The sequence below is a fragment of the Muricoccus vinaceus genome (assembly GCF_042433125.1).
GTDB lineage: Bacteria > Pseudomonadota > Alphaproteobacteria > Acetobacterales > Acetobacteraceae > Roseomonas > Roseomonas vinacea.
In genome coordinates, this window is the sequence record NZ_JBHLVZ010000084.1 from 1 (window position 1) to 57671 (window position 57671).

The 57671-nt window shown below is 69.7% G+C and carries 44 protein-coding genes and 3 pseudogenes (1 of these 47 running past the window's edge); 22 read left to right on the top strand and 25 right to left on the bottom strand.

What is annotated here, in order from left to right; genetic code table 11:
- The first annotated feature begins 117 nt into the window (after positions 1 to 117).
- The 4 genes from ACFFIC_RS23180 (at position 118) to ACFFIC_RS23195 (ending at position 4736) form a co-directional block, all read left to right on the top strand.
- Entirely contained in the window at positions 118 to 441 is a 324-nt protein-coding gene (locus tag ACFFIC_RS23180) for a DUF485 domain-containing protein (RefSeq protein WP_377054817.1), read from the top strand.
- Positions 441 to 2129 carry a cation acetate symporter gene (locus ACFFIC_RS23185; RefSeq protein WP_377054819.1) on the top strand — a complete coding sequence of 563 codons (1689 nt, stop codon included), beginning with the start codon at positions 441 to 443 and terminating at the stop codon, positions 2127 to 2129. The genes ACFFIC_RS23180 and ACFFIC_RS23185 overlap by 1 nt, the downstream gene beginning before the upstream one ends.
- Positions 2130 to 2206: 77 nt before the next feature.
- Entirely contained in the window at positions 2207 to 4024 is a 1818-nt protein-coding gene (locus tag ACFFIC_RS23190; protein WP_377054821.1) for a DUF294 nucleotidyltransferase-like domain-containing protein, read from the top strand.
- Positions 4025 to 4043: 19 nt separating this feature from the next.
- The gene (locus ACFFIC_RS23195) at positions 4044 to 4736 is read left to right on the top strand and encodes a 3'-5' exonuclease (RefSeq protein WP_377054823.1); all 693 of its coding nucleotides are present in this window, start codon (positions 4044 to 4046) and stop codon (positions 4734 to 4736) included.
- A 198-nt stretch (positions 4737 to 4934) separates the two neighbouring features.
- Here ACFFIC_RS23195 and ACFFIC_RS23200 read toward each other — a convergent pair whose 3' ends face one another.
- Positions 4935 to 5765 (bottom strand): alpha/beta hydrolase, encoded by an 831-nt coding sequence (locus ACFFIC_RS23200; RefSeq protein WP_377054825.1) that lies wholly within the window; start codon positions 5763 to 5765, stop codon positions 4935 to 4937.
- 136 nt (positions 5766 to 5901) lie between these two features.
- On the opposite strand from ACFFIC_RS23200, the gene cysK reads away from it, so the two are divergent.
- The 4 genes and pseudogenes from cysK to ACFFIC_RS23220 all read left to right on the top strand — a co-directional run.
- Complete coding sequence (gene cysK / locus ACFFIC_RS23205; RefSeq protein ID WP_377054827.1) at positions 5902 to 6816, top strand: cysteine synthase A; 915 nt, start codon at positions 5902 to 5904, stop codon at positions 6814 to 6816.
- Between the two features lie 707 nt (positions 6817 to 7523).
- Positions 7524 to 7682, top strand: a pseudogene (locus ACFFIC_RS23210) (2Fe-2S iron-sulfur cluster-binding protein); the annotation flags it as partial.
- A 214-nt stretch (positions 7683 to 7896) separates the two neighbouring features.
- Positions 7897 to 8064 carry a hypothetical protein gene (locus tag ACFFIC_RS23215; protein WP_377054829.1) on the top strand — a complete coding sequence of 56 codons (168 nt, stop codon included), beginning with the start codon at positions 7897 to 7899 and terminating at the stop codon, positions 8062 to 8064.
- Positions 8065 to 8274: 210 nt separating this feature from the next.
- Positions 8275 to 8562 (top strand): annotated as a pseudogene (locus tag ACFFIC_RS23220) (tripartite tricarboxylate transporter substrate-binding protein); the annotation flags it as partial.
- Between the two features lie 73 nt (positions 8563 to 8635).
- Here ACFFIC_RS23220 and ACFFIC_RS23225 read toward each other — a convergent pair.
- From ACFFIC_RS23225 to ACFFIC_RS23245, 5 genes are all read right to left on the bottom strand, one after another.
- Entirely contained in the window at positions 8636 to 11122 is a 2487-nt protein-coding gene (locus ACFFIC_RS23225; RefSeq protein WP_377054831.1) for a putative bifunctional diguanylate cyclase/phosphodiesterase, read from the bottom strand.
- Between the two features lie 11 nt (positions 11123 to 11133).
- A complete protein-coding gene (locus ACFFIC_RS23230; protein WP_377054833.1) occupies positions 11134 to 11673 on the bottom strand; it encodes a molybdopterin-dependent oxidoreductase in 540 nt (179 codons plus the stop codon).
- A gap of 65 nt (positions 11674 to 11738) precedes the next feature.
- The gene (folE, locus tag ACFFIC_RS23235) at positions 11739 to 12410 is read right to left on the bottom strand and encodes a GTP cyclohydrolase I (protein ID WP_377054834.1); all 672 of its coding nucleotides are present in this window, start codon (positions 12408 to 12410) and stop codon (positions 11739 to 11741) included.
- A 51-nt stretch (positions 12411 to 12461) separates the two neighbouring features.
- Positions 12462 to 12815: a 6-pyruvoyl trahydropterin synthase family protein gene (locus tag ACFFIC_RS23240; RefSeq protein ID WP_377054836.1), complete on the bottom strand. Its 354-nt coding sequence runs from the start codon at positions 12813 to 12815 to the stop codon at positions 12462 to 12464.
- A 289-nt stretch (positions 12816 to 13104) separates the two neighbouring features.
- A complete protein-coding gene (locus tag ACFFIC_RS23245; protein WP_377054838.1) occupies positions 13105 to 14220 on the bottom strand; it encodes an NADH:flavin oxidoreductase/NADH oxidase in 1116 nt (371 codons plus the stop codon).
- A gap of 214 nt (positions 14221 to 14434) precedes the next feature.
- Between ACFFIC_RS23245 and ACFFIC_RS23250 the strand changes: the two genes are divergently transcribed.
- The gene (locus ACFFIC_RS23250) at positions 14435 to 15415 is read left to right on the top strand and encodes a S1C family serine protease (protein ID WP_377054840.1); all 981 of its coding nucleotides are present in this window, start codon (positions 14435 to 14437) and stop codon (positions 15413 to 15415) included.
- Here ACFFIC_RS23250 and ACFFIC_RS23255 read toward each other — a convergent pair.
- Positions 15393 to 16586, bottom strand: a complete 1194-nt coding sequence (locus ACFFIC_RS23255; protein ID WP_377054842.1) for a 2-methylaconitate cis-trans isomerase PrpF family protein — start codon at positions 16584 to 16586, stop codon at positions 15393 to 15395. The genes ACFFIC_RS23250 and ACFFIC_RS23255 overlap by 23 nt on opposite strands.
- A gap of 120 nt (positions 16587 to 16706) precedes the next feature.
- On the opposite strand from ACFFIC_RS23255, the gene ACFFIC_RS23260 reads away from it, so the two are divergent.
- The gene (locus ACFFIC_RS23260) at positions 16707 to 17333 is read left to right on the top strand and encodes a hypothetical protein (protein WP_377054844.1); all 627 of its coding nucleotides are present in this window, start codon (positions 16707 to 16709) and stop codon (positions 17331 to 17333) included.
- A gap of 57 nt (positions 17334 to 17390) precedes the next feature.
- Here the strand turns inward: ACFFIC_RS23260 and ACFFIC_RS23265 are convergent, their stop codons facing one another.
- Positions 17391 to 17702, bottom strand: coding sequence for a hypothetical protein (locus ACFFIC_RS23265; RefSeq protein WP_377054846.1), 312 nt, complete (start codon positions 17700 to 17702; stop codon positions 17391 to 17393).
- 225 nt (positions 17703 to 17927) lie between these two features.
- Here ACFFIC_RS23265 and ACFFIC_RS23270 point away from each other — a divergent pair, with 225 nt between their 5' ends.
- A complete protein-coding gene (locus ACFFIC_RS23270; protein WP_377054848.1) occupies positions 17928 to 19328 on the top strand; it encodes a hypothetical protein in 1401 nt (466 codons plus the stop codon).
- Positions 19329 to 19343: 15 nt separating this feature from the next.
- On the opposite strand, the gene ACFFIC_RS23275 is transcribed toward ACFFIC_RS23270, so the two are convergent.
- From ACFFIC_RS23275 to ACFFIC_RS23300, 6 genes are all read right to left on the bottom strand, one after another.
- A complete protein-coding gene (locus tag ACFFIC_RS23275; RefSeq protein WP_377054850.1) occupies positions 19344 to 22157 on the bottom strand; it encodes a Calx-beta domain-containing protein in 2814 nt (937 codons plus the stop codon).
- 235 nt (positions 22158 to 22392) lie between these two features.
- The gene (locus ACFFIC_RS23280; protein ID WP_377054852.1) at positions 22393 to 23682 is read right to left on the bottom strand and encodes a hydantoinase/carbamoylase family amidase; all 1290 of its coding nucleotides are present in this window, start codon (positions 23680 to 23682) and stop codon (positions 22393 to 22395) included.
- A gap of 163 nt (positions 23683 to 23845) precedes the next feature.
- Entirely contained in the window at positions 23846 to 24913 is a 1068-nt protein-coding gene (locus ACFFIC_RS23285) for an ABC transporter ATP-binding protein (protein ID WP_377054854.1), read from the bottom strand.
- The gene (locus tag ACFFIC_RS23290; protein ID WP_377054856.1) at positions 24910 to 27102 is read right to left on the bottom strand and encodes an ABC transporter permease; all 2193 of its coding nucleotides are present in this window, start codon (positions 27100 to 27102) and stop codon (positions 24910 to 24912) included. The genes ACFFIC_RS23285 and ACFFIC_RS23290 overlap by 4 nt, the downstream gene beginning before the upstream one ends.
- A 7-nt stretch (positions 27103 to 27109) precedes the next feature.
- Complete coding sequence (locus ACFFIC_RS23295; protein WP_377054858.1) at positions 27110 to 28138, bottom strand: ABC transporter substrate-binding protein; 1029 nt, start codon at positions 28136 to 28138, stop codon at positions 27110 to 27112.
- Between the two features lie 97 nt (positions 28139 to 28235).
- Complete coding sequence (locus ACFFIC_RS23300) at positions 28236 to 29774, bottom strand: UxaA family hydrolase (protein ID WP_377054860.1); 1539 nt, start codon at positions 29772 to 29774, stop codon at positions 28236 to 28238.
- Positions 29775 to 30033: 259 nt separating this feature from the next.
- Here ACFFIC_RS23300 and ACFFIC_RS23305 point away from each other — a divergent pair.
- The 5 genes and pseudogenes from ACFFIC_RS23305 to ACFFIC_RS23325 all read left to right on the top strand — a co-directional run bounded on the left by ACFFIC_RS23305 (position 30034) and on the right by ACFFIC_RS23325 (position 37006).
- Positions 30034 to 31161 (top strand): annotated as a pseudogene (locus ACFFIC_RS23305) (ABC transporter substrate-binding protein).
- Between the two features lie 42 nt (positions 31162 to 31203).
- Positions 31204 to 32082 (top strand): branched-chain amino acid ABC transporter permease, encoded by an 879-nt coding sequence (locus ACFFIC_RS23310; protein ID WP_377054862.1) that lies wholly within the window; start codon positions 31204 to 31206, stop codon positions 32080 to 32082.
- Positions 32079 to 33875 (top strand): branched-chain amino acid ABC transporter ATP-binding protein/permease, encoded by a 1797-nt coding sequence (locus tag ACFFIC_RS23315; protein WP_377054864.1) that lies wholly within the window; start codon positions 32079 to 32081, stop codon positions 33873 to 33875. The genes ACFFIC_RS23310 and ACFFIC_RS23315 overlap by 4 nt, the downstream gene beginning before the upstream one ends.
- Complete coding sequence (locus ACFFIC_RS23320) at positions 33862 to 34617, top strand: ABC transporter ATP-binding protein (protein WP_377054866.1); 756 nt, start codon at positions 33862 to 33864, stop codon at positions 34615 to 34617. Before ACFFIC_RS23315 ends, ACFFIC_RS23320 begins: the two co-directional genes overlap by 14 nt.
- A 394-nt stretch (positions 34618 to 35011) precedes the next feature.
- Positions 35012 to 37006 (top strand): DUF4214 domain-containing protein, encoded by a 1995-nt coding sequence (locus ACFFIC_RS23325; protein WP_377054868.1) that lies wholly within the window; start codon positions 35012 to 35014, stop codon positions 37004 to 37006.
- Positions 37007 to 37479: 473 nt separating this feature from the next.
- Here the strand turns inward: ACFFIC_RS23325 and ACFFIC_RS23330 are convergent, their stop codons facing one another.
- Positions 37480 to 39495 (bottom strand): AI-2E family transporter, encoded by a 2016-nt coding sequence (locus ACFFIC_RS23330; protein WP_377054870.1) that lies wholly within the window; start codon positions 39493 to 39495, stop codon positions 37480 to 37482.
- Positions 39496 to 39851: 356 nt separating this feature from the next.
- Here ACFFIC_RS23330 and modA point away from each other — a divergent pair, with 356 nt between their 5' ends.
- Positions 39852 to 40616, top strand: a complete 765-nt coding sequence (gene modA, locus ACFFIC_RS23335) for a molybdate ABC transporter substrate-binding protein (RefSeq protein WP_377054872.1) — start codon at positions 39852 to 39854, stop codon at positions 40614 to 40616.
- A gap of 198 nt (positions 40617 to 40814) precedes the next feature.
- Positions 40815 to 41426 carry a glutathione S-transferase family protein gene (locus ACFFIC_RS23340; RefSeq protein WP_377054874.1) on the top strand — a complete coding sequence of 204 codons (612 nt, stop codon included), beginning with the start codon at positions 40815 to 40817 and terminating at the stop codon, positions 41424 to 41426.
- Positions 41427 to 41506: 80 nt separating this feature from the next.
- Here ACFFIC_RS23340 and ACFFIC_RS23345 read toward each other — a convergent pair whose 3' ends face one another.
- Entirely contained in the window at positions 41507 to 43471 is a 1965-nt protein-coding gene (locus ACFFIC_RS23345) for a PhoX family protein (RefSeq protein WP_377054876.1), read from the bottom strand.
- A gap of 123 nt (positions 43472 to 43594) precedes the next feature.
- Positions 43595 to 43900, bottom strand: coding sequence for an ATP-dependent Clp protease adapter ClpS (gene clpS / locus ACFFIC_RS23350; protein WP_377054878.1), 306 nt, complete (start codon positions 43898 to 43900; stop codon positions 43595 to 43597).
- Positions 43901 to 44297: 397 nt separating this feature from the next.
- Between clpS and ACFFIC_RS23355 the strand changes: the two genes are divergently transcribed.
- Together ACFFIC_RS23355 and ACFFIC_RS23360 are read left to right on the top strand one after the other, a co-directional pair.
- On the top strand, positions 44298 to 45113 hold the full coding sequence (locus ACFFIC_RS23355; RefSeq protein ID WP_377054880.1) for a DUF2243 domain-containing protein: 816 nt from the start codon (positions 44298 to 44300) through the stop codon (positions 45111 to 45113).
- Positions 45114 to 45213: 100 nt separating this feature from the next.
- Entirely contained in the window at positions 45214 to 46620 is a 1407-nt protein-coding gene (locus ACFFIC_RS23360; protein WP_377054882.1) for an NAD(P)/FAD-dependent oxidoreductase, read from the top strand.
- Positions 46621 to 46825: 205 nt separating this feature from the next.
- Here ACFFIC_RS23360 and ACFFIC_RS23365 read toward each other — a convergent pair whose 3' ends face one another.
- The 5 genes from ACFFIC_RS23365 to ACFFIC_RS23385 all read right to left on the bottom strand — a co-directional run bounded on the left by ACFFIC_RS23365 (position 46826) and on the right by ACFFIC_RS23385 (position 51847).
- Positions 46826 to 47797 (bottom strand): aliphatic sulfonate ABC transporter substrate-binding protein, encoded by a 972-nt coding sequence (locus tag ACFFIC_RS23365; protein ID WP_377054884.1) that lies wholly within the window; start codon positions 47795 to 47797, stop codon positions 46826 to 46828.
- Positions 47798 to 47845: 48 nt separating this feature from the next.
- Positions 47846 to 48616, bottom strand: coding sequence for an ABC transporter ATP-binding protein (locus ACFFIC_RS23370; protein WP_377054886.1), 771 nt, complete (start codon positions 48614 to 48616; stop codon positions 47846 to 47848).
- Positions 48613 to 49410, bottom strand: a complete 798-nt coding sequence (locus ACFFIC_RS23375; RefSeq protein ID WP_377054888.1) for an ABC transporter permease — start codon at positions 49408 to 49410, stop codon at positions 48613 to 48615. Before ACFFIC_RS23375 ends, ACFFIC_RS23370 begins: the two co-directional genes overlap by 4 nt.
- Positions 49407 to 50351: a formylglycine-generating enzyme family protein gene (locus tag ACFFIC_RS23380; protein WP_377054890.1), complete on the bottom strand. Its 945-nt coding sequence runs from the start codon at positions 50349 to 50351 to the stop codon at positions 49407 to 49409. The genes ACFFIC_RS23375 and ACFFIC_RS23380 overlap by 4 nt, the downstream gene beginning before the upstream one ends.
- A 62-nt stretch (positions 50352 to 50413) precedes the next feature.
- A complete protein-coding gene (locus tag ACFFIC_RS23385) occupies positions 50414 to 51847 on the bottom strand; it encodes a sulfatase family protein (protein ID WP_377054892.1) in 1434 nt (477 codons plus the stop codon).
- Positions 51848 to 52101: 254 nt separating this feature from the next.
- Between ACFFIC_RS23385 and ACFFIC_RS23390 the strand changes: the two genes are divergently transcribed.
- A complete protein-coding gene (locus tag ACFFIC_RS23390) occupies positions 52102 to 53139 on the top strand; it encodes a LacI family DNA-binding transcriptional regulator (protein ID WP_377054894.1) in 1038 nt (345 codons plus the stop codon).
- A 23-nt stretch (positions 53140 to 53162) separates the two neighbouring features.
- On the opposite strand, the gene ACFFIC_RS23395 is transcribed toward ACFFIC_RS23390, so the two are convergent.
- Complete coding sequence (locus tag ACFFIC_RS23395; RefSeq protein ID WP_377054896.1) at positions 53163 to 54608, bottom strand: sulfatase family protein; 1446 nt, start codon at positions 54606 to 54608, stop codon at positions 53163 to 53165.
- A 180-nt stretch (positions 54609 to 54788) separates the two neighbouring features.
- Here ACFFIC_RS23395 and ACFFIC_RS23400 point away from each other — a divergent pair, with 180 nt between their 5' ends.
- Complete coding sequence (locus tag ACFFIC_RS23400) at positions 54789 to 55559, top strand: SDR family NAD(P)-dependent oxidoreductase (RefSeq protein ID WP_377054898.1); 771 nt, start codon at positions 54789 to 54791, stop codon at positions 55557 to 55559.
- A gap of 87 nt (positions 55560 to 55646) precedes the next feature.
- Here ACFFIC_RS23400 and ACFFIC_RS23405 read toward each other — a convergent pair whose 3' ends face one another.
- Positions 55647 to 56645, bottom strand: coding sequence for a Bug family tripartite tricarboxylate transporter substrate binding protein (locus ACFFIC_RS23405; RefSeq protein WP_377054900.1), 999 nt, complete (start codon positions 56643 to 56645; stop codon positions 55647 to 55649).
- A gap of 44 nt (positions 56646 to 56689) precedes the next feature.
- Positions 56690 to 57671, bottom strand: the 3' portion of a protein-coding gene (locus ACFFIC_RS23410; RefSeq protein ID WP_377054902.1) for an amidohydrolase family protein. 32 nt of this gene lie beyond the right edge of the window; only the last 982 of its 1014 coding nucleotides appear in the window; its start codon lies off the right edge, out of view; the stop codon is at positions 56690 to 56692.

Sequence of the window (57671 nt, forward strand, 5' to 3'; positions counted from 1 at the left end):
GACACCTCCACACTCGCCGACCCCACCGTCGTCAGCGACCTCATCGGAAACCGCGTGGGGTGAGGGAAGTCCGCTTCATCCACGCGAAGAAGCGCGAAGCGAAAGGCAAGTGAGCAGATGGACGGACAAAGCCACGGCATGGAGCCGCACGAGCGCATCCTGAGGAGCCCCAGGTTCCAGGAACTGATCCGACGGCGCTCCGCCTTCGCCTGGACCCTCTCGGCCATCATGCTGGGTCTTTATTTCGGTTTCGTCCTGCTGGTGGCTTTCGCCAAGGACCTCATGGCCGTTCGGATCGGCGGCGGCGTCACATCGCTCGGCATCCTGCTCGGCCTCGGCATCATCGCGACCGCCTTCGTGCTCACCGGCGTCTATGTCGCCCGGGCGAACAGCCGCTTCGACGATCTCACCCGCAGCCTGCAGGAAGAGGTGACGCGCTGATGTCCCGCACCATGAAGCTACTCCTCCCCATGCCCGCGCTGGCCCTGGGCACCGGCGCATGGGCTCAGGCTGCGGGCGGCCCGCCCTCGGTCGCCCAAGGGCTGAACTGGCCGGCCATCGTCATGTTCTTCGTCTTCGTGCTCGCGACCCTCGGCATCACCTATCGCGCCGCCATGCAGACCAAGTCGGCGGCCGATTTCTATGCGGCCGGCGGCGGGATCAGTGGGTTCCAGAACGGACTGGCCATTGCCGGTGACTACATGTCCGCGGCCTCCTTCCTCGGTATCTCCGGGCTGGTCTTCGCCAGCGGCTTCGACGGGCTGATCTATTCCATCGGCTTTCTGGTGGGCTGGCCGATCATCCTGTTTCTGATTGCGGAGCGGCTACGCAACCTCGGCAAGTTCACCTTCTCCGACGTCGCCTCGTTCCGGCTGCAACAGACCCCGATCCGCATCCTCTCCGCCACCGGAACGCTGGTGGTGGTCGCGTTCTACCTCATCGCGCAGATGGTGGGCGCCGGAAAGCTGATCGAGCTGCTGTTCGGCATGCAGTACCTTTACGCGGTGGTGATCGTCGGGGCGCTGATGATCGTCTATGTCGCATTCGGCGGCATGAAGGCCACCACCTGGGTCCAGATCATCAAGGCCTGCCTTCTGCTGGGCGGTGCCACCTTCATGGCCCTGGCCGTGCTCTGGCGCTACGGCTTCAGCCCCGAGGCGATGTTCGCCGACGCGGTGGCCACGCACCCGCGCGGGCAATCCATCATGGCGCCAGGCAACTTCGTGGCGGACCCGGTCTCCACCATCTCGCTTGGCCTCGCGCTGATGTTCGGCACGGCGGGGCTGCCGCACATCCTGATGCGGTTCTTCACCGTGTCCGACGCCCAGGCTGCGCGGAAGTCGGTGTTCTATGCCACCGGGCTGATCGGTTACTTCTACATCCTCACCTTTATCATCGGCTTCGGTGCCATCACCTTCCTGATGAACAACCCCGAATACTTCAACCTCGGGGCGAACGGTGCCTATAACAAGGTCACGGGCCTGCTGGGCGGCACCAACATGGCGGCCATCCACCTGTCCACCGCCGTCGGCGGGTCACTGTTCCTGGGTTTCATCTCCGCCGTCGCCTTCTCCACCATTCTCGCGGTGGTGGCGGGGCTGACGCTGGCGGGCGCCTCCGCGGTGAGCCACGACCTCTACGCCTCCGTGATCGCGCGCGGCCGCTCGAACGAACAGCGCGAGGTGCGCATCTCCAAGGTTTCCGCCATCGTGATCGGCATCGTCGCCATCGTGCTTGGCTATGTGTTCGAGAACCAGAACGTGGCCTTCATGGTGGGCCTTGCCTTCTCGGTCGCGGCGAGCTGCAACTTCCCGGTGCTGCTGATGTCGGTCTTCTGGCGCGGCACCACCACGCGCGGGGCGCTGATCGGAGGATTCCTGGGCCTGATCGGCGCGGTGCTGATGGTGGTGCTCAGCAAGGCCGTCTGGGTCAGCACCTTCGGCTTCGCCGCGCCGCTGTTCCCCTATGACAACCCGGCGATCTTCTCCATGGCCATCGCCTTCCTCGGCATCTGGATTTTCTCTCTTCTGGACCAGAGCGAGCAGGCACGGCGCGAGCGGGCGGTCTTCGATGCGCAATACGTTCGCTCCGAGACCGGCATCGGCGCCAGCGGCGCCCACGTTCACTGAGGCGCCGGGACGCCGGGGGCCACCCACCATGCGCATCGCTTCGCGGGCGGGTGGCCCCTGGGTGAGGGCCGGCCTCGGTGGCTGAGGGCTTCAACACCGCCAACCCGCCCTTTGACCGGCTGAACCATGCGGAGGTCGAGGTTCTCCGGGCCTCGATTGACATCGGCTATTTCGCGCCCGGCGAAACCATCATCGCCCAGGGCGCCGCCTCCGCCCACCTGCACGTGGTGATCAAGGGCGCGGTGGAGGCCCGCCACGCCGGAGCGCTCACCTCGGTGCTGCGGGCCCAGGACAGCTTCGACCCTCGCGCCCTGGTGCACGGCTCGGCCGGCGAAGACTTCGTGGCCGCCGAGGAAACGCTGTGTCACCTGATACCGCGCGCGACGGTGGTGGAGTTGATCGGCCGCAATCCCGCCTTTGCCGCCTTCTTCTATGCCGAAGTATCGCGCAAGCTCGACGCACTCTCGGGCGGGCGGCGTCCGGATGGCTTCGACATGGTGCTGCGCGCGCGCGTGGGGGAAGCCAGGCGGGGAGCCGCCGTCTTTATCGACGGCACCGAGACTATCGAGGCCGCCGGACACCGCATGCGGGATGGAAACATCAATGCGCTGTTCGTCCGGGATGGCACGCGCATCGGCGTGGTGACCGGGATGAACCTGTCCAAGGCCGTCGTGCTGCGCCGCCTTCCGCTGGAGACCGAGATCCGCAAGGTCACGCATTTCGATGTTGTCTCGGTGGAGGCCCACGAGTTCCTGTTCGAAGCCGTGCTTCTGATGACGCGCCATGACAAGCGTCGCCTGGCGGTGCGGCAGGACGGTGCCTTCGTCGGTTTCCTTGAGGATATCGACATCCTCGGGCTGTTCGCCGGCAATCCGCAGCTCATTCCCGGCCGCATCGACCGCGCCCGCGATGTGGACGAGCTGGCTGAGCCCGCGCACGACATCGCGGCCCAGGTGGAGCGCCTGCACCGGCAGGGCATCCGGGTCGAGGCGATCGCCGAGATCACATCAGACCTCAACCGCCGCCTCTTTGCGCGCCTTTATGACCTGCTGGCGCCACCCGCGGTCCGGGAGGGCGGATGCCTGCTGCTGATGGGTTCGGAGGGACGCGGTGAGCAGACGCTGCGAACCGACCAGGACAATGCTCTGCTTCTCGCCTCTCCGGTGCCCCCGGACGAGCTGACCGCCTTCCGCGAAGCCTTTTCCGGCGCGCTGGACCGCTTCGGTTTCCCCCCTTGCCCCGGCGGCGTCATGGTCCGCAATCCCGTGTGGTCGCAGCCGCTGGAGGGCTTCACGAAGCAGCTCCACGCCTGGGTGCTCGACCGCAGCCCGGAGGCGGCGATGAACATCGCGATCTTCTGGGATGCCGTGGCAGTGGCCGGCCGCCGGGAACTGCTCATACGGGCCAGGGCGGCCCTGCTGGAGACGATGCGCGGCGAGGGCGCGCTGCTCGCGCAGTTCGCGCAGCTGACGGAAAGCTTTGCGGCACCCCAGATCGGCCTGCTCGGCACCTTCATGGTGTCGGTCGGGCTGGGCTCGGACGCGATCGACATCAAGCGCGCCGGCATCTTCCCCATCGTGCACGGCGTGCGGGCGCTGGTGATCGAGCGCGGCCTGGTGGCGGAGTCGACGCAGGCGCGGATCGCGGCCCTGGAGCAGGAGGGCGCGCTGGAGGCGCCCTTCGCGCGCGAACTCGTCAGCGCGCTCCGCGTCTTCATGGAACTCCGCCTCCGCGCGCAGCTCGAGGCGCAGCATCGTGGTGCCGCGCGGGAGGATGGTTCGATCCGGCTGGGCCAGCTCTCCACCGCCGACCGCGACCTGTTGCGCGATGCGCTGCGCGTGGTGCGCCAGTTCCGGGAGGTCGTCCGCACCCGCTTCGGCCTCAAGGCGTTCTGAGCATGGGCGGAGCCCGGACGTGAAGCTGCCGGGCCGAGGTCTCCTGCAGGGGCTGCGGCGTCACGTCGGCCTCGCATCCCTCGCCGATCGCGGTTTCGCCTTCTTGTTCGATCCAGGCCCGGCCGGGGAGGTCGTCTCGCTGGACTGCGAGACCACCGGCCTCGACATCCGCCGCGACCAGGTCATATCGGTCGCGGCCGTGATGGTGCGTGGGCAGCGGATCATCACCAGCGAGCGCTTCGAGGCCGTGGTGCGGCCGGATCTCATGCCCCGGGAGGACTCCATCAAGGTCCACCAACTCCGCGCCAGCGACGTCGCGGCCGGGCGGCCGATGGAGGAAGTGCTGCCCGGGCTGCTGCGCTTCATCGGTGGCCGGCCGCTTCTCGGCTACTACATCGACTTCGACATCGCCATGCTCGACCGGCACGTGCGCGCCATGCTGCGGGTCGGGCTGCCAAATCAGCGCATCGAGCTGTCCGGCCTCTACTACGAGCGCAAGTACGGGGACGCCCCGCCGGGCACCGTTCTGGACCTTCGCTTCGCCGCCATGCTGCGCGACCTTGGCATTCCCGACCTTGGCCAGCACGATGCCGGCCGTGATGCGGTTATGGTGGCGATGATGTACCTCCAGCTCCTCGATCTTGCACGGCGCCGGGTGCGGATTCCGCGAACATCGTCGCGCATCGCGGAGACCGCGCCGATCGGTGCATAGCGGCTCCGGGTCTATTCCGCGGACCTGGCCAAGGCGGCGCGGATCTGGGGGCCAGGCCTGCCGGTCCCGGCCTTCGCCATGGCGCGGCGGACAATCGGCACCCGCCCCCCGCCGCGTCGGCCCAGGCCCATCATAAGGGCCGCGCCGGGCGCCAGCACCGCGGCCTCTGGTGCTGGCGTCAGCGAGAGGCTGTCCCGCTCATGCCCGCAGCAGCGCCTCTGCCGCGAGCATCAGCGCCCCCTCCGGCTGCCGGAGGTCGTCGAGGATGCTGAAATGGTCGGCCGCGGCGACGGAGAGCAGCGACCCAGGCGCGCCCAGGGCGGCGCGGCGCGCGTGAAAGTCGCGGGACTGGCGTTGCAGCTCCGGCAGTTCCTCCGCCCCGAAGGCCACCGTCATGGGCTTGGGGCTGACGGGGAGGCGTTGCGGGGAGAAGGTTGCGACCTCCTCCTCCGTCAGCGCCAGCGCGTCGTTCAGCCCCGTGCCCCGGATGGGCTCCAGGTCGAAAATGCCGGAAATGGGCAGGGCGCCTCGCACCAGCGGGTGCTCGGCCAGCAGAGCCGCCAGGTGCCCGCCCGCCGACCAGCCCGAAAGGATCACCGGCCCCGTGATCCCCTGGGACGGCCCTTCCGCCGCCAGCCAGTCCATGGCCCTGCGCATCTGCGCGGCGATCACGGTCATGCTCGCTTCGGGTGCCAGCGTGTGGCTCGGCAGGGCGGCGGACCAGCCCCGCGCCAGGGCGCCCTCCACGATGCAGGAGAAGCGTTCCCGCCCGTTCTTCTGCCAGTAGCCGCCATGGATGAAGACGAGGCAGGGCGCATCGGGCCGGTTCGCGGGGAACAGGTCCCAGCCCTCGCGCGCCGTCGCGCCGTAGAGCTGGTCCATCCCCGCCGGACGGGCAGCGCGCAGGCGTGCGGATTCGGCCGCCCATGCCTCGACCATGGCGCTGCCGCCCGGCACGGCGGCGTTGTTGTTATAGGCGGCGCTGAGCGCCGTGCGGTCCCACCCGCGCCAGACTTGCGTTGCGCTCATGATCAATCTCCCTTTTCAGCGGCAGCGTCCGGGCTCCAGGCCGCAAAAGCTTCCATATGGGCCAGCCCGGGCTGAACCCCGGGGCTTGCGCCGCGCCGCCCGCCGGTATCCCATCCGGCCCGACAGGAGCGCCCCCATGAAAGCCCAGAACGTCCTCGCCACCATTGGCAACACGCCCCATATCCGCCTGAACCGCTTGTTCCCCAATGCCGAAGTCTGGGTGAAGTCGGAACGCTCCAACCCCGGCGGCTCCATCAAGGACCGGATTGGCATCGCGATGATCGAGGCCGCCGAGGCGGATGGCAGCCTGAAGCCCGGCGGCACGATCATCGAGCCGACCTCGGGGAACACCGGCATCGGCCTGGCCATGGCGGCGGCGGTGAAAGGCTACACGCTGGTGCTCGTCATGCCCGAGAGCATGTCCATCGAGCGCCGCCGCCTGATGCAGGCCTATGGCGCGACCTTCGACCTGACGCCGCGCGAGAAGGGGATGAAGGGTGCCATCGCCCGCGCCGAGGAGCTCGTGGCGCAAACCCCTGGCGCCTGGCTGGCCCAGCAGTTCGAGAACCCCGCCAACATCGACATCCATGCCCGCACCACCGTGCAGGAGATCCTCGCGGACTTCCCGGACGGACTGGACGTGCTGATCACCGGCGTCGGCACGGGCGGGCACATCACGGCCTGCGCGCAGGTGCTCAAGCCGAAGTGGCCGGGCCTCAAGGTCTTCGCGGTGGAGCCGGAGGCCTCCCCGGTGATCTCGGGCGGCGCGCCCGCCCCGCACCCGATCCAGGGCATCGGCGCCGGCTTCGTGCCCGCCAACCTGCACGCCGCGCTGCTCGACGGCGTGATCCAGGTTTCCGCCGAGGATGCGAAGGAGCACGCCCGCCGCTCCGCACGCGAGGAAGGGCTGCTGGTCGGCATCTCCTCCGGCGCGACGCTGGCCGCCATCGCGCAGAAGCTGCCCGAACTTCCCGCGGGCTCCCGCGTCCTGGGCTTCAACTACGACACGGGCGAGCGCTACTTCTCGGTGCCCGACTTCCTGCCGGGCTGAGCCGCGCCCGGGCCGCGCCCGCCGCCTGACATCGGGCGCGCTCTCCGCCGCGCTCCCGGCGGCCCCGCTCGTCCGGGGTCCAAAGGCCGCCTCCCGGTTTGCCCGGAGACCGCGGCGCAGCGGGATGGAGCGCGCCCGTGGTGCAGGACCGCTGCGGCCTGATCCTATCCGGCGCCGCGACCGTGCCGGGCGGAGCGGCGCTGGGGCAATCCTCGCCGCCGGTGCGCCTTTCCCTGGGCACTTCCACCTCCCGCGGCGGCCTCCCGGCCTTCGGCGCGGCCTTCGCGGCTGCCGTGACCGCCGCTGACCCGTCGCTCTTCATCGGGCGGCGCAACACCGCTGGCAGGCCTGGGAACGCGCACCTGCTGGCCGAAGGGCGAGTGGACCTCGCCCTCGTGGCCGGGGAGACCGGCGCTGTCGCCTTCTCGGAAGGGGCGCGGGATCACGGTCGCGGCCGCCCTGCATTCCAGCCCCGGCCTCTTCGCCGCCCACGCAGACCTGGCCCGCCACCTGCCCCGGACGGCCTCCCTGGACCTGACGCCCGACACGCCGCTCACCCTCGCGCTGCGCGACGGGCTCGGCCTTTACGGCACGCGATGGGGCTGCGGCGCGGAGGCCTACGGCGCCTGCATGGTCCAGCTCGACAGCGTGGCCGTGCCCTCCTGCACCCTGTCGCTTGAGGCGGTTGCGGGCGCCGGGTGCGGACGGTGGAGGGCCTCGGCACGCGCGCCGCCCCGCACCCGCTGCAACGAGCCTTTCTGGAGGAACAGGCGGGGCAATGTGGCTATTGCCTCTCCGGCATCCTGGTCAGCGCCGCCGCGCTGCTGGACCAGAACCCCGACCCGGACGAGGCGACGCCGCGCGCGGCCCTGGACCGCAACCTCTGCCGCTGCGGCGCGCATAATCGCATCCTTCGCGCCATCCGGCGCGATGCGGCGGGGCTGCGCGGGAGGCCGTGCGGGTGGAGGACGGCACCTTCCTGGCGCTGGATGGGCGCGCGCTGGGTTCCTACTGGTTTGAAGCCGGATCCGCGCTTCTGGACAGCGACGCGCGCGACGATGCCGTGCCGAAGCCGCCCGCTTGCGCGCCGGCCCCTGCGACACGGCCGTCATCGCCGACCGCCCGCGCGGCACCGCGCCCGGTGGGCAAGCCTCAGGCGGAGCCGCGGCCGCGCGGACCCTGCGCCCCGCGTTCTTCCGCCCCTTCATCGCGCACGCCTCCATCGGCCCGAGCTGCGCCATCGCCTGATGGTCCAAGGCGGGCTTGAAGGTCTGGTCGCCTTCCCAGAACATCTTCGGCCTCCGCCGCGACCTCGGCCTGGTCATGGGGCTGCCGGCCGAGCGCATCATCGTCCACCACCCCGCCGCCGCCGGCTGCCATGGCCACAACGGCGCAGACGACGTGGCGCTGGATGCGGCGCTCGTCGCGCGCCATGCCCAACAGCCCCGTCCGCCTGCAATGGAGGAGCAGGTGCGGGCGCTGGGCGTCACGGCGCCCCGCCGCATCGCGGCGCTGCCGAACGTGCCAACAACCGCCGAGGCCGGGATGCCCGGCTTCGAGAGCGTCGGTGGCGACGGGCTTGCCGCGCCTGCCGGCACGCCCGCGCCCATCGTGGAGCGGCTGGGCGCCTCCCTTCTCCGGATGCTCGCGAAGCCCGAACTCCGGCAGGCTCTGGTGGAGCAGGGGGCGGATTCCCCGCCAACCACTCCGGCCGAGTTCGCCGCCTGCATAGCCGCCGAGGTCGCACGCTGGCGCGACGCGGTCCGACTTTCCTGCGCGAGACAGGATCGAGTGCGGGCGCGCGGCGACCGGCCGCGGCTCAGATCTGCGCCACCAGCAGCGGCTGCCGCACCTCGAACCAGTGCCCGAGGCTCGCGAGCGGCTCCGCGCGGCCGAAGAAATAGCCCTGCGCCTCCGTGCACCCGGCCTCGCGGATCTGCTCCAGCTGCGCGCTGCTCTCCACCCCTTCGGCCGTGGTGGTCATACCGAGCTGCGCGGCCAGGCTTGCCACCGAGCGCACGATGGCCAGGCAGTCGTTGCGGGAGGCCATGTCGCGCACGAAGGACTGGTCGATCTTGATCTTGTCGAAAGGGAAGCTGCGCAGATAGGTCAGGGAGGAATACTTGGTGCCGAAATCATCCAACGCGATGCGGATCCCGAGGGAGCGCAGGCGGTGCAGTGTTTCGACGATCGCCTCGCTGTCCTGCAGCAGCGCGGACTCCGTGATCTCCAGTTCCAGGCAACCGGCCATGAAGCTGGACTGGATCAGCGCGTCGCGCACGATGTCCACCAGCGACCCGCCTGCGAACTGCACGGGCGAGATGTTGACCGCGACCTTGATCCCCTTGGGGAAGCCCGCCGCCTCCATGCAGACCCGCCGCAGCACCCACTCCCCGATCTGTACGATCATGCCGGTTTCCTCGGCGATCGGGATGAAGTCCGCCGGCGACACCATGCCGCGCACCGGGTGCCGCCAGCGCAGCAGCGCCTCGAAGCCGCTCAGCCGCCCCCGGCGGATATCGAAGACCGGCTGGTAATGGACCTCCAGCTCCTCCCGCTCCAGCGCGCCGCGCAGGTCACCCTCCAGGTCGATCCGCGCCTGGAGATCGGCCGCCATGGACGCCTCGAAGACCCGGAAGGTGCCTCGTCCGGCCGCCTTGGCACTGTAGAGGGCCACGTCAGCGTGCTTGAGGATGGAATCAGCGCTGGCCGCCGCATCCAGGGCCGTCGCGATCCCGATGCTGACGCCGACGGAAGCCTGGTAGCCCGACAGGTCGAAGGGCAGCGCCAGCACGTCCACGATGCGCTTGGCCAGGGCCTCCACCCGTTCCGGCCGGCAGGCCTCGCCCTCAATCAGGACGGCGAACTCGTCACCTCCCTGCCGCGCGATCAGGTCAACCTCCCGCACGCAGCCGCGGATCCGGTTCGCGGCGGAGCGGAGCAGCTCGTCACCGGCCTGGTGGCCCAGCGTGTCGTTCACGTTCTTGAACTGGTCGAGGTCCAGGAACAGCACGGCCAGCTTGCTGCCCGCCTGGATCGCCTCGGCCAGCCGCTCGTTGAAGCGGCGGCGGTTGGGCAGGCCCGTGAGGGCGTCATGATTGGCCAGATGGCGGATGCGGGACTCGGCGCGCCGGCTGTCCGTCACATCCTCGTAGGTCGCGACCCAGCCACCATCGGCCAGGGGCTGCTGCGAAACGGAGAGCGACCGCCCTTCGTCGTCCTCGCACACGAAGGTGGCCGCCTTGGAACGCGAGGCCAGCTCCTGGTGCTGCGCCCAGGCCGCCTCCGTCGCGCGCTCGCCGAACCCGTGGCAGGTGCCGGCGGTACGCAGCAGCTCCTCGGCGCTCGCCCCGGGCCTTGCAAGACCGGCGGGCAGGCGGAAGATCTCGCTGAAGCGACGGTTGCTGACGATCAGGCGGTGCTTCTCGTCGAACATGCCCAGGCCGTGCGACATGTTGTTCAGCGCCGCCTCGAACAAGCGGTTCTGCCGCAGCAACTCCGCGTCGCGCGCCTCAAGCGTCGTGTTCTGCTCGGTCAACGCGCTGACGGCCTCCTGCACGCGCTCATTGGCGGCCGCGAGGCGCTCGCCCGTGCGGGTGAGGTCGAGCACGAGCGCGCGCACCTCGGCGTTGGAGCGCGCGAGCAGGCGGTTGCGCCAGGATGCGAAGGCCGCGAGCGCCAGGGAGCAGCCGATCAGCGCCACCAGCAGGCCGGAGAAGAGCCATTGCAGCCGGTCCAGTTCCTGGGCGTCGCGCGCCGCGAGATCGGCACCATAGGCATGGGCGATCGAGGCGAGCCGCGCCATCGGGCGGTTCATGCTCTCGAAGCTGCGCATCATTCGGTCGAGCGAGGCGGGGTCGTTCAGCTTTCCGAGCAGGAGCTGCGCCTCATCCGTTGCGGCGGCCAGCTGCCCGACGATGCCATTCAGCTCGGCATGGGAGCGGATGAAGGCACCGGGCTCGCCGCTTCGGAGCACGGAGATGCGATTCTTGACGATGCCGAGCCACATTTCCAGGGCGTCGCGCTCGGCCTCGCCTTCCGAAAGCGCGTAGGCCCCGATCGCTACCTGAAGGCGCGAAACCTCCAGCCCGGCCTGCCCGGCCGTCCAGCTGAGATTGTAGCGGGACACCTTCCCAAGAGCGTTCTGTCGGTCAAAAATCAGATAGGACGCGTAGATGGCGGCCACGGTCAGCACCATGGTCACCACGATGAAACCGACCTGGATCCGCGGGCCGGACAGGATCCGCGCCGACGCCGGCGCGAGGCCGTTGCCTTCCGCCCCGTGCTCTGCGCGGGCCTTCGGCACCGCCCGATCTTTCACCGCACGACGAGCCGGGCGACGGACCAGGCCGAGCGGCTGTAGTAAAGCCGCGACCGCAGGGTGGAATTCGAGTCATAGGGATAGATGATGAACAGGGGTCCGCGGTCGCTGACGGGCATCACGGCCCCGTCCCGGCGGGTCGCAAGCAGCACGCCGAAGCGGCTGATGTCTTCCACGGGGATGTCGGTGGAATAGTCGTTCAGCGCGATCGCCGTCAGGGTTTCACCCTCGGCGCCGACCGCTTCGAGCAGCTTGGCCATGGGGACGCCTTCGAACCGGACGGGCCCCTCGTACCATGGCGTGGTGGTCGTGATGGTCGCCGATCCCAGGCTCTCCAGCATGGCACGGTCAAAGACGGTCTCGTCGCCCCGGTTCTTCACACGGATCTTGCCGGCCACGGTCAGGAGCGGCGCCGGGGCGCGGCGCACCGGCCGCCCCGTCTCGCCCGGAATCGACACCTGCGCCCACGCGCCGACCGGCGCCGCGCCGGTCAGCGCCAGCCCGGCCGCAAGTCCGCCAGCCACCCCGGAGATCATGCTCCGGCGTCCGGGCCGCGCCCCCGTGCAGGGACCACCCTTTCCGTTGCTGACGGTGTTCCGCGTCATCGCGCCGGCATCTCCAGCGAAGCGCACTCGCGCAGGAACTCTTCCTTCAGCGCAGGCTCGGTGGAGAAGGCGCCGAAATAGGCGTTCGTCACCATCCGTCCGTTGGAGGCGCGGATGCCGCGATGCGTGCGGCACAGGTGTGCCGCGCTGATCCGGATGGCCAGGCCGCGGGGCGCCGTGCTTTCCCACAGGAAATCACCGATCTGCTGCACCAGCTCCTCCTGGGTCTGGAATCGCGAAGCGAAATGATCGACGATGCGGTCGTACTTGGAAAGACCCAGAACCTTCCCGCCCGCCGAAGGCAGCACGCCCACGAAGGCCTCGCCCCGGATCGGCATCATGTGGTGCGCGCAGGTGGAGCGGACCTCGATCGGCCCCGTCACGATCAGGCCTTCATAGGCCAGCCGGTTCTCGAAATCGGTCAGGGCGGGCGGCGCCTCGAACCGGCCGCGCATCAGCTCGTTCACCAGCATCTTGGCGACGCGCCCGGGGGTGCCGCGGGTGTTGGGGTCGTTCCGGTGATCAACGCGCAGGATGTCGAGCAGGTCCTCGATCTTGCCGGCCGCGGCGCAGATCATCGCCTCGCGCTCGCCGGCTGTGAGGGACTGCTCGACGGCCTCGTTGGCCGCAACGGAACGGGGTTGCAGCCGTCGGATGGTGACGCTCACTTGGTGGTCTCCCAGAAAGGGTTTGGTTAGGCGTGATGAAGCAGGCGGCGCTCAGCGCCTGCCCCGGTAGACGACGCCCTCGCCCGAGCCCTCCAGGCCTCGCCGAACCTCCACGCTGTCCACTCCCTCAATCTCGCTGTTCAGCCGCTTCCAGATCCACTGCGCGACATTCTCCAGCGTCGGGGTATCCAATCCGTGAATGTCATTGAGATAGGTGTGGTCGAGCTGCTTGCGCACGCCCGCGATCACTGGCTCGACCTCCAGCAGGTCGTGCGACCATCCGAAGACCGGCACGGGTTCACCTGTCAGCACAACCTTCACCTTGAAGGTATGGCCGTGAAGCGGTGTGGTCGGGGTTGTCCTGTGCGCCGCTTCAAAGGTGAACTCATGAAACATCTCAATCATGAATGGCTTTCTCTTGGTGGCCGCGTCCGCTTTGTTAACCGAAGAACGCCGAACAATCGCAAGTAAGTGTTGTAGTCTTTTGTAATCACAGTGTGCGAGTGCGAACACGCGGTGGTGCCATCCAGCGTTTCTCCCACCGAACAGCGGCCCCTCCGGTAAACCTGCCCTGCGGCATGGGCAGAGGCATGGCCCGGCACCGCGAGCCCTCACGACCGCCTGGTCCGACGGAAAGCCGCGGCCGGCCACCGCAAGGGCTCAAGCGGTGCCCCGTGCCACGCCCGCGGGCGACTCAGCGTTGCCCGTGGCTCGCAGCCTCGAACAGGTCCTTAAATTCTCGCGGCTGGGACCTCCAGTACTGCCTTGGCGCATTCACCCGCGCACCGAGCCGGGCCGCCGCGTGCCATGGCCAGCGGGGATCGTAGAGCATGGCGCGCGCGAGGGAGACCCCATCCGCCTCGCCCTTCGCGATGATCGCCTCCGCCTGCTCGGGCTCGGTGATCAGCCCGACCGCGATGGTCGGCAGCCCGACCTCCGCTTTGACCCGCTGGGCGAAGGGCACCTGGTAGCCGGGGCCGAGCTTGATCGCCTGCTGCGGCGAAACGCCGCCGGTGGTGACGTGAATGGCGGCACAGCCCCGCGCCTTCAACGCGAGGGAAAGCGCCACCGTGCCCTCGATGTCCCAGCCGCCCGGCACCCAGTCGGTCGCGGAAATGCGCATCCAGACCGGCCGCTCGGCCGGAAAGGCCGCGCGCACGGCCTCGAAGACCTCGATGGGGAAGCGCATGCGGTTCTCAAGGCTGCCGCCATACGCGTCGGTGCGCTTGTTCGCGATGGGGGACAGGAACTGATGCAGGAGGTAGCCGTGTGCCCCGTGAATCTCGATCCCGTCCAGGCCGATCCGTGCCGCCCGCTCGGCTGCGCGCACGAAATCCGTGCGCACCCGTTCGAGTCCGGCCCGATCCAGCGCGGCGGGCGCATCCTCTTCCGGCGAATGCGGCACCGCGGAGGGCGCCTCCGTCTTCCAGCCGCCCGGCTCCCCCGGCAGGATTTGCGCCCCGCCCTCCCAGGGGGCACGGCTGGAGCCCTTCCGCCCGGCATGGCTGAGCTGCACCGCGACGGGCATGGGCGAATGTGCGCGCAGCGCGCCCAGCACGCGCGCAAGCGCCGCCTCGTTTGCATCGGAGTAGAGCCCGAGATCACCCGGCGAGATTCGCCCGACCGGCGATACGGCCGTGGCCTCCAGGATCATCAGTCCCGCGCCCGACAGGGCCAGGTGGCCGAGATGGATCAGGTGCCAGTCGCCCGCCGCCCCATCCTCCGCCGAGTACTGGCACATCGGGGCGATGACGATGCGGTTCTCAAGGCGCAGGCCGCCGAGTTGAAGTGGTTCGAACAGGCGGCTCATCCGGCGCTCCATGCTTCCCGCCCCCGCGGAGGCGCCCGACCCTGGCGCAACACCGACGCGCCCGGCAAGCCCGGCCGGGATGCGCCCGCCCGCGGGCGCGCCGCGCGGTTCTTCCCGGATAACCTTCCGGAGAGGCGGCACCGCGCGAGAACGGGGGTGGCGCGCCGCCGCAGCAGTGACGATGTAGGGTGGAACGCAGTTCGGGGTTCAGGCCATGGCACGATCGATCGACGAGGGGGCGGTGCCGCTGACCCTGCGGCCGCAACCGGGCGACTACGCCTTCGACCTGGACCGCGCGCTCTCCGCCGTGCTCACCCTGCGCGCCCGGGTGCCGGAGGACGCCTTCACGGCGAAGACCCTGGGCACGGAGCGCATCGGCAACGCCGTGCTCATCGGCGAGGACGGTTTGCTGCTGACCATCGGCTATCTCGTCACCGAGGCGGATGAGATCTGGCTCACCACCGCCGAGGGGCGCGTGGTGCCCGGCCACGTACTCGGCTACGACCAGGTGACGGGCTTCGGCCTCGTGCAGGCTCTGGGGCGGCCGGGTGTGCCGGCGCTCGCACTCGGTGATTCCGGCCGCGTGCAGGTGGGGGACCGCGTGGTCTTCGCCGGCGCCGGCGGGCGGCCGGGGGCGCTCGCGGCACGGATCGTCGCCCGGCAGGAATTCGTGGGCTACTGGGAGTACCTGCTGGACGACGCCCTCTACACCGCCCCCGCCCATCCCCTCTGGGGCGGCGGGGCGGTCATCGGGCCGAAAGGCGACGTGGTCGGCATCGGCTCCATCCAGCTCGGCCACGACCCCGGCGATGGCCGGGTGCGCGTGCTGAACATGAGCGTGCCGACGGACCTCCTGAAGCCGATCCTGGAGGACCTGCGCACCCTTGGCCGTCCCAACCGCCCGTCCCGGCCCTGGCTGGGCGTCTCCGCCAGCGCGGATGACGGGCGTGTGGTGCTGATCGGCGTCACAGCCCAGGGCCCGGCCGCACGGGCCGGGCTGCGCAAGGGCGACCAGATCCTCGCGGTGGCGCAGAAACCCCTCGCCGACCTCGCGGACTTCTTCCGCGGCATCTGGTCGCTCGGGGATGCCGGGGTGGACGTTCCCCTGCTCGTGGATCGCGAGGGCGACCGCTTCGAGGTCAGCGTCACCTCCGGCGACCGCCAGCGCTTCCTCAGGTCCGCGCCGCTTCATTGATGGCCTCGGTTCGGGCCGCGCGCAACGCCGCTCCCGGCACCCAGACACGGCCATCGAACAGGCGCCGTGCGGTGCGGTAAAACGAGCCGGCGAGCGCCACCCAGGCGCCGTCCTCCCGTGTCACCTCCGCCCCGACCGTGAGCACCCCTGAGGGCATGCCCAGCCGCAGCGGTCCCGTCGCCTGGGCAGGCGCCAGTGCCTCGGCCACCACCGTGCCCGCGATCCGCGCGGCGACGGCGGTGCAGAGCGAGCCGGTCAGAGGCAGGGCGCGATGCGGCTGCCCGTTCGAGATGATCCGAACCGTCAGGTCCACCTCCTCCGCGCTCAGCTCCTCGCCCGACAGGGTGCGCGCGCGGGCGGGCGGCGCCACGAACCCCACGTAAGGTACGGTGCTGACCGCCCGTGCCGCCTCCGCATCGGGCGCGATGCCCATCGCCACCGAGGCCTGCCGGCGGATGGCGTCGAGCAGTTCCAGCATCGTGCGATCGGCGTCGAGCCGCTCCGGCAGTTCCGTGCCCTCCAGCCCGATGTCGCGCGCCCGCACGAAAACCGCAGCGTTGGCAGCATCCACCAGCGAGGCCTCGATCGTCCCGAAGCCAGGCACCTCCAACCGGTCCAGCACGCGGCCGCTGGGCAGCAGGCGCCCTGTGGTGGCCCCGCCCGGCCGCAGGAAGTCCAGCTGCACCGGCGCCCCCGTGCCGCCGACGCCGGGAATGGCCAGGGCCCCGTCGTAGCGCGCGCGCCCCTCCTCCACCTCGAAGGTGTTGTGGATGATCTTGCCGGTGTTGGTGTTGAAGATCCGCACGGTGGCCAGGCCGTCCGCGGCCCGCACAAGTCCTTCATCCACCGCGAAGGGGCCGACCGCGCTGCTCATGTTGCCGCAGTTCCCGCGGTAGTCGACCCGTGCCTCGCGGATCAGAACCTGGGCGAAGGTGTAGTCCACATCGGCATCCGCCCGCGCGGAAGGGGCCAGCACGCAGACCTTGGACAAGGAGGAAACGCCCCCGCCCATGCCGTCCAGCTGCCGCCCATGGGGATCGGGCGTACCCATCGCGGCGGTGAACACCCCGTCCCAGGCGCGGCGATCCGCCGGGAGGTCGCGCGCATGGAACATGATGGCCTTGCTCGTGCCGCCGCGCATGAACACGGCCGGGACCGATCGCTGGATCATGGGGCTTCCTCCTCGGGGCAAACGCGTCCGGCAAAAGCTCACCCGCTCCGGTGCGCGCGGCAATGGGGTCCAACGACCTTCTCCCTTGCGCGTTCTCCCGGCTCTTCCGAGGAGCGGCCCATGAACGCGGCATCCGAGCAGCGCCTGTTTGAGGCCCTCGCCACCATTACCCGGGCCTTCGCCGATGGCGGCGTCCCCAGCCTGGCCCCGGCCGGGGCGGAGGCGGCCGGCCCGGCCGACCCCTCCCCCGCGATCGACGCGCTGAACCCGGAAACCCGCGAGGTGCTGGGCGAGGCGGCCCTGGCCGTTGCCTTCGGCGCCTTCGCCTCGCGCGGGGGGGATGGCGGCACCATGCACACCCTGATCGCGGCCCTGGGCCTCATGGCCATCCAGTGCGGCGAGGAGCCCGACCCGCCCGCGGAGATCCTGGCCATCGCGGCGGAGGACGGGCGGGTGGAGGAGGAAATCGATCGCGCGGGCGAAGCGCTGGACGAGGAATTCGGGAAGGACGCCGCGCCGGACGCGGTGATCGGTGCGCTCGAAGCGCGCATCCTCGGCACGGCCGTCACCCTAGCGGGCTGCACCATGCCGGACGGGCCGGTGGACCAGAGCATCGTCCGCCTCCGTGCCGCGCGCGCCCTGGCGCGGCTTGCGGCCGGCATGATGGCGATGAGTCTGGCCGGCCGGGCGGAAGCGGCCTTGCCCGCGGAAGCGGCGGCGCCCGCCCAGCCGGCGGGGAAGCCGTAGCCCAAGCCCGGCCGCGCGCAACCGGCACGTTCTCCCACGGGCGGGCCGGGCGTCGCCTCAGATGAGCTGGCCCCGGAGAAAGCCCAGTGCCGGCAAAGGCCGCCAACTGCGCGGCAGGTCCGCGCGCCGGATCGGCGAGACGCTGTAGTTGGGAACGGGCAAGCTTGAACTTCGGAGAAAGGCGGCATAGGCGCGCACCTCCTGCTCCCGCCAGTTCCGGTCCGCATCCGCCGCGGCACGGCTCGCATAGATTTCCGCGATCCTCGTCTTCCGTCCGACGGCGGCCACCACCGCCCAGAGCTTGTCGTCGCGCGCCCCGCTCAAGCTTACCACCCGGGCGGAGGACGGCTCGTTGCCCGCTGGGTTCATGCACGCGGCCTCCCTTGTGCGGCGCTGAGGCGATCGGTGTAGGGCTTCATCGGTTCCATCTGTGATTGTGCCGCACCGCGCACAAGGCTTCACCGCTCAGGCGGGAAGCCGTTAACCCGCTCCCCCTTCGTGAGTTAATGCCGGGGAACATGGGACCTGCCCCGGCCACCCTCCCGCTGGCGCTGCGCGCCGCCACCCCCCGCCCACTGCACACGGGACCGCCGCGTGAATGAACCAGCCGACCTTTCCAGCCTTGGAACCGCCTTCCGGCTCAAGGTGACCCTGGCCGAGGCGGTCCCCCACCCGGCCTGGCGCCGTGCGGGCCAGGCCGCCCTGGATGTCGTTCGGGCAGGCCGGCCGGTTCTGCTGCTGGGCCCGCCAGGCTCCGGAAAGACCCTGCTGCTGCAGGACATCGCGCGCCGCATGAGGGAAGCGGGCAGCCCCGTTCGCTTCTTCGACCCCGGAGGGGCACGGGTGGACGGGTCGAAGGGCGAAATCCTGCTGGTGGACGAGGCGGGCTCCCTCGGTGCGCCCGCGCTGGCGGATCTGGCGGCGCGCCAGGCTCCCTTCGTGCTGGCGGCCCTGCCCGCTTCCGCTGGCGGGCTCACCGCGGCGATCCCGGCCCTCGTGCCCGTGCCGCTCGACCCCCTCACCGAAGACGAGGTGGCCGATTTCGCCGCCGCCCGGCTGTCCGCGGCGGGCCAGCCCTCCGACCTGCTGGAGCCCGGCGCCGTCCGCGCCCTGGCCCTGCGATCGGGCGGCCTGCTCCGGCTCGTGAACACCCTGGGCGGAGCCGCCACCTTCCTGGCGGGAATGGATGGCGCCGCGCAGGTTACCCGCCGGCACGTGGAGGAAGCCGGCGCGATGCGGGAGGGTGCCGCACTGCCGCTCCCTTCCGTGCCGGCGCCGATGGCCATCGAGGCGACAGCCACGCTTCCCGCGCCGCAGGCCGAGGCCGCCGCCCGCCCTGCCCTGTCGCAGGCCGGCGCCACGGGGCGCCGCCGGGCGCGCGCCCTTGGCGCGATCGCGGCGCTGGCGGTGCTGGCCGTGCTGTCTGGCCTGGCCCTTCTCGGGGCCTCGGCCCCGGAAGGCCCAGCCCGGCCGCAAACCTACGATACCGTTCCCTACCCGGTTCCACCGTCGGAGCCGGCCCCGGCCGAAGCCGCCCCCCGTGCCCCGCCGCCAGCCACCCGCCCGCGCCAGCCGCGTGCCGAGCAGGCGGCGGAAGCGGCCCCGCCGTTGCCCGCTCCGCGCGACGCGGGCGCGGGCCGGGTGGCCCGCACACCAGCCGAGGGGGCCGCCACCTTCCGGGGCACGGTGTTCAACGAAACCCTGCGGCAGGGCGGCCGGCTGATGCTCTCCATCCGGCCGGCGGGGCAGCCCGGCGCGGTTTCCGTCCGCTTCGAGGCTTCCTCGGGCCTGATCGGCTCGGGGGAGCTGTTTGGCACGCTCGACACCGAAGGCCACCTCGCGGCCTCCGGCACGCTGCTGATGGGCCGCAACCCGCATGACACGGAGCTGCGAGGCACCATCAGCGGCAACAGCCTGAGCGGCGCGGCCAGCTTCCAGCGGCCGGCCATGGCCACTGGCCGGACGCGAAGCACCTTCCGCCTCGCGCGCGAATAGGGACGGCGGCGGGCGTTACGCCCCGCCGCTCAGCGGGCTGGCATCCGCCAGGATCGGCTGCAGCGCGGCGAGCTTCGCCTGGTTCACCGTGCGCCAATCATCGCCGAGGATGCCGCCCGTGTCACCCGAATCCGGGTTCCAGGACCACCAGGTCCAGCTCATGCCCTGCTGCCCGGCGGCGATGTCCGTGCGGCCATCCGCGTTGAAGTCGCCGTCCAGGTAGGAAACCAGGCGCGACAGCCAGGTCACGTCCTTCGGATCGGAAAGGCGCGAGCCGAATTCCCCGAGCAGCACGGGCGCGATGTTCTGGCGGTAGATGTAGCCCCAGTGGTCGGTGAACACCTTCTCCAGCCCGTCGGCGAAGTTCGCCGCACCGAACCAGGGCTGCGGATACACCGAGTTCGGGTAATCGTGGGGCGAGTACACGACGTGGTTCGCCACGTTCAGCGTCACCGGGTTGGTGGCCACGCCCGTCAGGTCGCCGCCCCACCAGTAGTTCTGCCCCGTACCCTCCACGATGATCAGCCAGTCCGGGTTCACCGACTGGATGGCGTTGCCCGCGCGGGTCGCCGCCGCCTCCCAGTCATTGGCGCCGCCGCCGCCCCAGACCGCCGCACCGTGCGGTTCGTTCGCGAGGTCGCCGCCGATCACCGTGCTGTTGCCGGCATAGTGCTGCGCCAGCATCTTCCAGTTCTCGATCCACTTCGCCTCGCCATAGGATGCGTCGTACCAGAGCCCCTCGCCGTTCGGCCCGTCGCCGGCGGAGCTGCGGTGATGGTCCAGGATCACCTTCATCCCGATCCGGCCCGCGTAGTCCACGATCTTGTCCATCAGGGCGAGGCCGCTCAGCCCCCGCAGGTCAGGGTTCAGGTTGTAGTCGATGCCGTTCGGCGTGTTGCGCGCGGGATCGAGAAGCTGGTCCGAGTAGGGCAGGCGGATGGTGTTGAAGCCCAGCTCCTTCATCTGGTCCATCATGGAGGTGTAGCCGCGCGCGAAGAGCCCGTGGGGGGCGAAGGTGGCGGTCTCGAAGCCGAACCAGTTCACGCCCGCGATCTTCACCGCATGCCCGGCATCGTCCACGATCTGGTTGCCCTGCGTGTGGAAGAAGCCCTGATGCCCCGTGGCAGGCGGCGGCGTCACCACCGCGGCGTCGTTGTCGAGGATGGTGCCGGTGGCCGTGCCCCGCGCGATGGTGGCACCCGAGGCCGCCGAGAGCACCACGGAATAGCTTTCCGTCGCCTCCTGCACGAGGTCGCCGAGCACGGCCACGTGGATCAGCTTGCTGACCTCGCCCGGTGCGAAGGTGACGGCCCCGCTGGCGACGCTGAAGTCGCTCCCCGCGAGGGCCGTGCCGTTCGCGGTGGTGAACGCCACGCTCACGGCAGCGGTGGAGGCCTGCGACAGGGTCAGGGTGAAGGCCTGGTCCAGGCTGCCGGCATTGCCCTCCGTCGCGGTGGCGTCGGCGATGGACAGCGCCGGCACCACGGCAACCGGCGGTGGCGTGCCCGCGGCCCTGTCGTTCAGCGTGAGCTGGGCGACGTCATGCCCCGCCGTCGTGCTGGCCTGGAAGCCGAAGGACACGGAGGAGGCGGGCGCGACCCCGCCGTTGTAGGAGAGGTTTTGCAGCACGTAATGCGTGCCGACATGCGAGACGATCTCGGCACCCCAGATGTTGGTGATGGTGAAGTTGGCATCGAAGGCCACCGTCCAGCCATCGAGCCGCATTGACGTCGCCCCGACCTTCACGTCCGCGGTGAAGCCGCTGCCCCAGTCGCTGGCGACCGCGTAGCTCACGGTTCCGGCCGTGGCGGGCACCGTCGGGGGTGCCACGTCGTCGTTCACGATGGTGGCGGTGGCGGCGGCCCGCGCAAGCGTCGCGCCGGACGCGGCCGAGAGCGCCAGCTGGAAGGTCTCGTTCGCCTCCGCCGCGGTGTCGCCGAGCACGGCGACGCTGACGGTCTTGCTGGTCTCGCCCGCGGCGAAGCTGAGCGTGCCCGTGGTCGCCGCGTAGTCCGTTCCCGCCTTGGCCGTGCCGTCCTGGGTGGCATAGGCCAGCGACACCGCCGTGGTCGCCGCCCTGGACAGGTTGACGGTGAAGGTCGCGAACTTCTGGCCGACACTCCCCTCCACGACGGAGATGTCGCTGACCGTCGCCGCCGGCAACACCACCGGGGCCGTGTCGTCGTTCAGGATGGTTGCCGTGGCCGCGGCGGCGGCCAGCGTGGTGCCCGTGGGGTTCGACAGCACCAGGGCGAAGCCCTCGTTCGCCTCCACGGCCGTGTCGCCGTTCACGGCCACGCGGATGAACTTGGTCGTCTCCCCCGGCGCGAAGGTCACCGTGCCTGTGGCCGCGGCATAGTCCGGCCCGGCCAGCGCCGTCCCGTCGCGGGTCGCGTATGCCAGGGTCACGGCCGAGGCCGAGGCCTTGGACAGCGTGACCTTGAACAGGGCCTCCGTCTGGCCAGCATTCCCCTCGGTGACGGAGACATCCGCCACGCTCGCCGCCGGCAGGTCCACCGGGGGGGGCGGGTTCCCCCCTGTGGCCTGGCCGTTGACCGTGAAGGAAGCGGGTGCCGCCCCAGGGGAGGCGAGGAAGCCGAAGGACACCGCCCCGCCCGCCGGCACCGAGGCATTCCAGGCGAGGTTGCTGATGACGTAGTGGCTGCCAACATGGGACACGATCCGGGCGTTCCAGATCTGGGTGATGTCGAAGGTGGCATCGAACTCCAGCGTCCAGCCGTTGAGCGCCTGATCAGGGGTGAGCGCCACGCTCGCCTGAAGACCCGTGTTCCAGCTGTTGGTGACGGAGTAGGTGACGCGGTTGGCCATCGGGGCTTCCTTGCATGCCGCCGGCGCGGCGATCACGGGTTCTTGTGGCGAACCTAGAGGTACGCTCGGCCCAGGATCAATCCGTTTCCGGGTTGAAAAAGCCGACGCACTGCACCCTTGCTCCGCGAACGGTCTCGCGCGGCGTAAGCATGGCGGCAGCGGCAACTACCCCTGATTGTGGGCTCGCCCCCGGCTGGCCGCTTGGCGCCGCGCCTTGGAACCGCGCCGCACCCGGTCAGGCAGGCGTGGCCATCCAGCCTGCCAGCACCCCGATGCCATGCATCAGGTCCGCCACGTCCATGGCCTCCGCCGGGTTGTGGCTGCCGTTCTCGTTTCGCACAAAGATCATCCCCATCGGCACCCCCGCCTGCGCGAAGGTGGCGGCGTCGTGAGAGGCGGGGCTTCCCAGCGGCTGCCAGGGCACGCCCAACACCCCCGCCGCCGCTTCCAGCCGGGTGCGCACCGCCGGCGCGACCGGCCCGACGGGAGCGGAAGCGCGCGCGCCGAGCTCGAAACGCACGCCCCGCCGGTTCTCGATATCGCGCACCAGGGAGAGCACCGCCTCCTCCAGGGCCGAGAGAACGCCGGCGTCGTAGGCCCGGACGTCCAGGCTCATCAGGAAGCGGCCGGGCACCGACGTCATGCCATGCAGGGCGGCATCCGTGTGGAAGCGCCCGATCGTCGCCGCCATGGGAACGCCACGCGCCTCGTGCTCCGCCCAGATCCGGTCCAGCCCGGCCGCGAAGTCGGCCCCTGCCAGGGCCGCGTCCCGGCGGAAGCGGCGGGGCAGGCCGACATGCGCCTGCTCCCCCGTGATCACCATGTCCGGATAGCGGAAATTGCCTGGAATGCCCGTGCCGATGGCCAGGGGCAGACCGGCCTCCACAAGGCTCGGCGCCTGCTCGATGTGCAATTCCACGAAGCCGCCGATCCCGGCGGCGTCCAGGTGCCGTGCGCCCCCTCGCAAGGCCGCGACGTCCGCGCCCCATTCCGCCATGTGTTCACCCAGGCTGCGCCCGCTGTCGATCCGCCTGGCGCCATCGAGCGCCCCGGCGGGCAGCAGGCCGAAGGCGCTGCGGCTGCCGACATAGGAGACCTGGAACCAGACGCTTTCCTCCGCCCGGATCGCCATGACCACCAGATCCTGCGGCGGCACAGGCATCACCTCCCGGATGGCCACCAGCGCCGCGAGCCCGGCCACCACCCCCGCGGCACCGTCGAAGTTCCCGCCCTGCGGCACCGAATCGAGGTGCGAGCCGGTCATCAGCACGGGCGCGGAGCGGTCGCGCCCGGCCAAGGTCACATAGGTGTTGAGCGCCGCGTCCCGGCTTACCTCGAAGCCCAGGGCGGTGGCCCGGTCCGCGAGGAGGCGATGCGCGAAATCCTCGCCTTCGCCGTAAGGCGCCCGCGTGATGCCCGGGTTGCCAGGGGAACCCTGGCGCAGCGCCTCGAACATCTCTTCCACCAGGAATCGCGTGGCGGCCACGGATGGTGCGAGCGTTACGGGGATCGCGGCGTTGTTCATGGTGCGGTGGCCTTGGACCGTGAGCGGAAAACAGGGGCAGGCAGCCCCGCCGCCCCCGCGCCGGATCACACATCGCGCTCCCGCCGTCCACCATGGCCCCGGTCGTGGCCAGGGCCATGGAAGGCCCCTGCCCCGTTCACCGCATCGCGGCCGGCAGGTGCGTTCAGCCGCGGGGCAGCAGCGCCGCGCCGTGCGCGCCGAAGCGCAGTCCCACGGGGTCGCCCGCCGCATGGTCAAGGCCCGAGGCCGGGGCGATGACGAACAACTCCCCCGCCGGGGTGGCCACCGTGTACTCGATCACCCCACCCAGGTAGGCAGCCTTCACCACCGTGCCGGGCAGCATCGCCGCCGGGTCGCCGGCCGGCAGCACCGCGATGGCCTCGGGCCGCAGCGCAAGCTCCGCCGCGCCGTCCGGAAGGCCACGGTGCGGCAGCACGATCCGAGCATCGCCGAGCGAGACCTCTCCGTCGCGCTCACCCAGGCGGCGCAGCGCGGCGGGGACCCGGTTTGCCTCCCCCACGAAACCGGCCACGAAGGCGTTGGCGGGTGCTTCGTAAAGCTCCCGCGGCGTGCCCTCCTGCGCGATCACCGCCTGGTTCATCACGATGATCTTGTCCGAGATGGCGAGCGCCTCCGCCTGGTCATGAGTGACATAGACCACCGTCACGCCCAGGCGCTGCTGGAGTTCGCGGATCTCCTCGCGCATGCGGCGCCGCAGCCGCGCATCCAGGTTGGACAAGGGCTCGTCGAACAGGAGAACGGAGGGTTCCAGCACAAGCGCGCGGGCCACGGCCACCCGCTGCTGCTGCCCGCCCGACAGTTCGGAAGGCAGGCGCGCGTCGAAGCCGGCCAGCCCCACGCTCTCGAGCGCCGCGCGCCCGGCGGCCTCCGCCTGCCGCCGCGGCCGGCGCGAGACCGTCAGTCCATAGCAGACATTCTCCAGCACGCTCATGTGCGGAAACAGCGCGTAGGACTGGAAAACCATGGACACGTCGCGCTCGGCCGGCGGCAGGGCGGAAACATCCCGCCCACCGATCCTCACCCGTCCCTCGCTCGGATATTCAAGCCCCGCGATCATCCGCAGCGTCGTGGTCTTGCCGCAGCCCGAGGGCCCCAGCAGGGTGCAGAGCGTTCCCGCCGGCACAGTGAAGGAAACGTCCCGCACCGCCACGCTGTTCGCCCCGAAACGCTTCCAGACGTGCTCGAAGCGCACTTCCGCCGCGCGGCTCATGCCACCGCCCCCCTGGCCGCGACGGCCGGCACGGCAGCGCGCCGCCCAATCCGCCGCCGCCCCACCAGAAGTTGCGCCAGCCCCAGCATCAGCACCATCAGCGCGATCAGCACCACCGCCACGGCAATGGCCAGACCGTAGTCACCGTTGATCACGCGATTGACGATAAACACCGTCGCCAGCTCCGTATCCGCGGTGACCAGGAAGATCACCGCCGAGATCGTCGTCATCGCACGAACGAAGGCATAGACCAGCCCCGCCACGATGGCCGGGCGCAGCAGGGGGAGCACCACGCGCCCGAAGGCATCCACCCCACCGCCGCCGAGGGTGTGGGATGCCTCGTCCAGCGAAGGGTCGATCTGCGCCATGGCGGCCATGCCGGAGCGCAACCCCACCGGCAGGTTCCGGAACACGAAGCACGCCACGATGATCGCCCCCGTGCCTGCGAGTTCCAGCGGCGGCAGGTTGAACGCGCGCAGGTAAGCCACGCCGATCACCGTGCCAGGCACCGCGAAGGAGAGCATGGTCGCGAACTCCAGCACGCCACGGCCCATGAAGCGGGTGCGGGAGAACAACCAGGCGGCCGCGATGCCCAGGGCCGCGGTGATGGGCGCGGCGATGGCCGCCAGCGTCACGGTGGTGATCACGCTGTTCCAGGCCAGCCCCGTGAGCTGCCCTCCCTGAACGTCGAAGGCCTTCACCATGTGCCGGAGCGTCGGCGTGTGATCGCGCCCCCAGACCTCCACGAAGCCGCCGGAGAGCGCCAGCAGGTAGAGCACCACGGTCAGCCCCGCCCAGGGCAGCGCCACGGACAGGCAGGTTCGCCGCACCCCGGCCGGCAGCGGTGGCGCGACGCCGCCATCGCCCTTGCCACCGATGGAGACGTAGGACTTCCGCGCCGTCAGCCAGCGCTGGAGCGAGAAGGCGCCCAGCGCCATGAACAGAAGGATCAGCGACAAGGTCGCAGCCCGCCCCGCATCCGCCTGCGCCCCCACCACGGCGAAGAAGATCTCCGTTGCCAGCACGCCGAAATTGCCGCCGAGCACCACCGGATTGCCGAAATCGGCCATGCTCTCCACGAAACCCAGCAGGAAGGCATTGGCGATGCCGGGCCGCAGCAATGGCAGGGTGACGGTGCGGAAGGTCTCCCGCGGCGTCGCGCGCAGGGTGGAGGAGGCCTCCTCCAATGTCGGCGACAGCCCCTCCACCACGCCGATCAGCACCAGGAAGGCGATGGGCGTGAAGGCAAAGAGCTGCGCCAGGAGGACGCCCGGCAGGCCGTAGATCCAACGCCCCAGTTCCAGCCCGAACCAGGCGGAGGCGGCGTTGGACACCAGCCCCGACCGGCCGAAGATCAGGATCAGCCCCAGTCCCAGGATAAACGGCGGCGTCACGATGGGCAGCACCGTCAGCCAGCGCAGCCCCCGCGCCCAGCGCAGCCGCCCGCGCGTGACCAGCAGCGCGAAGGCCAGCCCCAGCGCGGTGGTTCCGGCGCCCACGAGCGAGCCCAGCAGCAACGTATTCCAGACCGCGCCGCAGCGCGGCGCGCCGCCCAGGCACGCCAGGCTCCACAGCCGGTCATCCGCCAGCCGCCCGAAAACGGCCACCACCGCCATCCCGCCGGATGCGTCGCGGAACGCGTCCGCCAGAAGCAGCACCAGCGGGAGCGCGGTGAACAGCCCGATCGATGCCGCGACGACCACCGCCACGGCGGCGGTGAAGGCATCCCTGCGAAACGCCCCGCGCCCGGCGAGGCCCGCGGCCATCAGGACGGCCAGGGCGGCCGGTACGAGAGCGCCGCCCCAGCCGACGCCGAACTGGCGGTCGTCCATGGGTCCCAGAGCCTCAAACCAGGGCGCCGCCCAGCCCTGCACGCCGATCGCATAGCCCTGCGCGAGCAGCGCGAGGAGGCCGAGGCCCCCCGCCAGAAGGAACAACGCCGCGCGCATCCCGCGCCCGATCGGCGCCATCGCCACGACGAGCCCGAGCGCGGGGGCCAGCAGCGCGGGCCAGAGCCACCAACGCCCCTGGGTCAGAACCTGCCCCGCGGCAGGAGCAAAATCGGGATCGGACAACCAGGCCAAGCCCGCAAGCGGCGTTGCCGCGATCCCGTCCTGCAGCAGGTACCAGGGCAGCAGCAGCGCCGCCGCCAGGGCGACCGCGCTGCTCCAGAAGCCGGCGGCGCGCATCGCGGCCTCAGCGCGGCAGCGCGTTCACCTCGCGGTCCCAGCGCTCGATCAGGCGCCGCCGCTCGGCGGAGGCCCCGTACTTCGCGAAGTCGTAGTCGATCAGCCGGATCTGCGACATTTGCGGTGCCTCGGGCGGCACCGGCGTCGTGCGGTTGGAGGGCGTCTGGAACTGCTTGGTCTCGGCGCCCAGCTGCTGCGCCGCCGGCGTCAGCGCCCAGTCGTAGAAACGCTGCGCGTTGCGCAGGTTCCGCGCCCCACGGATGATGGACATGGAGCCCACCTCATAGCCGGTGCCCTCGCAAGGCAGGGCGCTGCTCACGGGGAAGCCGCCCAGGCGTTCTGTCACCGCATCATGCACGAAGGAGACGGAGACGGCCGTTTCCCCCCGCGCCACCGACTTGATCGGGCCGGTGCCGGATCGCGGATAGGCGTTGATGTTGCGGTGCAACGCCTTCAGGTACTCGAAGGCCGGGTCCTCGCCCATGATCTGCACGATGGTCGCGATCATCACATAGGCCGTGCCCGAGGATTGCGGGTTGGCCATTTGGATCTCGTTGCGGAAGCGCGCATCCAGCAGGTCCCGCCAGCAGGCCGGCGCCGCGATGTTGCGCCGCGCGAGCAGCTCGGGGTTGAAGGCCATGCCAAGCGCGCCGGCGTAAATTCCTACCGTCCGGTAGCGGCTGTCGCGCGCCTGCTTCTGGGCCCAGTCGTGAAGCTGGTCGAGGGCGGCCGGCCGATACTCCGCAGACAGGTTCTCCTCCGCCGCCTGCAGGTGCGGGTCGCCCGTGCCGCCATACCAGAGGTCGCCGCGCGGGTTCTGCGCTTCCGCCCGGATCTGGGCCAGCACCTCCCCGGACCCCTTCTGCGAGACCGCGACGCGGATGCCCGTTTCGCGCCCGAAGCTGTTCGCCGCCGCCTGACACCACTCCACCTGAACGGAGCAGTAAAGGTTGAGCGAACCCTGCGCCCGCGCCGGTCCCGCGACCGCGAGCAGGACGGCCGGCACGGCGGCGGCCCGGAGGATACGGAACAGCATGGCGCGACTCCCTGTCCGCTCCAGTGGCGGGTTGTCACCGGATTGCAACAGAACCGTCACGGGATCAATGCCTGTCCCGTCCGAGGTTCGCTGCGGCTCAGGTGACCGCGCCGATGTGCCAGGGCACGAACTCGTTGTGCCCGTAGTCGAACTCCTCGCTGAAGGTCCTGTTCCCCGAGGCGACCGCGATCACCATCTCAAAGATCCGGCGCCCCGCCTCCTCGATCATCTCGCCTCCCGTGACGATGCCGCCGCAGTCAATGTCCATGTCCTCGTCCATGCGGACGGCCATGTCCGTATTGGTGGCGATCTTGATGCAGGGCGCGGGCTTGAAGCCCGAGACCGAGCCGCGCCCGGTGGTGAAGCAGATCACGTTGCACCCGCCCGCCACCTGGCCGGTTACCGCCACCGGGTCGTAGCCCGGCGTGTCCATGAAGACGAAGCCGGTCCGGTTCACGGGCGCCGCGTATTCGAACACCGCCTCCAGCGGCATCGAGCCGCCCTTGGCCACGGCGCCGAGGGACTTCTCCAGAATGGTTGTCAGCCCGCCCGCCTTGTTGCCGTGGGATGGATTGTTGTTCAGCTCCGCCCCGTTCCGGGCGGTGTAGTCGCGCCACCAGTCGATCCGCTCGAGCAGCTTCTGCGCCACGGCGGGTGTTGCCGCCCTCCGGGTGAGCAGGTGCTCCGCCCCGTAGATCTCGGGCGTCTCGCTCAACACCGCCGTGCCGCCGTGCCGCACCAGCAGGTCCGCCGCATGGCCCAGGGCGGGGTTGGCCGAAATGCCGGAGTAGCCATCCGATCCACCGCATTGCAGGGCCAGCTTCAGCCCGGAAAGCGGCTGCGCGCTTCGTCGTGCCGCATCGGCTACCGGCAGCATCTCGCGGATCAGCGCCGAGGCCGCTTCGATCGTGCGGCGCGTGCCGCCTTCCGCCTGGATGGTCATGCTACGCAACAGCGGCCCCTCCGCCAGCCCGTGCATGTCCAGCAGCGGCGCGATCTGATTGGTCTCGCAGCCGAGGCCCAGCATCAGGATTCCCGCGAAGTTCGGGTTGCGCGCGTACCCAGCCAGGGTGCGCGTCAGATACAGGTAGCCTTCACCGCGCATCGCCAGGGCGCAGCCGCCCTCATGCGTCAGCGCCACGATGCCGTCCACGTTCGGATAGGCCGCGAGATCGCCGCCACGGTTCATGCGGTCCGCCACCGCACGCGCCACCGTCGCCGAGCAGTTCACGGAGGTGATCACCCCGATGTAATTCCGCGTGCCCACCTGGCCGTCCGCCCGGAGAAAGCCCTCGAAATGCCGTCGCTCCGCTTCGGGCAGCAACGGGGTCGGCACCGCGTCGGCGCAGAACTCATGAACCAGCTCGCCCTCGTGCATGGCCATGTTGTGCAGGTGCACGTGTTCCCCGGCCGCGATCGGGCACGTCGCCCGGCCGATCACCTGGCCATACTTGATCACTTCCTCACCGGCGCCGATGGCGGCCACAGCCACCTTGTGCCCGCGCGGAACATCCGCGTGCGCCGTTGCCCCGCCCGTGCCCAGCGGCAGCCCCGCCTGTATCCGCCTGGTGGCGACCGCGACGTTGTCCGCCGGGTTGAGGTGAATGACGGCGCGCTCGGCGATCGATGCCAGCATGGACGGGCTCCCGGAACGGTTCGGCGCAACCCGGGGCGGGACGCGGGCGGCGGCGCTTGTGATCTGCGGCCAGGATGAGGGCATTGCCAGCGGCGCGCCAGTGCCGGCTGTTCCTTGCCGCAGCGCAGCACGGCAACTTCGCGGATGGTGCGGCCACCACGCCAACCGACCCGCTTGCGATCTCCAGGGCGCTATGTTGAACTTCTTGCGTACATGGTCGGCAGAACCATGGCAGGAGGACCGAACGTTGAACGAATCCGTGACCACCCGGCGCCGCCTGGCGCTCGGCTCCGTTGCCCTGCTCGCCGCCCCCCACATCGCGATCGCCGCTGATCCCATCAGGATCGGCTGCGTGTTCCCGTCCACCGGTCCGGCTGCGGAGGCAGGCAGCTTCCAGCTGAACGGCGCGCGCCTCGCACTTGCCCAGGTGAACGAGAAGGGCGTGCTCGGTCGTCCCATGGAACTGGTGGTGGAGGACGACCAGACCACCAACCCCGGGGCTGTCCTGGCCTTCAGCCGGCTTTCGGCCCAGCGCGACATCGCCGCATTCATCGGCTCCATCCGAAGCACGCAGGTCGACGCCATGGCGCCGGACGTGCTCAAGGCCGGCAAGCCCATGATGATCGGCGGCACCTCGCCCACGCTGACCCGGATGGGCAATCCCTGGCTCTTCCGCTGCCGGCCGAACGACAGCTATTCAGGCAAGGTGATCGCCGAATACGGCGTGACCGACCTGAAGAAGCAGAAGTGGGCCATCGTCTATTCCACCGACGCCTTCGGCAGCAACGGCGCCAGGGCGCTGGAGGAAGCCCTGAAGGCGAAGGGCATCACCCCCGTGCTGATGCAGGGCTACACGAACCAGGCCTCGGACTACACCGCGGTGGTGCTGGCCGTCCGCCAGTCCGGTGCAGACATCCTCGGCAGCTACTTCACCTTTGAGAACGACCTCGGCATCTTCGCGCGCTAGGTGCGCCAGCTCGGCGTCCGCATCCCCTGGATTGGATCGCCCTCGATCACCAACACCACCGCGCTCAACCTCGCCGGGCCGGCGCTGCACGGCACCTTCGGGGTCGCCGATTTCGCGGTGGACGCGACGCCGGCAAGCAAGGACTTCGCCCGATGCTACGAGGCCGCTCACCGCAAGCTGGCCGACAACCAGTCCTCATGGACCTTCGACGCCGTGAACCTCCTCGCGCTCGCCATCAGCACGGCCGGCAGCACGGATCCGGACAAGGTCCGCACCGCCCTTCTCGGCATCCGCGGCTATGCGGGGGCGGAAGGCGAGTACAACTTCGACGCCAACGGGGACGGGCTCCGCGGCTACAACATCGTCCGGAACGACGGCGGCAAGATCGTCTTTATCCGACGGATCGACATCCAGGAATGAGGGGCACCGCGGCCCCTTCCTGCGCGGCGCGGGGAAAGGGCGATGCTTGAACTCGTTCCGCAGCTTCTCTTTACCGGCCTCGGCATCGGCGCGATCTACGCGCTGGTCGCGCTCGGCTTCGTTCTTCTGATCCGCGCGGCCAACGTGGTGAACTTCGCTCAAGGCGAGTTCAGCATGCTCGGCGCCTACCTGATGGTGATCCTCTCGGGCGCGCTGGGCCTGCCCTATCTTCTTTCCGTGCCTCTGGCGATCGCGGCCATGGCAGGCTTCGGCGTGCTCTTTGCCGGGGCCACATACTGGCCCCTCCGCCACCGCGGCCAGTTGCCGGTGATCATCAGCACCATCGGCGCCAGCATCTTCCTGTCCAACATCGTGCTCGCCACCTACGGACCCAGCCCCGAGGTCCTGCCTGGCCTGTTCGAGAGCGCAGGCCTGGAGCTGGGTGGCGTGTTCATGGACAGCCAGTATCTCGCCATCATCGTGATCACCGCGCTGCTCGTGCTGCTCCAGTTCCTCATCTTCGAGAAGACGCTGCTCGGGAAGAAGCTTCAGGCCACCAGCCAGGACAAGGAGATGGCGAGCCTTCTGGGAATCCCCGTCGCACTGATGGTGCTGATCACCTTCGGCTACAGCGCGGCGCTCGGCGGCATCGCGGGCGTCCTCGTGGCGCCCATTCTCTTCGTATCGGTCGGCATGGGCGCACTGATCTCGCTCAAGGCCTTCGCGGCGAACATCATCGGTGGCTTCGGTAACATACCCGGCGCCATCCTCGGCGGGCTCGCTCTCGGCGTGGTGGAAACCTTCGGTGCCGCCTTCATCTCGGTCCCCTACAAGGATGCAATCGCCTTTGCGCTCCTTCTTCTCTTCCTGCTGATCCGCCCGCAGGGCCTCTTCGGCGAAAAGATCTCGGAGAAGGCATGAGCACCACGGCCCCGGCAAGCTCCGTCTCCTCAGCGATCGTCGCATCCGCAGCCAATGGCTGGCGCGGGCTGCCCGTCCTCGCTCTGGCCATCGTGGCGGTTCTCGCCGCTTCCACACTTGCCCCCACCTCCGGCTACATCCTCAACATCGTCATGCAGGCGGCCACCTACGCGATCGGCGTGGCGGGGCTCGTCGTGGTGCTTGGCTATTGCGGGCAGATATCCTTGGCCCAGGCCGCGTTCTTCGGCCTGGGCGCCTATGGTGTCGGCCTCGGCACGACGGATTTCCACCTGCCCTTCTTCGTCTCGCTGCTGCTCGGCGTCGCCGTGGCCACCGGCTTCGGCATCGCCCTCGGGCTTGCCAGCCTCCGCCTCGGCGGCCACTACCTTGCGATGGTCACCATCAGCTTTCAGCAGATCGTGACCCTCGTGCTGACCAACTGGATCGGCCTGACCCATGGGCCGGACGGCGTGAAATCGATCCCACGTCCGAGCCTTCCTGGCCTTGAGCTGGACCGCGGCGACCGCTATCTCGCCCTCTGCCTCGTCGCTCTCATGGCGGTCACCTGGTATGCGTGGCGCCTCAAGACCACCCGCCTGGGCCGCGCCATGCAGGCCGTGCGCGACAACGAGATCGCCGCCAGCACCTGTGGCATCGATGTCTTCCGCACGAAGGTGCTCGCCTTCGCCATCAGCGCCCTGCTCGGCGGTCTCGGCGGCGGCCTCTTCGCCGGCGCCTTCTCCTACATCAGCCCCGACCAGTTCGCCTTCGGTGAAAGCATCGTGCTGCTCACCATGGCGCTTCTCGGGGGCGTGCAGTCGCCCTTCGGCGCGCTCCTCGGCACGACGCTCCTGGTGCTTCTGCCGGAATGGCTGCGGTTCCTCCGGAACATCTACCTCGCCGTCTACGGTGCCGCCGTGATCCTCATCATGGTGTTCCTGCCCGACGGGCTCTGGGGCTTCGTCGCGAACCGCCTTCGCCGTGCGACGCCGATCGAGGGCACGGTGCCGCCGCTTCCCCTGTTGAGCCAGACCGGCACGGCCTCCTCCGAGGCCGCGCTCGCGATCACCGGCCTGGCCAAGCACTTCGGCGGCCTCAAGGCGCTCGACGGCGTGGACCTTTCGGTGCGCCGCGGCGCGGTCCATGCGCTGATCGGGCCCAATGGCTCTGGCAAGACCACCTTCATCAACGTCGCGACGGGCCTGTACCGCCCCACCGCCGGCACCATCCGCCTTGCCGGGCAGGACCTCACCACGGCGCCGGCGCATGAGCGCACACGCCGAGGCCTCGCGCGCACCTTCCAGAACATCCGCGTCTTCCGTGGCATGACCGTGCTGGAGAACGTGATGATCGGCGCCGAGCGTCCGGGCAACGACATCGCGGAGCAACCGGCGCTCGTGGTCTCGCGCGCCCTCGCAGCACTTGATTTCGTGGGACTCCGTGCGGACGCGAACCGCCTGGTCGGCACCCTCTCCTACGGCCACCAGCGCTACGTGGAAATCGCCCGGGCGCTCGCCGGCAATCCCCATATCCTGTTGCTGGACGAGCCGGCGGCGGGCCTGAACATGACCGAGAAGCACGAACTCGGCCTGCTGCTCCGCCGGCTGAAGGGCCATGGGCTCACCATCCTGATCGTGGACCACGACATGAACCTTGTGGAACAGGTGGCCGACCACATCACCGTGCTGAACTTCGGCCGCCGCATCGCCGACGGCACCCCGCGAGAGGTGCTGACCGACCCAGACGTCATCGCCGCCTACCTCGGGGAGCCGCGCGAGCATGCCCTTGCTTGAGTTGTCGGGCCTTCGGGCCCGCTATGGTGCGGCGGACGTCCTCAAGGGCCTGGACCTCACGGTCGCCGAAGGCGAGATCGTTGCCCTGCTCGGTAGCAACGGCGCTGGGAAGAGCACCACTCTCCGATCGATCAGCGGGCTCGTTCCCAACCTTTCGGGCATGCTCCAGTTCGCTGGCCAGTCGCTCGTCGGGTTGAAGCCCGAAGCCATCGTACGGCTCGGGATCGCGCATGTTCCGGAGGGCCGCCGCGTCTTCCCGGGACTGACAGTGCGTGAGAACATCCTTCTTGGAGGCAGCAACCGCCGCGGGGTCCCCCGCCGGCAGCTCGAGGCCGATGCCGACGGCATGTTCGATTTCTTTCCCGATCTTCGCCGCCTGGAGCATGCGCTGGGATGGACCCTCTCGGGCGGGCAACTTCAGATGGTGGCCGTTGCACGCGGCATGATGGCGAAGCCGCGCATGCTCCTTCTGGACGAGCCCAGTCTCGGGCTCGCGCCCCTCATCGTGCAGCAGGTGTTCCGCATCATCACCTCGATCCGCGACCTCGGCACGACCGTGCTGTTGGTGGAGCAGAACGCACACATGGCTCTCTCCGTCGCGGATCGCGGCTATGTCCTTGAGACAGGATCGCTCCTGGTCAGCGGCAAGCCCGCCGATCTCTGGAGCAACCCGGAAGTCCGGGCGGCCTATCTTGGCGGCCTGGCCGGGGCGGCCAGTGCCCCGGCCGCGGCGCCCGGCTGACCACCTGTTGCGGGCCGGGCGCGCCCCCACGCTCCGGGTCCTCCTTTGGCGCGTGCTGCATGATCGTTCCGGGATTCGGCGGACAGGCGCCAGACCGCGAAAAATCCCTGCGCTGACATTCGCAATCGGATCGCTGGAACAACATTGCGTTAAGCCCCGATACATTCTCCCGGGCTCTTTCGTCCACGCGCCGCCCTTGTGAACACGGCCTGCCCGGCATCAACCGCGAACCGACGCCCCTTTCCGCATCGGCCGGTCCCGAAGTCCTTTCCGCGCGACACTCACCTCATGGTAGCGGTCGGCGCGCAAGGCCTGCATGCGATGCTTCGCCCGAGTTAAGCCAAGCGTAACCCGCTCCACCGATCATGGCTCCGGCTCTGATCAGGAGGCTGCTTTGGCGAATATCGCCGGAACGAGCGGCAACAACGCCGCGACCGGGACTGTGTCGGATGACCGGATCTTTGCATCCGCAGGTAACGACACTCTGCTCGGCGGCGGCGGTTACGACGTGGCGGACTACACCGCCATCGGCGTTCCCGTTTTCGTCACCCTGGCGACCGCCGCGGGCAGCGCGCTCGGCAATTTCGTGCTGAAGGCCGGCCTGGGCACCGACATCTTCCAGGACATCGACGCCATTTATGGCTCCGCCCTGGATGACCGCATGGAGGTGACGGCGGTCGGCTCCGCGACGAACCTCTTCCTCTACGGGGCCGGTGGGAACGACATCATCATCGGCAACGGGCTCACCACCACCTTTGCCGATTATCTGTCATCCGGCATCCTGCCGGTCGCAGCGGATCTTGCTGCGGGCACGGCCTGGACAGCGGGCGGTGCCGACACGCTGGTCCGCGTTGCCTCTCTCCGCGGCAGCCTCGGAGACGACATCCTTCTCGGCGACCACCTGGACAACCGCTTTATGCCGATGGACGGCATCAACACGGTGGATGGCCGCGGTGGCTTCGACGTCCTTCTCACGAATCCCGCGGACCCGGCCGTCATCAACGCCCTTCCGGACGGAGCCGGAACCGCGCTGACCGTCTGCGAGCATGGGAACATGTCCTTCACCACCTATGCCGGCATCGAGCTTGTCGTAACCGGAGATGGCCCAGACTCCTTCGTCGGCTCGGCCGGCAACGATCGCGTGGGCCCATCGGGCGGCAGCGACACCATCGACGGAGGCACCGGCTTCGACACGGTGGATTACGGCTTTGCTGGTGGGTTGCTGTCCCCGGCGGCCGGTATCGTCGCGGATCTTTCGGCCGGTGTGATCGTGGATTTCCTGGGCAGCGTCGACCTCGTGACCGGCATCGAGTCGATCCGTGGCTCCATCCTGGCCGACAGGATCGCCGGCGATGCCTTCGCGAACCTTCTCGTCGGCAACGAGGGCAGCGATACCCTCCTCGGCGGCGGGGGGAGGGACACGCTGCAGGGCGGAGCCGGATCCGACTTTCTTGACGGCGGCGCGAGCTACGACACCGTGGACTTCCGCGACACCGGCCGCCGATCCGGCGCGTTCTCCGTGCTCGGGAACGGCGACGTGGCCTTTGTTCAGCCCACCGGCACCGACACCTTCCGCAACACGGAGGTGATCGAGTTCCTTGAGGGCCGGGTGGTGTTCGACGCCGCCGATCCGGCCGCCCAGGTTGTTCGCCTCTACCAGGCAGCACTTGGGCGCAGGGCGGAACAGGTCGGGCTGAACCAGTGGATCGGTGCGCTCGCCCAGGGAACCCCCCTCTCCGTCCTGGCCGGGGCCTTTCTTGAGACCGACGAGTTTCGCGCGCGCTACGGCGCTCATCCATCCACCGCCGATTACGTGGACCTCCTCTATGCCAATGCGCTTGGCCGGAGTCCGGATGCCGGCGGCAAGGCCTTCTGGTCGGACCGCATTTCCAGTGGAGCCACCACCCGCGCCGAGGCCCTGGCGAGCTTCTCGGAAAGCGACGAGAACCTGGCCCGGACCATCGCCCTCAACCAGGCGGGCATCTGGGACCTGTCCGAGACCGCGGCTCTGGTTGCCCGGCTCTATGGCACCAGCTTCGGCCGCCTGCCTGACGCCGCCGGCCTCCGTGCCTGGCGGGAGGCGCTGGACAGCGGCGCCCAAACCCCACTGGCTCTGGCCCAGGCCTTCACCACCAGCCAGGAGTTCAACAGCCGCTACGGCATCAACCTGACAACAGCCGAGTTCGTGGAAGAGCTCTACGTCAACACCCTCCAGCGCGCCTCGGATCCCGCAGGCCAGGCGGCCTGGGTCGATGCGATCGAGAGCGGTCGGCTGACGCGGGCCGACGTGGTGCTGGGCTTCTCCGAAAGCGCGGAGCACGTGAGCATCACCGCGCCCAATATCATGCCGGAGAGCGCTGCGTCGTTCGGCATCGCCTTCGCCGGATGAACAAGGTGCACGGCGGCCTGCATGGCCCGCTTGCTCCGATCATGCGTGTCAGCGCGGCCTCCTGACCCCTGACGGAAGGTAAGCCGTGTGCAGCAGGCCTTCCGCTGATGGGCATGCTCTCCATGAGTCCGGACGCTTCGGACCTCGGCTTCGCGCCGACAGTCATGGCAGGCCGCATGGATATCGCTGGGGCTGCTGATCGTCATTGGGGCGTTCCGAAGTTTGCCCGGCTCACGCCGCTCAGACTTACGATCAGATCCGTCACCTGCCGCGACGAAAAAGCTCTCTCGGGTGCTTACCCTGTTCCCCATCCATGTCGGCAGCGGTCTCCGAGGAAATAAGCTCCTTCAAGAAGGCGCTGATCTGGTTCGCCGGTGGCGGCCTTTTGTTGAAGCTGCGCACCGGCGCCTGATCGCACCGAGGCAGGGATCCGCCAGCCCGGACAGGCCTGCCGGACTGGCGCATGCCAACGCTCAGCCCGGCAGCACCGGGGCCGGCCGCGGCGCCCGCGCCACTTCCCCGGCGGCGGCCACTTCCATGCAGCGTGTCACCGCGTCATGCAGGGAGGCCGTGAAATGGTCCGCTCCCACCGCCTTGGCCTTGGCCTCATCGGTCAGCACCTCGGCTCCCTCGGGCCAGAGGCCGACCAGCAGCGGCGCCTCCGGCAGGCGTTGGCGCAGGCGCCGCAACAGGTAGCGCAGATGCGCGGGGCTGCCGGAGATGTCGAGATAGGAGATGCAGACCATCGCGACGCCCTCCACCTCCATCCGCCCCACCTGCTCACGCGAACTCGCCTCGTGGGGAACCACCCGCGCACCGATCCCGTGCTTCTCCAGCAACTGAGCCAGCATCGCCGAGGCGGCCTCGTCCAGCGGCCCTTTCCCGGCCAGGCACAGCACCGGCCGCTCGGAGGTCCATGCGCCGGCGCGCTCCGTCCGCGGCGGCAGGGGGACGGCGGGCACCGGACGCGGCGGCGGAGCCCGTTCCGCCGGTCCGGTGGCGTCGTCGGGCTTTGCCCCCTTCTCCGGCGGGTTGACGTCCGCCACCTCGGAAAGGTCGTTCACCAGGCCTGACACGGCGTTCTTCAGGCGCTCCAACCGGTCCGGCGGCAGCACGCCCCGCTCCACGTCATTGGCCGCAAGGCGCAGCCCCGGCAGGGCCACGTCGTCGTAGTAGGAGGAAAGGGAGCGCTCCTGAAGCAGCGCCTCCGCCTGCGAAAGCATCTCGTCCGTGTCGCCGGCCAGCAGCCGCTGGTAGAAGTTTTCCATCGGCGTCAGCGCCGGCCGGTCGCCGAGCATGACATCGAGGAACTCGAGGCGCTCCACGTGCCGCCCCAGCACCACCAGGCAAAGCGTGAGAGGCGTGGCCAGGATCAACCCGATGGGGCCCCACAGCCAGGTCCAGAAGATGGCGGCCACGATCACCGAGATGGGCGAGAGCCCGGTGCTGTGCCCGTAGACCATGGGCTCGATGATCTGGCCCATGATGGGCTCCGCGAGCATGAAGAGCGCGGCGGTCCAGAGCACCATCGTCCATCCGGGTTCCGTGCCAGCCGCCAGCACCAGCGGGAACACCGCCGCCAGGACCGAACCCACATAGGGCACGAAGCGGAACAGCGCGGCCAGGATGCCCCAGACGATCGGGCTGGGCACGCCGATGGCGAAAAGCCCGATCGTGACGATCACGCCGAAAGCGCTGTTCAGCATCAGCTGGGCCAGGAAGTACTTGCTCAGCCGCCGCCCGGTCTCGTCCAGCGCCTCGGTGGTGCGGTGCAGGTCGCTGGAGCCGAAGAGCCGGATCAGACGGTCCCGGAGGTCTGCCTGCTGCAGCAACACGAACACCGCCACGATGAAGACGATGAAGGTTGTCTCCAGCGGCCCGATAACGGGCGAGACGAACTTGCGCACCAGCTCCAGCATGGAGGATTCGCCCTGCCGGATCTCGACGGGAACGGGCCGGGTCCCGTCGCCGCCCAGCACCGGCGCGGTGGCCCGCCCGGCCTCGGCACCCGCGGCGGCGTCGGCCCGGGCCGGGCCGCTCTCGGCCGGTCCGTCCGGGGACGCTGCCGGTCGCGCCTCGTTGTTCAATCGGCGGGACAGCTCATTGATGCGACCGAAGGCAGCACCTTGGGCCGTTTCCACCTTCTGCTGGATCGCGCTCTGGTAGCGGGGCGCATCACGGGCCAGCCCGGCGATCTGCACCCCGATGACGCTGCCGATCAGCAGGATGACACCCAGCGCCAGCACCACCGAGAGCAGCACCGCCGGCACGCGCGGCAGCCCCACCCGCCGCAGCAGCGCCACCACGGGCGCCAGCACGAAGGAAAGCAGGATGGCGAGCGTGATCGGGATCAGCACCTCCCGCGCCAAGTAAAGGCCGGCGACGCTCACCACGCCCACCACAACGGTCAGGAGGTTGGCCAGATCGGGGCTGGACGGCGGCTGGACCTGTGCGGGAGGCGGGGGCTCCCGGCTGGTGGTGGTGCTCATGGGTACGGGGCCGGCCTCAGCTTTGTGGTGGGTTCAACAACGCTGGTCATGATCCAAGGTCCACCGGTGCGACCGACGTGGCCGGACACGGCTGCGCGACGCAGCCCGTGCCCCCCTTGCAGACCTCTCCGTCCACGCCAAGGCCGGAGGCGCCGCTCCGCATCGCGCAGCCGCCGGAACGGCGAGGCGCGGCTCCATCTCGGTGCGTGCCGGCCAGCGCCGCGCCGCCTCCAAGGGCCACCGCCCTTGCCGGTCAAGCCTGACCGAATATACAGCCGTCTCGGGATGGAGCGGGCGGGTCGCGTTGGGGGCCTCCAACTCCGTGGCTCCGCCATGCCCCCACCGGAGGAGTTTCCATGCGGCGCAGGTTCCTGCTGCTTTCGCCCGCCCCTGCGCTCTTTTCCCCGCAGCGCCTCGGGGCACAGGAACCGGTCACGGTCTTCGCCGCGGCCTCGCTCACCGATGCGCTGCGCGAGCTGGGGCGCAGCTGGGAAGCGCGTGGCAACTCCGCGCCCCGCCTCTCCTTCGCCGCTTCCTCGGCCCTGGCACGCCAGATCGAGCAGGGGGCACCGGCCGACCTGTTCATGTCCGCGGACGAGCCATGGGCTGACTACCTCGCCGAGCGCGGCCTTCTCGCCGAGGGCACGCGCAGTTCCCCTCTTGGCAACGCCCTGGTGCTGGTCGCGCCGGCGGATCGCGCCCGTGCCGTCGATCTCGCCCGGGGGACCGACATGCTGGCGCTGCTCGGCGGCGGCAGGCTGGCAACGGGTGATCCTTCCAACGTGCCCGCCGGCCGCTACGCGCGGGAGGCGCTGACCTGGATGGGCCAGTGGGACCGGATCGCGCCTCGCCTCGCCCGGGCCGACAACGTCCGCTCCGCCCTGTTGCTGGTCGAGCGCGGCGAGGCACCGCTCGGCATCGTCTACGCGACGGACGCGATGGCCTCGCCGGGCGTTCGCGTGATCGGCACCTTTCCCCCGGAGAGCCACACCGCCATCACCTACCCTTTCGCCCTGACGCGGCGGGGCGCGGGAAACAACCGCGCGAGGGCGCTGCTGGAGTTTCTCCGCGGCCCGGAGGCCGCCGGGGCATGGCAACGCTTCGGCTTCAGCATGCGCTGACACATCGCACCGGAACGGGGCCGTCCGGCCCATCCGAAGGATGAACCTGCGGAACCCCGCTGGCTCGTGCCCGGCACCGGCGGGGAACCGGCCTGGTGCGCGCCCTCCATCGCCACGCGGCCATCGCTGCCGGACCGGGCCCACCGTCCGTCCCGTGACGACAATCGCGCGGGCAGGACCAGGAAGAAGGATCGTCTTGTGAAGCTACACTGGTCGCCGCGCTCCCCCTTCGTGCGCAAGGTCATGATCGCCGCCCATGAACTGGGGCTGGCGGGCCGGATCGAGACGGTGCGCACCGTGGTCCGCATGGGCATGCCCCATGCCGGCCTGCTGCGGGACAACCCGCTGAGCAAGATCCCCACCCTGGTGCTGGAGGATGGCCGCGTGCTGTTCGACAGCCTGACCATCATCGAATACCTGGACGCGCAGGCGGGGGGCGGGCGACTCTTTCCCGCCGGCCCCGCGCGCTGGGACGCGCTGACGCGCCACGCGCTCGGCAACGGCCTGCTGGATCTTCTCGTTCTCTGGCGCAACGAGCGCGACAAGCCGCCGGCCGCCCAGACCACCGAATGGATGTCGAGCTTCACTGTCCGCACCGAAGCCTCGCTGGACCACCTGGAGCGCGAGGCGCCCCATCTCGGCGGGAGCTCCTTCGGAATAGGCCACATCGCGATCGGCTGCGCCCTTTCCTACCTCGACTTCCGCTTCGCCGACCTTTCCTGGCGAACCGGCCGCCCTGCCCTCGCCGCCTGGCACAAAGGCTTCGCAGCACGCCCCTCAGCCCGCGCGACGGAAGCCGCCGATGACTAGGCGGTCGCCAATGCGGCCGTGAGCGGCTGGCGGGCCGGCGCCCGCAGGCTCAGGCGCCGCGCCCCGGATGCGGGCCGAACTCAGCCACCGATCTCGCCCCCATCCGCCTTCACGATGGCGATCACAGAAGGCCGCGGCGGCATGCCATCCACGAAATCCGGCCAGCGGGTGGCGGGCGCCTCGAAATGGCTGCCGGCCTCCTCTCCCGGATGCTGGATGGCCAGGAACACGGTGCGGTCGCCCGGACCGATGAGGGGGCCGCAAACCTCCGCGCCCTGGGGGGCCGCGTAGAAGCGCCGGGTCAGCGCACGTCCTTCGCCTTCGGTATCGGCGGCATAGAGCCCGTCCGCGATCTTCGCGGCGGCCGGCGCCCCATCGGTCGCGATCCAGATCCGCCCACGGCTGTCGAAGGCGCAGTTGTCCGGACAGGACAGCCAGCCGGCCTCCGGCCCGACCGCGCGGTGGTAGGATGCGCCGGCATCGGTGCCGGGCCGCCCCGCCATCAGGAACAGCTCCCACCGCGCCACGGCGGCCGCGTGGTCCGGCGGCCCGCCCCGTCCCGCCGGGGGGATGATCTCGATGACATGCCCGTGCAGGTTGGCGCCGCGCGGGTTCGGCGCATCCGCCCGCGCGGCGGTGCGGCTGGCATTGTTGGTGAGCATCACATAGACGCGCCCGTTGCGGGGGTTCGCCTGCACGTCCTCCGGCCGGTCCATGGGCGTGGCGCCCAGCAGGTCCGCGGCCCGCCGTGCCTCGATCACCACATCGGCCTGCGAATGGAACCCGTTCGCCGGCGTCAGCGGCCCCTCGCCCTGCACAAGCGGCAGCCACAGCAGCGTGCCGTCGTCGTGGAAGCGCGCCACGGAAAGGGTGCCCTCGTCCAGCAGGTCCCGGTTGGAGGCGGGCTCCGCCGGATTCCAGGCGCGCGCCGTGACGAAGCGGTAGACATAGTCGAAGCGCTCGTCGTCCCCCATGTAGATCACCACGCGCCCATCCGGCGCCACGGCATGCGTGCAGCCTTCATGCTTGAAGCGCCCGAGCGCGGTGCGCTTCACCGGCACGCTGGCGGGGTCATAAGGGTCGAACTCCACCACCCAGCCGAACCGGTTCGGCTCGTTCGGCTCGCTCGCCACATCGAAGCGCGGCTCGTGGCGGCCCCAGGGAAACTGGGCGTCGCGCACCAGCCCGTAGCGGCGATAGGCCGCAGCCTGCTCTCCCACCGCGACGCCCGGCCCGCCGAAGTAGTAGTTGAAGTTTTCCTCGGCGATCAGCACCGTGCCCCAGGGCGTGTTGCCCCCGGCGCAATTGTTCAGCGTGCCCAGCACGCGCGTGCCGGAGGGGTCGGCCGCCGTGCGCAACCGCGCATGCCCCGCCGCCGGCCCGCTCACCCGCATCGGCGTCTCCGCGGTGATGCGGCGGTTCAGCGCGCTTTCCGGCACCGGCATCCACCGGCCGCGCTCGCGCCGGATCTCCACCACGCTCGCGCCATGCGCCATCATCTCGATGCGCACCTGCTCCGCCGAGGTCCGCAGGCGCGCCGTGCGCGCATCGCCCAGTCCGGCGAACATGAGCTCCGGGTTGGTGTACTCGTGATTGACCACCAGCAGCCCGTGCTCGTCTCCGCCACCCCAGGGCAGCGGAAAGAAATCGAGGTAGTCGTTGTTGTAGCCGAACTGCATCGCCTGCCCCTCGGCGGTGAGGCGCGCGGGATCGAAGGCGGGGGCGCCCGGCAGCACCGGGTCGCCCCAGCGGATCACCACCTGGATCTCGTGGCCGGCCGCCACCGCTTCATCGGGGCCCGAACCATGCGGAAGCCCCCGAAAGCCGAGGCTGGAGGGAGAAGCGGCTTCCCCGGCCGAGCTCGCGGCGAGGCCGGCCGGCCTCGCCGCCATCGCAGCACCGGCCGAGGCGCCGAACAGCCCCCGCAACGTTGCCCGCCGGCCGAGGCGGCGCCCGACCACGGCGCCGATCGGGTCCAGCGGCGCGGGATTGCTGCCCAGCTCCTCCACCGCCAACGCCGCGGCACGCTCGCCCGCATCCCGCATCACACTCTCCCCACCCGGTGGCGGCTCCTTAGCTCCGGCCGGCAACGCGTGGGTGATGAATTTGCGACGGCTCGGTGACAGTGCCTGCCACGCCCCGGATGGCGCGCGGGGCGGGGCGGCCGGCTATTCCTCCGGCTCGGTGGTGAACAACAGAGGATAGCCGGCCTCGCGCGCCATGTCCGTCGCGCGCGTGGCCTTCTCCTCCGCGATCTCGCGGGTGAACACCGCCACAACGCAGCTGCCACGCTGGTGTGCGGTGAGCATCACCCGGAAGGACTGCCCCTCGTCCATCCGGAACTCGGCGCGAAGCACCCGCACGACGAACTCGCGCGGCGTATAGTGGTCGTTGACGAGGATCACCTTGTGCAGCTTCGGGCGGGCCGTGCGGACCGTGTCCTCGACGCGGGGGGTAGACGCGATATCTGCCATGGGAGCGCCCCGACGGTTCAAGCGTGCATATAGGGCGGTGCGTCGGGCCCGGAACAGGCTCCCCCCCGAAGTCAGCGCCCGAGGCAAGCGGCCCGGCCGGAACCCAGCCCGCCACCCGCCGGCTGTCCGGCCAAGGCAGAGCGGCGACCGCGGGAGTGGCCGCCCGCCGGAAGAAGCACCGCGGAGCCCGTGCGATCACGCTTCGCTGAGTCTGCGCCCGGCGTCCCCTGCCGCTTGCACATGTTAGCGGCACGCGGCCGTCGCCCCCCGAAGAATGCCGCTTGGTCTGGCCGCTCATCGCATTCAGGGAGTTCCCGTTGATCCCATATTCCACCGAAGCAGGTTCGTTCCCTCCCATGCCGATCGAAGGATGCGGCGTGGCCCGGGCTGGCCACGCATGAGCGCCGTGATGGAGCGATCCATGGGGGCCTCCGGCCAGGGCACCTCGCATGGCACCGCCCTGGCGGCAGGCGTGCTGGGTTTCGCCCTGGGCGGCTTCTTCGACGGCATCCTGCTGCATCAGGTGCTGCAATGGCATCACTTCCTGTCCCTCGTGCCCGGGGATGCGCTGCGCGACATCCGCGCGCAGATCCTGGCGGACGGGCTGTTCCACGTGGCCGTCTACCTCATCGCCGCGGTCGGGCTCTGGCTGCTCTGGCGCGCGCGGGCTGGCCTGACCGGGGGTTCGGGCGCGAGGCTGCTGGGCGCGGTCCTGCTCGGCTTCGGCATCTGGCAGGTCGTGGACGTCGTGGGCTTCCACTGGGCAGTCGGCATCCACCGGATCCGCGTGGACGTGCCGGACCCGCTCCTCTGGGACATCGGCTGGCTCATCGTGATCGGGCTGCCCCCGCTCGCGGCCGGGCTCTGGTTGAGGCGGCGGGATGGCAATCCGCCCCCCGGCGGCCATGCGACGGCGGTGGCGGCCGCCCTCGCCGCCCTTGTTCTCGCCTCAGGCCCCATCGCCGCGCTGTCGCCCGCCGGAGCAACCACGGTGCTGGTGCTGTTCCGCAACGGCATCGGCCCGGACCAGGCCTTCGCCGCCGCCATCGCCGCCGGCGGTCGCGTGGCCTGGAGCGATCCCTCGGGCGGGATGCTCGCGGTGGACCTGCGGGACGGTGGCTCGGTGCTCGCGCTCTACCGCGGCGGCGCCCTGCTGGTCGGCACCTCCGCCATCACGGGCGGTTGCCTCGCCTGGACGCAGCGCCCGGCCTGAGGGGGAACCGCCTTCGCCGCGAGGCGTTCGGAGGCCAGCGACGACGGTCGGCACGGTGCACCGCCTGCACCGCGCCGACGCCTCCGGGAAGGACCAGCCGATGAGCACCGAACCGCCAGTGCCCGCGGGGGCACAGCCGGCGCGCCCGCTCCGCGTGGTGATCATCGGCGCCGGTTTCGGTGGATTGGAGGCGGCGCGCGCCCTTTCCGACGCCCCGGTGGAGCTGACCATCCTCGACAGGCAGAACCACCACCTGTTCCAGCCCCTGCTCTATCAGGTGGCCACGGCCGCGCTTTCGCCAGGCGACATCGCCTGGCCCGTGCGCAGCGTCTTCCGCCGGCAGGAGAACGTGACCGTCCTGATGGCCGAGGTGACGGGCATCGACACCGCCGCGCGCCATGTGCAGGCGGATGGTGTCTCCTTTCCCTATGACGCGCTGGTGCTCGCGACCGGCGCCACGCATTCCTATTTCGGGCGCGATGAATGGGCGGCTTTCGCACCGGGCATCAAGACCATCGAGGACGCGACCGAGATCCGGCGCCGCCTGCTGACCGCCTTCGAGCGGGCTGAGATGGCGCTGGACGAAGCGGAGCGGCAGCGCCTGCTCACCTTCGTGGTCGTGGGCGGTGGACCAACCGGCGTGGAACTGGCCGGCGCCATGGCCGAGCTGGCCCGGCAGGCCCTGAAGCGCGAGTTCCGCCGCGCCGACCCGCGCCGCGCCCGCATTCTGCTCGTCGAGGCCGGCCCCCGCCTCCTGGCCAGCTTTCCGGAGGAGCTGTCGGCTTACGCCGAACGATCGCTCGCGCGGATGGGCGTGGAGATCCGCACGGGCGTCCGCGTCACCACCTGCGATGCCGATGGCGTGGTGCTGGGCGGGGAGGAACGGATCGCGGCCAGCACAACGGTTTGGGCAGCGGGCGTCGTCGCCTCCCCGGCCGGCGCCTGGATCGGGGCGGAGCGCGACCGGGCAGGCCGCGTCACCGCCGGAACCGACCTTTCCGTGGCGGGCAATCCCGACATCTTCGTCGTCGGCGACCTCGTGTTCGCCAAGGATGGCACGGGCAGGCCAATCCCCGGGAATGCCCCCGCCGCCAAGCAGATGGGCCGGTACGTCGGCCGCGTGATCGCGGCCCGCGCCAAGGGGCAGCCCGCGCCGCCGCCCTTCGAGTACCGCCACCACGGCGACCTCGCCACCATCGGGCGCCGGTCGGCCGTGGTGGCGCTGGACGGGTTTCGGCTGAAGGGGCGGCTGGGCTGGTGGTTCTGGGGGATCGCGCATGTCTACTACCTCATCAGCTTCCGCAGCCGCGTCGTCGTCTCCTTTGAATGGTTCTGGAGCTACATCACCTTTCAGCGTGGGGCACGGCTGATCACGCGGCGCCCTCCCCCCGGCGCGCCGGTGCCGCCTGTCCACCGGCCGGACCCGCCGGGCGAGCCGAAGGACATGGTGCCGAAGGGGACGCCCCCCGGTCCGCGTCCTGTGGAGATGGCTGGGCCCGGCGGCTGAGATCGGCGCCAGCCGGCCGCGCAGCGGCGGGCTGCCGTTCCGTTCAGGATTCGTCTGGTGGTGCCGCCCAACCCGGTGCGCGCTCCGGAAAGCGAAACCCGCGGCGCGTGCGTGATGGTGCAGCGAGCCATCCCGCACGATCGGGCATCGCCCCGCCTGTCATTGTAGCGGGACGCGCCGCCGCCCGCCGGTGCCGCGCCACCGTTCAGGCCGAGGTGAACAGCGCTGCCTCGTAGAACCGCTCCGCGGGCAGCGGGTCGGCCAGGACGCCGAAGGTCTTGAACATGGCGTTGAACTGCTCCAGCCAACGGTTCACCGTCCCGTCCTCCGTGAAACGGTTCAGTTCGGCGCTGGAGAGCAGCTTGCGGCTCCGCGCCACGTTCGCGGTGATGGCCAGCGGCGCGCCCAGGAAGGTCGCGGTCAGCTCGATCGAGCGATCGAGATTCGCGATCCGGTAGTCCAGCGACTTCTTCATCACGCGAAGGAAGCGTCGCACGAGGTCCGGGTCCTGCCGCACGACCTCGTTGCGTGCCACGAAGGCGTTGATGAAGGAGGTCTCGGGAAAGAAGTCGTTGTTCGAGGCGAGCTCCTTTATGTCGGGCACGCGGGTCCTGATCACGTCGATCAGCGGGTACCAGATGCCGGCAGCGTCGATCTGACGGGAGGAGAAGGCCGCCACCACGGTGCTTGGGTCCATGGGCACGACCTGTATGTCGGCCACCGAGAGCCCGGCACGCGCCAGGCCCAGCCGCAGGATCATGTCGCCCGAGGTGCCCTGCGGCACCCCCACCTTCCGGCCTTTCAGCTCGGCGACGGAGCCGATGCCTCCCTGGGCGATGATGCGGTCGCTGAACCCGATGTCGTTGACGCCGACCACCTTGGCCCGCCCGCTGGCCGGCAGCCAGAGCGCGCCCGGGCCGATGGTGCCGAAGTTCAGGCTGCCGGCGCCCATGGCCTGGATCTGGATCGGCCCGTTGGTGAAAACCTTCGCGTCCGCGCTCAGCCCCTCCGCATCCCAATACTTCTGGTCGTTCGCGATGGCGATCACGCTCGCGTTGGGGAAGTCCGCGATATAGCCGATCGTGGCGGTCTTGCCCGCCGCGCGGGCGGTGCGGATGCGGGGCGCCGCGAGGCAGGCGCCCGCGGCGGCGGTCGTGATGTTGCGTCGTGTCAGCATGGTGTCTCTCCCTGTCGCGCCGTTTCGCCGGCGTTGATGCTTTGCCGCTCAGTGCTCCGCCGGATGATAAACCGACCGCCAGACCTCGTTTCGCAACGCCGTGAACCCAGCCGAAAGGCGCATCTCCTCCGTACGCGGATAGGGCAGGTCCACCGGCACGACCTTATGAAGACGGCCCGGACGCGCCGCCATCACGATCACGCGGCTGCCGAGATACACGGCCTCGTCCACGTCGTGGGTGATGAACAGGACCGTCCGCCGTTCCTGGCTCCAGGTACGCAGCAGCTGGTCCTGAAGGTTAACCCGAGTCAACGCGTCCAGGGCGCCGAAGGGCTCGTCCATCAGCAGGATCTTGGGATTGACGGCATAGGCCCGCGCGATGGCGCAGCGCTGCTTCATGCCGCCTGACAGCGTCTTCGGAAGGGAGTCCGCGAAGTCGGACAGGCCGACAAGGGCGATGAAATGGTCCGCCACCTCGCGGCGCTTCCGGGCCGCCATTCCCGCCACGCGCAGACCGAACTCGACGTTCTCGCGCACCGTCAGCCAGGGAAACAGGGCATATTGCTGGAAGATCACGCCGCGTTCGGGTCCTGGCCCATCCACCTCGGCGTCTTCGACCAGCACACGTCCGGAAGATGGCCGCAACAGCCCCGCCGCGATGTTCATGGCCGTGGACTTGCCGCAACCGGATGGCCCGACCACGGTGATGAACTCGCCATCCGCCACGTCGAGCGAAAAGCGGTCCAGCGCCAGGAACCCACCACCGCCGCCAAGATCGAAGCGGCGGGACACATCCTGGAAGGAGATCTTCGGCCTCATGCCTTCTCCTGCCACGCGGTCAGGGCGCGGTCGGCCGCGATGATGATGCGGTCCATCAGCAGGCCCAGCACACCGATGGCGATCAGGCTGACGAAGATCGTCGGCAAGTCGTAGTAGAGTTGAGCCTGCTGCATGCGGAAGCCCAGCCCGGACTGCGCCGCGATCAGCTCCGCCGCCACCACAGTCGCCCAGGAAGAGCCCAGTCCGATCCGAACGCCCACCATGATGAAGGGCGTGGAGGCCGGGATGACGACGCGGCGAAAGATGGTCGCGTCCTTCGCCCCCAGCACGCGCGCGGCGTTGATGAGCGTGCGGTCCACGCTGACCACACCCTGGAAGGTGGCGACCACGCTCGACAGGAAGGCCGCGAGAAAGATCACGAAGATCTTCGGTGTCTCTCCGATGCCCATGGTGACGATGGCCAGCGGAATCACGGCCAGCGGCGGAATGGTGCGGAAGAACTGCACGTAAGGCTCAACCAGCCCGCGCGCGATCTTGTACCAGCCCATCAGAAAGCCCACGGGCACCGCGATCATGACACCCAGCAGGAAACCCGTCAGCACCCGCGCCAGGCTCGCCAGCGAGTCCGTCAGCAGTTGCCCGTTCCGCGCCAGGGTGATCCCGGCCGCCAGCACGGCGCCGGGCCCTGGCAGGCCCGCCACTCCCTCGGCCGTGACGAGCCACCAGGCACCGAGCCCGAGCAGCACAGCGAGGAGGTTCAACCCCAGCATGGCGGCGGCCGGTGCCCAGGACTTTCGCGAAGGCTCCTCCACGCCGGGCATCGGGTCCGTCATGCCAGTGCGCCCCCTGCCGCGCCACCTGATCCGTCCGGCCGCAGCACGCATCGGAAGCCGACATGCGTGGTGGCGCTGTCGATCATCTGAGCGTGGCGTGCCGCCGGCCGGTAGCGGCGGCAGTAATTCGGCGCGCAGAGATGCGATCCCCCCTTGAGCACCTTGCGCGCAATGCGAACCGCCGGTTGATGCCGATCATAACTGCTTGCAGCATCCGTCACCCGGGGATTGGCGGGAACGCAGCACGGCTTCGACACCTCGGGGGCATGCCGTCCCGTCCAGAAGTCGTCCGTCCATTCCCAGGCGTTCCCGATCATGTCGACAAGGCCGTAGCCATTGGCGGGATAGGAACCCACGACAGCCGTGCCATGCTCGCCGGTGCCCGCGCGCTTCGCCGGAAACTCCCCCTCCCAGACATGCGCCATCCGCCGTCCATCCGGCAGGAACTCGTTGCCCCAGGCATAGTCTGCCCCATCCAGCCCGCCACGCGCGGCGAACTCCCACTCGGCCTCGCTCGGCAAACCCTTGCCCGCCCAGGCGGCATAGGCCGCGGCGTCGGCATGGGCGATGTGGACGACGGGATGCTCCATCAGGGCCGTCCCGATCTCCTCTCGCCCCTTCGGGCGCCGCCAGCTGGCCCCGGGCACAAAGCGCCACCAGCTTTCCGCGGCCCGCAGCCCGTCGCGTCCCGACGGCGCTTGGAACACAATCGAGCCGGGCTGAAGCATCCGGGGATCGGCGCCAGGGTAGAGCGCCGGATCCGGTGCCGTTTCCGCCACGCTGCGGTACCCGGTCGCCCGCACGAAGGCGGAGAACTCACGGTTCGTGACCGGCGAGCGATCCATCCAGAACCCGTCCACGCGCACGCGGTGAACAGGCGCCTCCTCCGGATAATGACGGTCGGAGCCCATCCGGAACACGCCGCCGGGAATCCAGGCCATCGTAGCGGCTGGCTGCGGCAGGATGCCACCGGACCCAGCGGCACCTGGCTCAGCCACGGCTGTCACCGGCATGCCGCGTGAAGGTCGCGCGTGCGGTAGGCGGAATCGATCAGCCACTCGCGTATCGCATCCAGCAACTCCCGCCGTTTCTCCAGATGCGCGGGATCGCTCCAGAGGTTCCGCACCTCCGCAGGGTCGCTGGCGAGGTCGAAGAGCTGTCCTTCCGCAGAGCCCTTGAAGTGAACGAGCTTCCAGCCGTCGCTGCGCACGCCCGTGATGAACTCGACTCCGCCCAGCGCCACGTCGCCGGCCTGCTCGCAGAACACATGGGTGCGCGGCGTCCAGTCCCGTCCCTCGAGCGCCGGCAGCAGGCTGCGCGCCTCGAAATCGGCTGGCGGCGTCAGGCCGGCCAGCTCGAGGATAGTGGGGCCGAGATCAAAGAGCTGGCACTGGCCCTCCACGCGGCGCCCGCCGGGAAAGCGGCCGGCGGTGGACCAGATGATGGTCGGCACGCGCGTCACGACGTCATACATCGACCATTTCTGGATCAGCCCGTGTTCACCAAGGCATTCCCCATGGTCGGAAGTGAAGATCACCACCGCGTCCTCTAGGTAGCCGCGCTCCCGGAGCGCCCCCAGCAACTCCCCGATCTTGTCATCGATCAGGGTGACGTTACCGAGATAATGCGCCCAGACCCGGTGCATCTGGTCCGGGGAAGGATCGAGGCTCCAGGCGACACTGTCGTGATCCACCTCCACGTCATGCCGGCGCTTTTCCTGCAACGCCGGATGAAGCCCATCCAGCTCCTCCCGCGTCGGCTTGGGCAACGGAAGGTCGTTCGCCCGCAGGTAGGGTGCGGAGTAGCGCGCCGGCGGGTCGAAGGGCGGGTGCGGGCCGGGAAAGCCGACCTGCAGGAACAACGGCTCGGTCGGCGGGTAGGTGTTCACCCACCACTTCGCCATGTTGCCCACAAAGGCGTCCGAGTGCAGCGCCTCCGGCAGCTCCCAGTCGAAGGCGCCGAGACGCGTCCGGTAATCGGGCCTCTCGCGGTACTGCTCGCGCTGCTGCTTGACCAGGCCATGCGCCGCGAGCGCCTTGTCCCATTCGTCGAAGAACCAGCGCCCCTCCATGTAGCGGTCCTTGTTCTCCACCACGTAGCGCTCATGGAAGCCGGAGTCGGACTCGTATGGAATGGTGTGCATCTTGCCCACGTTGACGCAGCGGTAGCCGCTCTCGCGCAGCCGCTCCACCCAGGTGTGCTGCCATGCCTGCCCGTTGGCGAGAACTCCGGTCGTATGCGGGTAGTATCCCGTGAACAGGCTTGCGCGCGAAGGCACGCAGCTCGGTGCGGTGATGTGGCATTCGGTGAAGGCGACCCCGTCCTCCACCATCCGGTCCAGGTTGGGTGTCGAGACATGCGGGAAGCCCAGCGCCGCGATGGAATCGTAGCGCTGCTGGTCCGTCATGATCAGGATGATGTTCGGCCGGTCAGCCATGCGGGCTCAAGCCTTTCAGACTGTAGGGCTGAGTGGGCGGGCCAAGGACCCGGCCAAGGCGTGGCTCGTGCTGAATTGCCTGCGCTGACCGCGGCATGCCCATCCTCCGACGCACGTCCTCGCGGCGCACAGAGCGCCGTTGTTGTTCTTGTTCAGGAGGTGCAGCTTCACATAGAGTTAAGGTTAACGCAACGCTCACTTTGCCACGCGTCGTCCTGGGGCCGGGTGCGGAAATCGGCGGGGAGGAGGCCAAGATGACCGGAGAACAACGCAGCGACCACGGCGCGAGCCCACGCGCGACGCTCGCCTCCGTGGCACGCCGCGTGGGCGTCTCGGTCAACACGGTCTCCCGCGCCTTGCGCGCTCCGCAAACCGTGAGGCCGGAACTCAGGGCGCGCATCGGCGCCGCGCTGGACGAGGCGGACTATGTCCCCAACCGCCTCGCCGGCGGCCTCGTTCGAACGCGCTCCAACGTCGTGGGCGTGGTTGTCACGTCCCTGTTCTACTCCGAGTTCGCCGCCGTCATCGATGCCATGCAGACGGAACTCGTTCAGCAAGGCCTGCAGGTGATGCTCGGCAACTCGCGCTACGACCCGGAACAGGAATGGCAGATCGTGCGCGACTTCCTGAGCTGGCGCCCGGCCGCCATGGCGATCATCGGTCTCGACCATCATCCCCGCGCGGTCGGGCTACTGCGCGCATCGGGCGCGCCGGTGGTGGAGATGTGGGATATCGGCGGGGAGGTCATCGATTCCGCCGTCGGCATGGACCACACCGCGATCGGGCGCGCGCAGGGCGAGCACCTGCTCGCCTGCGGCTACCGCCGCCTCGCCTTCCTCGGCAGCCTCCGCCCCGGCGACACGCGCGCGCGGAAGCGTGCCCAGGGCCTTGCCGCCGTTGCCGCCGAGGCCGGGCTTGCCGAACCCGTGCTCTGCACGCGGGCCGAGCCAGGCGACCCGCGGCTCGGTGAAGCCCTGCTGCGCGCACTGCTGGATGATCAGCGCGACGTCGACGGCATCGTTTGCAACAGCGATGCCGTCGCCTTCGGCGTGCTGCGCGGCCTCGCCGGCCGGGGCCGGCGCGTACCGGACGACTGCGGCGTCGTCGGCTTCGGGGATTCGGAAGCCAGCGCCTACATGGCCCCTCCCCTCAGCACGGTCCGCCCGGCGCGCGAGGCGATCGGGCGGCTCACGGCCCAGACCATTCTCGCGCGGATCGCTGGCGGGCCGCCCCAGCGACTGGTAGCCGGCTGGACTCTGATAGAGCGAGGCAGCACGCGGGCCGTGGGCTAGCAACACTGCCTTGCCGCCGCGGATCAACGCGCCGGAAAGCCCCGGAGTGCCTCGGACCAGCCCTGCGTCTTCAGATCGCTCCGGATCCGCCAAGCTAGGATCTCGTTCACCAGCGCCCTGCGAACCGGCTCATGTCCCGAGTCGTTCCAAAGATTGCGCAACTCCTGTGGATCGGCGCGCATGTCGAAGAGCTGCCCTTCGTCGCTGTCCACGAAATGCACAAGCTTCCACCGCTGTTCGCGGATCATCGTCATGAACTCGGTGCCGCTGAGGATCCGGTCACCTGCGTGCTCGGCGAAAACGAAGGGGCGAGGCTCCACCTCGCCATGGCCGAGATAGGGAAGCAGCGAGCGCGCCTCCATCCAGCGTGGCGGCTCGATGCCAGCCAGCTCAAGAATCGTCGGACCGAGGTCGAACAGCGAAACGAGGTCTTCCACCACCCTCCCCTCTGCCACCCGCCCCGGAGCCCAGGCAATGGCCGGCACGCGAACGCTTCCCTCGTACATCGTCCACTTCTGGCTGTGCCCGTGGTCGTTCAGGCAGTCTCCGTGATCCGAGGTGAAGAGGATCACCGTGTCCTGCAACACGCCGCGTCGCTCCAGAGCCTCCGTCAGCTTGCCCATCTGGGCGTCGATCATCGTGACATTGGCGCAATAGTGCTCGCGCTGGCGCCGCATCTGCTCCGGCGTCGGCTCGTCGAGGTGCACCACCGCGTCATGATCCACGGACAGGTGCTGCTCACGCAGCTTCTTCAATGCCGTGGGCTGGCCGTCGATATCCTCCCGGTCCCAGATCGCCGCGGGAAGGTCCCGCCCTTTATAGGCCTCCAGCGCCTCCGGCGTGGGATCGTAGGGCGGATGCGGTCCGGGAATGCCGATCTCCAGGAAGAAGGGCCCAGTGCCGCGCCAGGAGTCGATCCAGTGTGCCGCGAGCGCCGGCACGAAGTTGTCGGAATGCAGATGCGCCGGCGGCTCCCAGACGAAAGCGCCCAGGCTTTCGCGGTAATCCGGCCGCCGCGCATAGGTCATCCGGCTGGGCTTCTCGAGACCATGCGACCAGAACGCCTTGTCCCAGTTGTCCATGAAGAAGGGCAGGCGCGGCGTTGCACGGTCCTTGTTCTCCACGACATGGCGTTCATGGAAACCAAAGGACTCCTCGAAGGGATGCGTGTGCATCTTGCCCACGTTGACGCAGCGGTAGCCGGCATTGGCCAGCAGGTTCACCCAGGTGTGCGTCCAGCGCTCGTCGTTGCGGAAGACGCCGGTGGTGTGCGGGTACAGGCCGGTGAACAGGCTCGCCCGCGAGGGCGCGCAGGACGGCGAGGTCACGTACATGCGCGTGAACATCACCCCTTCCCGCGCGAGACGGTCAAGGTTCGGGGTGATCATATGCCCGAACCCGGCAGCGGCGATCGTGTCGAAGCGCTGCTGGTCGGTGATGACCAGAACGATGTTGGGTCGACGAGCCATGTCCATCCGGCATTCCTCCTCGCTTTAGCAAAGTGCCGACACCAGCGGAGCGCGGCGGCAGGCGGAGGATCGTAGCGCCGCGGTCCGGCAGCGGGCTACCCGCCCCTTGCCGCGTTGACAGGCATTCGCGCAACACTACAAATCCTGCCCATGGCGTCCGTTCCACACAAGGATCACCCGGTGCCGAGCCCTCCTGCACTGCCCGCTGCGGTGTCCTACCGCAGCCTGCGCGGCCGGCGCGTGGTGATCACGGGCGGCGCCACCGGTATCGGCGCGGCGATGGCAGGCGCGTTTGCCGCACAGGGCTGCAACGTCCACGTGCTCGACATCCAGCACGAAGCTGGCGGCCTCCTGGCTGATACCCTGCCGCATACGGCGTATCACGCCTGCGACCTGCGCGACGTGGCGGTCCTCCGCCGGACGGTGCGTGACATCGAGGGGATCGCCGGCGGCATCGACGTGCTGGTGAACAACGCCGCAAGCGACGAGAGGCACGCCTTCGACGAGGTGGAGCCCGAGCAATGGCGGGACCGGCTGGCCGTCAACCTGGACCACCAGTTCTTCGCCACCCAGGCGGTTGCCCAGGGCATGCGCGCACGCGCGCGCGGCTCGATTATTCTGTTCAGCTCCACCTCATGGATCAAAGGTAGGCCGGGCATGGTGGGCTACACCACCGCGAAGGCCGCCGTTATCGGTCTCACCAAGACCCTGGCGCGGGAGCTGGGCTCCGATGGCGTGAGGGTCAATTGCATCGTGCCGGGTGCGATCGTCACGGAACGCCAGCTCGGCCTCTGGCGCACGCCAGAGATGGAGGCCGAGTTCATGGCCAGCCAGGCGTTGAAGCTTCGCCTCCAGGCCTCGCACGTCGCATCCGTGGCGCTCTTTCTCGCCTCGGACGAGGCCGCTGGATGCACGGGCGCACAGTTCGTGGTGGACGCGGGGCTGACATGACGCGCGTGCCGCGGACGGCATGCGGCCGAGCTTGCTCGGCGCATGCCGCACGCGGGCGCCGGGTTTCGCGCCTCCGGTTCCCGGCCGCTACTCCGCCGTGATCCCGGCATCCCTCACCACCGCGGCCCAGCGCGGGATGGCCACCGCAACCCGCTCCCGCAGCGCCTCCGGCGTGCCGCCCACCACCTCGTAGCCCTGGGCGACGAGGTTGCGCAGCGCGTCGGGTGCCGACAGCACGTCGTTCGCCGCCTCGTTCAGCCGCGCGATCAGCTCCGGCGGCGTGCCGGCCGGGGCAAAGAGGCCGTACCAGTCGCGCATGACCACGCCCGTGACGCCCTGCTCGGCCAGGGTCGCGACCGTGGGCAGATAAGGCAGCCGCGCGTCGGCCGTCACGGCCACCACGCGCACCCGCCCATCCCGCGACAGCTCCACGGCCTGCGGGGTGTGGATGAACATGGCGGCGACATGCCCGGCCAGGATGTCCGTGATGGCCCCTGCCAAGCCACGATAGGGCACATGCGTGACATCGAGCCCGGCCCGGCGCTTGAACAGCTCCATGGCCAGGTGGTGCGGCGTTCCCACGCCGGGCGAGGCGTAGTTCAGTCCCCCCGGCCGCGCCTTCGCCCGCGCCATGAACTCGGCGAGGCTTGTCCCACCGGCCGAGGCGTTGAGGGCCAGAGTGCCTTCCGTCTCCATCAGGGTCGCGATCGGGGCGAAGCTCGCTACGGGGTCGTAGGGGATGGTGCGGAACAGGCTCACATTCATCGAGAGGGTCGTTGCCTGCAGCAGCAGCGTGTTGCCGTCCGGTGCCGCCCGCGCCACCGCCTCCGTCCCGATATTGCCCGAGGCGCCCGGGCGGTTCTCGACCACCACGGGCCGACCCAGGCGGCGCGACATTCCCTCCCCCACCGCGCGCGCGATGATGTCGGGCGGCGCGCCGGGCGTGTAGGGCACGATGATCGTGACCGGCCTGGCCGTGGCGGTGCCCTGCGCCCTCACGGTGCCGGGCATCGCAAGGGCGAGACCCGCGGCCATCGCTGCCCGGCGCGGCAGCACCGTCCGGGGCGAAGGGGGGGTGAGATTCATGTCGTGATTCCTCCCGCAGGGCTTTGGCCCTTGTTGTGTCCAGACTATTCGGCGGCCCGCGCGAGGTCCCGCCCCATGGCCCCATCCAGGTCAAAAAGCTTCCAGGCATTGGTGCGCCCGATCTTCCGCCGGTCGTTCTCCGAAATGGAACAGGCATCGAACCAGTCCGCCGCGTGATCGATGTTCTCGAAGGGCCAGTCGGCGGAGAACAGGATGTGGTCCGCCCCGATCTCCAGCATCGCGTCGATCAGCGTCTGCGTGCGGAAGTTGCCCGACGTCGTGATGAAGAAGTTCTCGCGGAAATACTCCCCGAGCGGGCGCTTTGCCGGATAGCCCTTGGGAGCCTTCACCCAGCCGTTGCGGTTGTCCACCCGCCACATGGAGTAGGGCAGCCCCTCCCCCATGTGGCCAAGGATGATGCGCAGCCCGGGATGCGCGTCGAACAGGCCGGAGGCCATGAGCCGCAGCGCGTGCACAGCCGTTTCCTGCCCGAAGGCCCAGGTGGGGCCGAGCAGCCAGGGATGGCCGTCATAGATCGCCGCGTCCTTCGGCAGCGGGTTGCGCGGGTGCAGGTAGAAGGGAACGCCCAGCCGCTCCACCTCCGCCCAGAAGGACCGGTACTGCGGCAGGTCGTAATAGGTCGCGTTGTCCGCCGCTCCCACCTGAGAGAAGCCGTTCACCAGCCCGCCGACGAAGCCAAGATCGGTGACGCAGCGGGCAAGCTCCCGTGCGGCGAGGTCCGGGTCCTGCATCGGCAGTGCGGCGAGCCCGCGGAAGCGGTCGGGGCGCCTCGCGACCTCCCCCGCCAGGAAATCGTTCGCCCGCATCGCGATTTCCGCCGCCTGCGCCGGATCGGGAATGGCCTGCACGGCCGGCGCGTTGAGCGAGGGCAGCATCACCTCGATCCCGTGCGCGTCCATCTCCCGCAGGCGCCGGTCCTGCAGGTCCAGCAGGCGCGCCTTCAGCTCTTCCCACACCTCCGCCGCCAGAAATCCGGCGCTGTCCATCAGCGTGTCCGGGATGGCG

Excerpts from the sequence above, each read along its gene's own strand:
- ACFFIC_RS23280 (WP_377054852.1), bottom strand. The coding sequence starts at position 23,682 with ATGAACAACGCCGCGATCCCCGTAACGCTCGCACCATCCGTGGCCGCC.
- ACFFIC_RS23260 (WP_377054844.1), top strand. The coding sequence starts at position 16,707 with ATGAACGCGGCATCCGAGCAGCGCCTGTTTGAGGCCCTCGCCACCATT.
- ACFFIC_RS23365 (WP_377054884.1), bottom strand. The coding sequence starts at position 47,797 with ATGCTGACACGACGCAACATCACGACCGCCGCCGCGGGCGCCTGCCTC.
- ACFFIC_RS23375 (WP_377054888.1), bottom strand. The coding sequence starts at position 49,410 with ATGACGGACCCGATGCCCGGCGTGGAGGAGCCTTCGCGAAAGTCCTGG.
- ACFFIC_RS23200 (WP_377054825.1), bottom strand. The coding sequence starts at position 5,765 with ATGAGCGCAACGCAAGTCTGGCGCGGGTGGGACCGCACGGCGCTCAGC.
- ACFFIC_RS23405 (WP_377054900.1), bottom strand. The coding sequence starts at position 56,645 with ATGAATCTCACCCCCCCTTCGCCCCGGACGGTGCTGCCGCGCCGGGCA.
- ACFFIC_RS23180 (WP_377054817.1), top strand. The coding sequence starts at position 118 with ATGGACGGACAAAGCCACGGCATGGAGCCGCACGAGCGCATCCTGAGG.
- ACFFIC_RS23345 (WP_377054876.1), bottom strand. The coding sequence starts at position 43,471 with ATGCGGGATGCGGGCGAGCGTGCCGCGGCGTTGGCGGTGGAGGAGCTG.
- ACFFIC_RS23295 (WP_377054858.1), bottom strand. The coding sequence starts at position 28,138 with ATGCTGTTCCGTATCCTCCGGGCCGCCGCCGTGCCGGCCGTCCTGCTC.
- ACFFIC_RS23275 (WP_377054850.1), bottom strand. The coding sequence starts at position 22,157 with ATGGCCAACCGCGTCACCTACTCCGTCACCAACAGCTGGAACACGGGT.
- ACFFIC_RS23245 (WP_377054838.1), bottom strand. The coding sequence starts at position 14,220 with ATGAGCCGCCTGTTCGAACCACTTCAACTCGGCGGCCTGCGCCTTGAG.
- ACFFIC_RS23250 (WP_377054840.1), top strand. The coding sequence starts at position 14,435 with ATGGCACGATCGATCGACGAGGGGGCGGTGCCGCTGACCCTGCGGCCG.
- ACFFIC_RS23265 (WP_377054846.1), bottom strand. The coding sequence starts at position 17,702 with ATGAACCCAGCGGGCAACGAGCCGTCCTCCGCCCGGGTGGTAAGCTTG.
- ACFFIC_RS23300 (WP_377054860.1), bottom strand. The coding sequence starts at position 29,774 with ATGCTGGCATCGATCGCCGAGCGCGCCGTCATTCACCTCAACCCGGCG.
- ACFFIC_RS23285 (WP_377054854.1), bottom strand. The coding sequence starts at position 24,913 with ATGAGCCGCGCGGCGGAAGTGCGCTTCGAGCACGTCTGGAAGCGTTTC.
- ACFFIC_RS23230 (WP_377054833.1), bottom strand. The coding sequence starts at position 11,673 with ATGATCTCCGGGGTGGCTGGCGGACTTGCGGCCGGGCTGGCGCTGACC.
- ACFFIC_RS23185 (WP_377054819.1), top strand. The coding sequence starts at position 441 with ATGTCCCGCACCATGAAGCTACTCCTCCCCATGCCCGCGCTGGCCCTG.
- ACFFIC_RS23330 (WP_377054870.1), bottom strand. The coding sequence starts at position 39,495 with ATGAGCACCACCACCAGCCGGGAGCCCCCGCCTCCCGCACAGGTCCAG.
- ACFFIC_RS23290 (WP_377054856.1), bottom strand. The coding sequence starts at position 27,102 with ATGCGCGCCGCCGGCTTCTGGAGCAGCGCGGTCGCCCTGGCGGCGGCG.
- ACFFIC_RS23395 (WP_377054896.1), bottom strand. The coding sequence starts at position 54,608 with ATGGCTCGTCGACCCAACATCGTTCTGGTCATCACCGACCAGCAGCGC.
- ACFFIC_RS23355 (WP_377054880.1), top strand. The coding sequence starts at position 44,298 with ATGAGCGCCGTGATGGAGCGATCCATGGGGGCCTCCGGCCAGGGCACC.
- ACFFIC_RS23240 (WP_377054836.1), bottom strand. The coding sequence starts at position 12,815 with ATGATTGAGATGTTTCATGAGTTCACCTTTGAAGCGGCGCACAGGACA.
- ACFFIC_RS23360 (WP_377054882.1), top strand. The coding sequence starts at position 45,214 with ATGAGCACCGAACCGCCAGTGCCCGCGGGGGCACAGCCGGCGCGCCCG.
- clpS (WP_377054878.1), bottom strand. The coding sequence starts at position 43,900 with ATGGCAGATATCGCGTCTACCCCCCGCGTCGAGGACACGGTCCGCACG.
- ACFFIC_RS23390 (WP_377054894.1), top strand. The coding sequence starts at position 52,102 with ATGACCGGAGAACAACGCAGCGACCACGGCGCGAGCCCACGCGCGACG.
- ACFFIC_RS23385 (WP_377054892.1), bottom strand. The coding sequence starts at position 51,847 with ATGGCTGACCGGCCGAACATCATCCTGATCATGACGGACCAGCAGCGC.
- ACFFIC_RS23320 (WP_377054866.1), top strand. The coding sequence starts at position 33,862 with ATGCCCTTGCTTGAGTTGTCGGGCCTTCGGGCCCGCTATGGTGCGGCG.
- cysK (WP_377054827.1), top strand. The coding sequence starts at position 5,902 with ATGAAAGCCCAGAACGTCCTCGCCACCATTGGCAACACGCCCCATATC.
- ACFFIC_RS23255 (WP_377054842.1), bottom strand. The coding sequence starts at position 16,586 with ATGATCCAGCGATCGGTCCCGGCCGTGTTCATGCGCGGCGGCACGAGC.
- ACFFIC_RS23310 (WP_377054862.1), top strand. The coding sequence starts at position 31,204 with ATGCTTGAACTCGTTCCGCAGCTTCTCTTTACCGGCCTCGGCATCGGC.
- modA (WP_377054872.1), top strand. The coding sequence starts at position 39,852 with ATGCGGCGCAGGTTCCTGCTGCTTTCGCCCGCCCCTGCGCTCTTTTCC.
- ACFFIC_RS23315 (WP_377054864.1), top strand. The coding sequence starts at position 32,079 with ATGAGCACCACGGCCCCGGCAAGCTCCGTCTCCTCAGCGATCGTCGCA.
- ACFFIC_RS23370 (WP_377054886.1), bottom strand. The coding sequence starts at position 48,616 with ATGAGGCCGAAGATCTCCTTCCAGGATGTGTCCCGCCGCTTCGATCTT.
- ACFFIC_RS23380 (WP_377054890.1), bottom strand. The coding sequence starts at position 50,351 with ATGGCCTGGATTCCCGGCGGCGTGTTCCGGATGGGCTCCGACCGTCAT.